This is a genomic window from Candidatus Tenderia electrophaga (assembly GCA_001447805.1).
In the GTDB taxonomy this organism is placed as follows: Bacteria; Pseudomonadota; Gammaproteobacteria; order Tenderiales; family Tenderiaceae; genus Tenderia; species Tenderia electrophaga.
Window position 1 is genome coordinate 575660 of the sequence record CP013099.1, and the last position, 57671, is coordinate 633330.

At 58.9% G+C, this 57671-nt stretch carries 52 protein-coding genes and 1 tRNA gene (2 of these 53 running past the window's edge); 28 read left to right on the forward strand and 25 right to left on the reverse strand.

Features of this window, described 5'->3' with window-relative positions; translation table 11 throughout:
- The 9 genes from Tel_02600 to Tel_02640 all read right to left on the reverse strand — a co-directional run.
- Positions 1 to 2, reverse strand: partial view of a tRNA-dihydrouridine synthase B gene (locus Tel_02600; protein ALP52120.1) — a 2-nt sliver only. Its footprint begins 985 nt before the window's first position; only 2 of the gene's 987 nt are visible here; its start codon straddles the left edge of the window (only 2 of its three bases are visible, at positions 1 to 2); its stop codon lies off the left edge, out of view.
- A 92-nt stretch (positions 3 to 94) separates the two neighbouring features.
- Positions 95 to 838 carry a hypothetical protein gene (locus tag Tel_02605; protein ID ALP52121.1) on the reverse strand — a complete coding sequence of 248 codons (744 nt, stop codon included), beginning with the start codon at positions 836 to 838 and terminating at the stop codon, positions 95 to 97.
- A 43-nt stretch (positions 839 to 881) separates the two neighbouring features.
- Positions 882 to 1760, reverse strand: coding sequence for a ribosomal protein L11 methyltransferase (prmA, locus tag Tel_02610; GenBank protein ID ALP52122.1), 879 nt, complete (start codon positions 1758 to 1760; stop codon positions 882 to 884).
- 42 nt (positions 1761 to 1802) lie between these two features.
- Positions 1803 to 3146 carry an acetyl-CoA carboxylase biotin carboxylase subunit gene (locus Tel_02615; GenBank protein ID ALP52123.1) on the reverse strand — a complete coding sequence of 448 codons (1344 nt, stop codon included), beginning with the start codon at positions 3144 to 3146 and terminating at the stop codon, positions 1803 to 1805.
- A gap of 64 nt (positions 3147 to 3210) precedes the next feature.
- On the reverse strand, positions 3211 to 3657 hold the full coding sequence (locus Tel_02620; protein ALP52124.1) for an acetyl-CoA carboxylase biotin carboxyl carrier protein subunit: 447 nt from the start codon (positions 3655 to 3657) through the stop codon (positions 3211 to 3213).
- 26 nt (positions 3658 to 3683) lie between these two features.
- Positions 3684 to 4121 (reverse strand): 3-dehydroquinate dehydratase, encoded by a 438-nt coding sequence (locus Tel_02625; protein ID ALP52125.1) that lies wholly within the window; start codon positions 4119 to 4121, stop codon positions 3684 to 3686.
- 203 nt (positions 4122 to 4324) lie between these two features.
- The gene (locus tag Tel_02630; GenBank protein ALP52126.1) at positions 4325 to 4867 is read right to left on the reverse strand and encodes a hypothetical protein; all 543 of its coding nucleotides are present in this window, start codon (positions 4865 to 4867) and stop codon (positions 4325 to 4327) included.
- Between the two features lie 15 nt (positions 4868 to 4882).
- A complete protein-coding gene (locus tag Tel_02635) occupies positions 4883 to 6802 on the reverse strand; it encodes a hypothetical protein (GenBank protein ALP52127.1) in 1920 nt (639 codons plus the stop codon).
- Positions 6799 to 7125 (reverse strand): hypothetical protein, encoded by a 327-nt coding sequence (locus Tel_02640; protein ID ALP52128.1) that lies wholly within the window; start codon positions 7123 to 7125, stop codon positions 6799 to 6801. The genes Tel_02635 and Tel_02640 overlap by 4 nt, the downstream gene beginning before the upstream one ends.
- Before the next feature lie 92 nt (positions 7126 to 7217).
- Between Tel_02640 and Tel_02645 the strand changes: the two genes are divergently transcribed.
- From Tel_02645 to groEL, 3 genes are all read left to right on the forward strand, one after another.
- On the forward strand, positions 7218 to 7670 hold the full coding sequence (locus Tel_02645; protein ALP52129.1) for a hypothetical protein: 453 nt from the start codon (positions 7218 to 7220) through the stop codon (positions 7668 to 7670).
- 117 nt (positions 7671 to 7787) lie between these two features.
- Positions 7788 to 8078 carry a molecular chaperone GroES gene (locus tag Tel_02650; protein ALP52130.1) on the forward strand — a complete coding sequence of 97 codons (291 nt, stop codon included), beginning with the start codon at positions 7788 to 7790 and terminating at the stop codon, positions 8076 to 8078.
- A 58-nt stretch (positions 8079 to 8136) separates the two neighbouring features.
- Positions 8137 to 9777: a molecular chaperone GroEL gene (gene groEL, locus Tel_02655; protein ALP52131.1), complete on the forward strand. Its 1641-nt coding sequence runs from the start codon at positions 8137 to 8139 to the stop codon at positions 9775 to 9777.
- 637 nt (positions 9778 to 10414) lie between these two features.
- Here groEL and Tel_02660 read toward each other — a convergent pair.
- The 8 genes from Tel_02660 to Tel_02695 all read right to left on the reverse strand — a co-directional run bounded on the left by Tel_02660 (position 10415) and on the right by Tel_02695 (position 17814).
- A complete protein-coding gene (locus tag Tel_02660; protein ALP52132.1) occupies positions 10415 to 11239 on the reverse strand; it encodes a hypothetical protein in 825 nt (274 codons plus the stop codon).
- A gap of 125 nt (positions 11240 to 11364) precedes the next feature.
- A tRNA-Met gene (locus Tel_02665) sits at positions 11365 to 11441 on the reverse strand.
- 104 nt (positions 11442 to 11545) lie between these two features.
- Positions 11546 to 13351 carry an RNA polymerase subunit sigma-70 gene (locus tag Tel_02670; GenBank protein ALP54708.1) on the reverse strand — a complete coding sequence of 602 codons (1806 nt, stop codon included), beginning with the start codon at positions 13349 to 13351 and terminating at the stop codon, positions 11546 to 11548.
- A 119-nt stretch (positions 13352 to 13470) separates the two neighbouring features.
- The gene (locus tag Tel_02675) at positions 13471 to 15258 is read right to left on the reverse strand and encodes a hypothetical protein (protein ID ALP52133.1); all 1788 of its coding nucleotides are present in this window, start codon (positions 15256 to 15258) and stop codon (positions 13471 to 13473) included.
- A gap of 57 nt (positions 15259 to 15315) precedes the next feature.
- On the reverse strand, positions 15316 to 15768 hold the full coding sequence (locus Tel_02680; protein ID ALP52134.1) for a glutamyl-tRNA amidotransferase: 453 nt from the start codon (positions 15766 to 15768) through the stop codon (positions 15316 to 15318).
- 34 nt (positions 15769 to 15802) lie between these two features.
- On the reverse strand, positions 15803 to 16018 hold the full coding sequence (rpsU, locus tag Tel_02685) for a 30S ribosomal protein S21 (protein ALP52135.1): 216 nt from the start codon (positions 16016 to 16018) through the stop codon (positions 15803 to 15805).
- A gap of 93 nt (positions 16019 to 16111) precedes the next feature.
- The gene (locus Tel_02690) at positions 16112 to 16879 is read right to left on the reverse strand and encodes a hypothetical protein (GenBank protein ID ALP52136.1); all 768 of its coding nucleotides are present in this window, start codon (positions 16877 to 16879) and stop codon (positions 16112 to 16114) included.
- Positions 16876 to 17814, reverse strand: coding sequence for a hypothetical protein (locus Tel_02695; protein ID ALP52137.1), 939 nt, complete (start codon positions 17812 to 17814; stop codon positions 16876 to 16878). Before Tel_02695 ends, Tel_02690 begins: the two co-directional genes overlap by 4 nt.
- 603 nt (positions 17815 to 18417) lie before the next feature.
- Here Tel_02695 and Tel_02700 point away from each other — a divergent pair.
- From Tel_02700 to Tel_02755, 12 genes are all read left to right on the forward strand, one after another.
- Positions 18418 to 19422 (forward strand): hypothetical protein, encoded by a 1005-nt coding sequence (locus tag Tel_02700; protein ID ALP52138.1) that lies wholly within the window; start codon positions 18418 to 18420, stop codon positions 19420 to 19422.
- A 118-nt stretch (positions 19423 to 19540) separates the two neighbouring features.
- Positions 19541 to 20020 (forward strand): cyclic pyranopterin monophosphate synthase accessory protein, encoded by a 480-nt coding sequence (moaC, locus tag Tel_02705; protein ALP52139.1) that lies wholly within the window; start codon positions 19541 to 19543, stop codon positions 20018 to 20020.
- A 21-nt stretch (positions 20021 to 20041) separates the two neighbouring features.
- A complete protein-coding gene (locus tag Tel_02710; GenBank protein ALP52140.1) occupies positions 20042 to 20278 on the forward strand; it encodes a molybdopterin synthase sulfur carrier subunit in 237 nt (78 codons plus the stop codon).
- A 4-nt stretch (positions 20279 to 20282) separates the two neighbouring features.
- On the forward strand, positions 20283 to 20768 hold the full coding sequence (locus Tel_02715; GenBank protein ID ALP52141.1) for a hypothetical protein: 486 nt from the start codon (positions 20283 to 20285) through the stop codon (positions 20766 to 20768).
- A gap of 279 nt (positions 20769 to 21047) precedes the next feature.
- Positions 21048 to 21491, forward strand: coding sequence for a hypothetical protein (locus Tel_02720; GenBank protein ALP52142.1), 444 nt, complete (start codon positions 21048 to 21050; stop codon positions 21489 to 21491).
- A 289-nt stretch (positions 21492 to 21780) separates the two neighbouring features.
- Positions 21781 to 22698, forward strand: coding sequence for a hypothetical protein (locus Tel_02725; protein ID ALP52143.1), 918 nt, complete (start codon positions 21781 to 21783; stop codon positions 22696 to 22698).
- A gap of 121 nt (positions 22699 to 22819) precedes the next feature.
- A complete protein-coding gene (locus tag Tel_02730) occupies positions 22820 to 23623 on the forward strand; it encodes a hypothetical protein (GenBank protein ALP52144.1) in 804 nt (267 codons plus the stop codon).
- 132 nt (positions 23624 to 23755) lie between these two features.
- Positions 23756 to 24166: a hypothetical protein gene (locus Tel_02735; protein ALP52145.1), complete on the forward strand. Its 411-nt coding sequence runs from the start codon at positions 23756 to 23758 to the stop codon at positions 24164 to 24166.
- Positions 24167 to 24186: 20 nt separating this feature from the next.
- Positions 24187 to 25668 carry a hypothetical protein gene (locus Tel_02740; GenBank protein ID ALP52146.1) on the forward strand — a complete coding sequence of 494 codons (1482 nt, stop codon included), beginning with the start codon at positions 24187 to 24189 and terminating at the stop codon, positions 25666 to 25668.
- A gap of 73 nt (positions 25669 to 25741) precedes the next feature.
- Complete coding sequence (locus Tel_02745; GenBank protein ALP52147.1) at positions 25742 to 28147, forward strand: hypothetical protein; 2406 nt, start codon at positions 25742 to 25744, stop codon at positions 28145 to 28147.
- A gap of 85 nt (positions 28148 to 28232) precedes the next feature.
- The gene (locus Tel_02750; protein ID ALP52148.1) at positions 28233 to 29048 is read left to right on the forward strand and encodes a hypothetical protein; all 816 of its coding nucleotides are present in this window, start codon (positions 28233 to 28235) and stop codon (positions 29046 to 29048) included.
- Positions 29048 to 31777 carry a hypothetical protein gene (locus Tel_02755; protein ALP52149.1) on the forward strand — a complete coding sequence of 910 codons (2730 nt, stop codon included), beginning with the start codon at positions 29048 to 29050 and terminating at the stop codon, positions 31775 to 31777. Before Tel_02750 ends, Tel_02755 begins: the two co-directional genes overlap by 1 nt.
- Before the next feature lie 16 nt (positions 31778 to 31793).
- On the opposite strand, the gene Tel_02760 is transcribed toward Tel_02755, so the two are convergent.
- Positions 31794 to 32555, reverse strand: a complete 762-nt coding sequence (locus Tel_02760) for a hypothetical protein (protein ALP52150.1) — start codon at positions 32553 to 32555, stop codon at positions 31794 to 31796.
- A 51-nt stretch (positions 32556 to 32606) separates the two neighbouring features.
- Positions 32607 to 33857 carry a hypothetical protein gene (locus Tel_02765; GenBank protein ID ALP52151.1) on the reverse strand — a complete coding sequence of 417 codons (1251 nt, stop codon included), beginning with the start codon at positions 33855 to 33857 and terminating at the stop codon, positions 32607 to 32609.
- A gap of 92 nt (positions 33858 to 33949) precedes the next feature.
- On the opposite strand from Tel_02765, the gene Tel_02770 reads away from it, so the two are divergent.
- The 6 genes from Tel_02770 (at position 33950) to Tel_02795 (ending at position 40857) form a co-directional block, all read left to right on the forward strand.
- Positions 33950 to 34963, forward strand: coding sequence for a tRNA threonylcarbamoyl adenosine modification protein TsaD (locus Tel_02770; GenBank protein ID ALP52152.1), 1014 nt, complete (start codon positions 33950 to 33952; stop codon positions 34961 to 34963).
- A 325-nt stretch (positions 34964 to 35288) separates the two neighbouring features.
- Entirely contained in the window at positions 35289 to 37097 is a 1809-nt protein-coding gene (locus Tel_02775) for a GTP-binding protein TypA (protein ID ALP52153.1), read from the forward strand.
- Positions 37098 to 37203: 106 nt separating this feature from the next.
- Positions 37204 to 38154, forward strand: coding sequence for a proline iminopeptidase (locus Tel_02780; GenBank protein ALP52154.1), 951 nt, complete (start codon positions 37204 to 37206; stop codon positions 38152 to 38154).
- On the forward strand, positions 38151 to 38603 hold the full coding sequence (locus tag Tel_02785; protein ALP52155.1) for a D-tyrosyl-tRNA(Tyr) deacylase: 453 nt from the start codon (positions 38151 to 38153) through the stop codon (positions 38601 to 38603). Before Tel_02780 ends, Tel_02785 begins: the two co-directional genes overlap by 4 nt.
- A 12-nt stretch (positions 38604 to 38615) precedes the next feature.
- Positions 38616 to 39452 carry a diadenosine tetraphosphatase gene (locus Tel_02790; GenBank protein ID ALP52156.1) on the forward strand — a complete coding sequence of 279 codons (837 nt, stop codon included), beginning with the start codon at positions 38616 to 38618 and terminating at the stop codon, positions 39450 to 39452.
- A 127-nt stretch (positions 39453 to 39579) separates the two neighbouring features.
- Complete coding sequence (locus tag Tel_02795; GenBank protein ID ALP52157.1) at positions 39580 to 40857, forward strand: esterase; 1278 nt, start codon at positions 39580 to 39582, stop codon at positions 40855 to 40857.
- A 50-nt stretch (positions 40858 to 40907) separates the two neighbouring features.
- Here the strand turns inward: Tel_02795 and Tel_02800 are convergent, their stop codons facing one another.
- From Tel_02800 to Tel_02815, 4 genes are all read right to left on the reverse strand, one after another.
- Positions 40908 to 41957 carry a cytochrome C peroxidase gene (locus tag Tel_02800; protein ID ALP52158.1) on the reverse strand — a complete coding sequence of 350 codons (1050 nt, stop codon included), beginning with the start codon at positions 41955 to 41957 and terminating at the stop codon, positions 40908 to 40910.
- 224 nt (positions 41958 to 42181) lie between these two features.
- Positions 42182 to 43102, reverse strand: a complete 921-nt coding sequence (locus tag Tel_02805; GenBank protein ID ALP52159.1) for a coproporphyrinogen III oxidase — start codon at positions 43100 to 43102, stop codon at positions 42182 to 42184.
- Between the two features lie 71 nt (positions 43103 to 43173).
- Entirely contained in the window at positions 43174 to 43728 is a 555-nt protein-coding gene (locus Tel_02810) for a hypothetical protein (protein ALP52160.1), read from the reverse strand.
- Positions 43725 to 45014 carry a phosphoribosylamine--glycine ligase gene (locus tag Tel_02815; protein ALP52161.1) on the reverse strand — a complete coding sequence of 430 codons (1290 nt, stop codon included), beginning with the start codon at positions 45012 to 45014 and terminating at the stop codon, positions 43725 to 43727. Before Tel_02815 ends, Tel_02810 begins: the two co-directional genes overlap by 4 nt.
- Before the next feature lie 325 nt (positions 45015 to 45339).
- Between Tel_02815 and Tel_02820 the strand changes: the two genes are divergently transcribed.
- Entirely contained in the window at positions 45340 to 47547 is a 2208-nt protein-coding gene (locus Tel_02820) for a hypothetical protein (GenBank protein ALP52162.1), read from the forward strand.
- A gap of 84 nt (positions 47548 to 47631) precedes the next feature.
- Here the strand turns inward: Tel_02820 and Tel_02825 are convergent, their stop codons facing one another.
- Entirely contained in the window at positions 47632 to 48780 is a 1149-nt protein-coding gene (locus Tel_02825; protein ALP52163.1) for a type IV pili twitching motility protein PilT, read from the reverse strand.
- 159 nt (positions 48781 to 48939) lie between these two features.
- Here Tel_02825 and Tel_02830 point away from each other — a divergent pair, with 159 nt between their 5' ends.
- From Tel_02830 to Tel_02840, 3 genes are read left to right on the forward strand one after another with little or no spacing between them, the layout of a single operon-like run.
- Positions 48940 to 51849, forward strand: coding sequence for a glutamine-synthetase adenylyltransferase (locus tag Tel_02830; protein ID ALP52164.1), 2910 nt, complete (start codon positions 48940 to 48942; stop codon positions 51847 to 51849).
- Between the two features lie 58 nt (positions 51850 to 51907).
- Entirely contained in the window at positions 51908 to 52831 is a 924-nt protein-coding gene (locus Tel_02835; GenBank protein ID ALP52165.1) for a branched chain amino acid aminotransferase, read from the forward strand.
- 11 nt (positions 52832 to 52842) lie between these two features.
- Positions 52843 to 53055 (forward strand): hypothetical protein, encoded by a 213-nt coding sequence (locus Tel_02840; GenBank protein ID ALP52166.1) that lies wholly within the window; start codon positions 52843 to 52845, stop codon positions 53053 to 53055.
- Positions 53056 to 53189: 134 nt separating this feature from the next.
- Here the strand turns inward: Tel_02840 and Tel_02845 are convergent, their stop codons facing one another.
- The gene (locus Tel_02845) at positions 53190 to 54941 is read right to left on the reverse strand and encodes a lipid A export permease/ATP-binding protein MsbA (GenBank protein ALP52167.1); all 1752 of its coding nucleotides are present in this window, start codon (positions 54939 to 54941) and stop codon (positions 53190 to 53192) included.
- 143 nt (positions 54942 to 55084) lie between these two features.
- Here Tel_02845 and Tel_02850 point away from each other — a divergent pair, with 143 nt between their 5' ends.
- The 3 genes in view from Tel_02850 to Tel_02860 are tightly spaced (at most 28 nt apart) and all read left to right on the forward strand, a layout consistent with a single transcriptional unit that may run on beyond the window.
- A complete protein-coding gene (locus tag Tel_02850) occupies positions 55085 to 56509 on the forward strand; it encodes a bifunctional heptose 7-phosphate kinase/heptose 1-phosphate adenyltransferase (protein ALP52168.1) in 1425 nt (474 codons plus the stop codon).
- A 20-nt stretch (positions 56510 to 56529) separates the two neighbouring features.
- Positions 56530 to 57480 carry an ADP-L-glycero-D-mannoheptose-6-epimerase gene (locus Tel_02855; protein ALP52169.1) on the forward strand — a complete coding sequence of 317 codons (951 nt, stop codon included), beginning with the start codon at positions 56530 to 56532 and terminating at the stop codon, positions 57478 to 57480.
- Between the two features lie 28 nt (positions 57481 to 57508).
- A protein-coding gene (locus tag Tel_02860) for an ADP-heptose--LPS heptosyltransferase (GenBank protein ID ALP52170.1) crosses the window boundary here: on the forward strand, positions 57509 to 57671 show its start. The gene runs 860 nt beyond the window's last position; the window shows 163 of its 1023 coding nt (coding positions 1-163); its start codon is at positions 57509 to 57511; its stop codon lies off the right edge, out of view.

The following is a 57671-nucleotide window of genomic DNA, read 5'->3' on the forward strand; positions in this document are numbered from 1 at the left end:
ATGCTGATTGAGGCTTTCGCTGAGCCGACGGGGACGGTCCGTCGAGCCGGACGAAAAATGATACCGTTAAACAGGCGTATTAGAAAGGTGCCGCTTAAAGGAAATTGAATTCGAACCCCACCGCCTCGGCGCCGGGGTCGACCAATTCCAACACAATGGTGACGCTGCTGTTGTCGCGGAAGCCCTGATCCACGTCCAGCGAGGGATCGACCAGATACTCGTCGGGCATGAAGCGGCGCCCGGCGATGGTGTGGCCGGTGATGTCGTGCAGCACCAACTCCACCACCGGAAAGGCCTGGGTGAAACCGGCCTGGTTGACCATGGTGGCCTGGACCAGCAGGATGTCGCGGGTATCCGGGTGGCTACGGATGTCCCGTTCCGTGAGTGTGATCTGCTGCGGTGCACGCAGCAGCGGCACTTCGCAGTCGGCCACTTGGCAGAGCGCCGTCAGCGCCGGGCGCAGCTGCGGATTCTGGGACAGCTGATCCAGGTTGAAAAAGGCGTACTGGGCCGCCAGCAGCAGCACCAGGGGTAGGGCCAGTAGCCCCCAGAGCAGGCGTTTGCCAGCGCCGCTGCTGCCGTCTTGAGTCTGGAGTTCCTCGATCAGTTGTTGCGAATGATGGCGTTGTGTGGTGCTGCCGTCACCGGCCTTGGGCGCCGCGCCGCCGGCGGGGGGCGCGACCGACTGCCCGGCCTTGGCCGGCGGCTCGTCGATCAGATGTTGCAGGGCATTGAAGGTGCCGAAGCAGCGGCCGCAGCGTACCTCGCCGTGGGCGCGTTTGAGTTGCTCCGAGGTGATCCGGAAATAGGTGTCGCAGTGGGGGCAGTGGGTATACATTCAGGCGTAATTGTTTCGCTGTGCTGCTGCTGTGATCCGCTCACTAGCGGCGCCGGCCGTCGATCCTGACCCAGTCTTCGAGTTGGGTGGGCGCATCCACGTCGAACCAGGTGCTGTAGCGCTCCGTGATTTGCGGCGCTTGTGCGGCAAGGATACCCGATAACACAATCCGGCCGCCAGGCTTGACCAGTTCGGCGAAGCGCGGCGCTAACTCCAGCAATGGGTTGGCGAGGATGTTGGCCAGGACCAGGTCCACCGGCTTGTCCTGGAACTGGCGCGGCAGTAGGGCGCTGATCTTGGCGCCGACGCCGTTGTTGGCGGCATTGTCGCGGGTCGCCAGTATGGCCTGGGGGTCGTGGTCCACCGCCGCAATATGGCGGGCGCCGAGCAGGGCCGCGGCAATGGCCAGGATGCCCGAGCCGCAGCCGTAGTCGATGCATTCGAGATCCACGGGCGGGTGGGCGTCCAGCCATTGCAGGCACAGGGCGGTGGTGGGATGGGTGCCGGTACCGAAGGCCAGGCCCGGATCAAGCATGAGGTTGACGGCCGTGGGGTCCTCGGGGGTATGCCAACTGGGACAAATCCATAGCGTGTCGCCGCAGCGGATCGGTTTGAAGTTCTTCATCCAGGCCCGCTCCCAATCTTTTTCCTCTACCGGGTTGAGCTGGAATTCGGCCGGGGCCGCGTCTCCCAGGGCCGATTTCAATGCGGCGATGACAGCGGACATGTCGTCGGCGGCGTCGAACAGGCCGACGATGCGAGTGCGGTCCCACAGCTTGGTCTCGCCTGGGTCGGGCTCGAACAAGGCTTGGTCGGCGCCGTCCTCGAAGGTGACGGCGGCCGCGCCCAGTTCACTGAGTAGATCGCTGATGTGCTCCGCCCGTTGCGGGTCGCTGTCGAATTTGAGTTGTAGCCAGGGCATGGCGCGTCCTGAAGGGCGCGGGGCGAGGCGCCCCGCGCGATTTTATTTAAGGCCCAGCTTCTTTTCCAGATAGTGGATGCTGGTGCCGCCGGCGCGGAAGGCGGCATCGCGTACCAGGCGGCGGTGCAAGGGGATGTTGGTCTTGATGCCGTCCACCACCAGTTCGTCCAGGGCCGTGGCCATGCGCGCCAGGGCCGAATCACGGGTGCTGCCGTGGGTGATCAGCTTGCCGATCATGGAGTCGTAGTAGGGCGGGACGATGTATCCGCTATAGATGTGGGAGTCCACCCGCACGCCGAGGCCGCCCGGGGCATGATAACTGGAGATGGTGCCGGGACAGGGCATGAAGTTGTCCGGGTCCTCGGCATTGATGCGGCATTCGACGGCATGGCCGTTGATGCGGATGTCTTCCTGGCGCAAGGACAGTTTTGCCCCGGCGGCGACGCACAGCTGCTCCTTGACCAGGTCGACACCGGTGATCATCTCCGTGACCGGGTGTTCTACCTGCAGGCGGGTATTCATCTCAATGAAGAAGAATTCGCCCTTTTCATATAGGAATTCAAAGGTGCCGGCGCCGCGATAGCCGATCTTGCGGCAGGCCTCGGCGCACACCTCGCCCATCTTGTTGCGCAGCTTGGCGCTGAGCCCGGGGGCGGGCGCCTCTTCGATGACCTTCTGGTGGCGGCGTTGCATGGAGCAGTCGCGCTCGCCCAGGTGGATGGCGTTGCCGTGGGTGTCGGCCATCACCTGGAACTCGATATGGCGCGGGTTTTCCAGGAATTTTTCCATATAGAGCGTATCGTTGCCGAAGGCGTTGCCGGCCTCGACCCGGGTGAGCGTGATGGCGTGCAGCAGGGTGGCCTCGCTGTTGACCACGCGCATGCCGCGGCCGCCGCCACCGCCGGCGGCCTTGATGATGACCGGGTAGCCGATGTCGCGCGCCAGGCGCAGGATCTCGTCAGTGTCATCGCCCAGCGGTCCGCCGGAGCCGGGTACGCAGGGCACGCCGCTGGCCTTCATGGCATTGATGGCGGAGATCTTGTCGCCCATCAAGCGGATGGTTTCGGGCTTGGGGCCGATGAAGACGAAGCCGCTTTCCTCGACCCGTTCGGCGAAGTCGGCGTTTTCGGAAAGAAAGCCGTAGCCGGGGTGTATGGCCACCGCATCGGTGACTTCCGCGGCGCTGATCAGGGCCGGAATATTGAGATAACTGTGGGTGGAATCGGCCGGACCGATGCAGACCGATTCGTCCGCCAGGCGCACATGCTTCAGGCCGCGGTCGGCGGTGGAGTGCACGGCCACGGTCTTGATGCCCAGTTCACGGCAGGCGCGCAGGATGCGCAGGGCGATTTCGCCGCGGTTTGCGATAACAACTTTCTCGAACATAGATTTCTAAACCATTCCTTGAGCTGACGTGGTTGAGGGGATAACCCGGAAAGGTGTTCCGCAATTACTCGATGACGAACAGCGGCTGGCCGTATTCGATGGGCTGGCCGTTGTCCACCAGGATGGCGGCGATCTTGCCCGACTTGTCGGCATCGATGTGATTGAGCATCTTCATTGCTTCGATAATACACAGGGTGTCGCCGACGCTGACCTGCTGGCCGACTTCGACAAAGGGTTTGGCGCCCGGTGAGGGGGCACGATAAAAGGTGCCCACCATCGGGGAGGTGACTTCGTGTCCCGTGGGGACGGCGGGTTCCGGCGTCGCCGCCTCGGTGGCGGGCGCGGCGGCAGGTGCCGGAGCCGCTGCCGGCATGGCCGGCATTACCGGTGCCGGGGTTTGGGCCGAATAGCGGCTGATACGCACCGACTCCTCGCCTTCGTGGATCTCGATCTCGGCAACATCCGATTCTTCCAGTAATGCGATTAGGGCTTTGATTTTACGTGTGTCCATGTCTGTAACCGTCGTTGTCAGTTGTTTTAGGTGATCTGGTCGATGGCCGCCTGCAAGGCCAGGTAGTAGCCTTTGGGCCCCAGGCCGCTGATCACGCCCTGCGCCAGGTCCGATAAATAGGAGCGGCGGCGAAACGCTTCACGGGCGTGGATATTCGATAGATGAATTTCAATAAATGGAATCCCGACTGCGCTCAGGGCGTCGCGGATGGCGACACTGGTGTGGGTGAAGGCGGCCGGGTTGATGATGATGAACTCGACCTTTTCGCCGGGCGCGTTCTGGATCTTGGTCACCAGTTCGTGTTCGGCATTGCTCTGATAGCAGCTCAGGTGATGGCCCGCCTGCTGCGCAGCCTGGATCAGCTCGGCTTCGATGTCGGCCAGGCGCGTGGCGCCGTAGTGTTGGGGTTCGCGACTGCCCAGCAGGTTGAGGTTGGGGCCGTTAAGCACCAGGATGTTGGCCATTGATGTCCTCGACATGTGCGCGTGATGGTCGATTGCCGTCCAGTGCGCGCCAGTTATTGTTGTACTTACACGAATGCGGCGCCGCCGGTGATTGGCGCGATTTTGTCATGTTAGTGTGGTTATTGTCCAGTTTTTGTCAAGCTGGCGTATGATCGCTGCAAATTGGCAGCATTTAACGACGATTGTCTCAAATGGGGCGAGGTCTAAATCAGCTTGCGAATCTCCGCTTCTAACGTCTCCCGGTCCACTTCACCGTAGCGGATAAAGCGGATATTACCGGCTTGGTCGGTGACCACGGTATAGGGCAGGACGCCCATGTCGTTGCCGAGTTGTTCCGCCACCTCGATGGCGTCGCTGTCCCCCACCAAGACCGGGTAGTTGATGCTCATCTCCTGGGCGTATGCGCGTACCGGCTCCACATCGTCCAGGGCGATACCGATGACCTGGAGGTTGTGATTGGCGTAATCCTGCTGCAATTCGATCAGGGCCGGGATCTCCCGCTTGCAGGGCGGGCACCACGTCGCCCAAAAGTTGATGACTTGCACCTTGCCCAGCCATTGCTCGCTGCGTTCGCGTACCCCGTCCAGGCCCAGCAGGCTGTAACTGGGCACGCGCAAACCAATCAGTTGCTGGGTATCGGCGGACGGTTCGGGCGGCTGGCGCAACATTTTGATGAAATAGTTGCCGCCCACGGCGCCGACTAAAAAGATAACCACGGCGCCAATGATGATCTGTTTGTTATTCATGGCTGTCCTAGGTGTTTATAGATTGAGTGCCGCGCGGGCGTGGTGTTCGAAATCCTCGGCATCGAGAAAGCCCATCAGGCGATAACGCGGTAGCTCCTGCGCGTCGGTGTCAAAGAATAGTATAGAGGGGGGGCCGAACAATCCAAACGCCTGCATCAGGGCCTGATCCTGGTTGTCATTCAGGGTGACGTCGGCCTGAAGTAAGACAGTGTCGGCAAGTGCCGCCTGGACCGTCGGGTCGGAAAAGGTCTCACGCTCCATCTCGATGCAGGAGACGCACCAGTCGGCGTAGAAGTCCAGCATTACCGGCTTGCCCTGCGCGGCGGCCCGTTCCAGTTCCTGTTGCAGCCCGGCAAGCCCCTTGATCTGCTTGAATTCCAGGCCGTGTTGCGTCGTACCGCGCTCGCCGTTGGCCGCCAGGCTCAGATTGGCCAGCGGCTGGAACATGTCCCGCGCCCCGCTGGAGGCGCCCACCAGCAGCATGCCGCCGTAGATCAGCAGTACTACACCGACGCCCTTCCAGAGTTTGTGCCAGCCGCCGGCTTCGGGCTGGAGCCGTTCGAAGGCGCCCAGATAAACGGCGCAGACCACCAGCAAAATACCCCACAGGGCCAGGCCCACAGCGGCGGGGATGATGCGTTCGATCAGCCAGATGGCGACGGCGATCAAGAGCACGCCGAACACCGCCTTGACGGTGTGCATCCAGGGGCCCGCCTGGGGCATGAATTTCCCCGCCGAGGTGCCGATCAGCAGCAGCGGGATGCCCATGCCCATGCTCAAGGCGAACAAGGCGGCGGCGCCCAATAGGGCGTCGCCGCTCTGGCCGATATAGATCAGCGCCCCGGCCAGCGGCGCCGCCATGCACGGGCCGACGATCAGGGCCGAGAGAAAGCCCATAATGCCCACGCCGAAAAAGGTGCCACCACGCTGGCGGTTGCTGAGCTCGGCGAGTTTGCTCTGGATGCGTTGCGGCATCTGCAGCTCGTAAAAACCGAACATGGACAGGGCCAGCAGCACAAAGATCAGACTGAAGCTGCCCAACACCCAGGGGTTCTGAAAGGCGGCCTGCAGATTGGCGCCGAACAGGCCGGCCATCAAGCCGGCCAGGGTGTAGGTCACCGCCATCGCCAGCACGTAGGTCAAGGACAGGGAAAAGGCGCGCCGCGTGGTGATGTCGCTGCCCTGGCCGGCGATGATGCTGGAGAGAATGGGGATCATGGGGAATACGCAGGGCGTGAAGGTGAGCAGCAGCCCCAGACCGAAGAAGCTCAGCATGCTCAGCCACAGACTGTTCTCGGCCAGGCCGCGGGCGTAGCGGTCCTGTTCGGAGATGAAGCCAGCGCCGACCGCCGTCCGTTGCGGCGCCGCTGTCGTGGCCTCGGGCAGGCTCAGGGTGACCACCTGTTTCATGGGCGGATAGCAGAAGCCGGCGTCGGCGCAGCCCTGGTACTTGATCTCCAGGTCGATGTCGCCGGCGGCGCGCATGCTGCGCGCCAGGGGCAGGGCGGTCTCCACCTCGTGGTAGAACACCTCCATCAGGCCGAAGACCTCGTCCTGCTTCTCCTTGCCGCGCGGCAAGGCGAAGGGCTCGACCTTGACGCCCTCGGTATTCACGACTTCGAAGGCGAATTTATCGCGATATAAATAATAGCCATCGGCGACATCGAAGCGCAGTCGCAGGGTGTAAGGGTCCGCCACCTCGGTGCTGAGGATGAAGGCCTGGTCCGGCGGCAGAAAGCCGTTGTCGCTGCCGCCGAAGCCCAGTTTTTGGCCGAGGCCGGAGAGCTTGTCCAGCAGGCCCTGTTCTGGCTGCGCTTCGATGGTGACCGTGGTGGGGTCTTCCTCGGCATAGCTCGGCAGCAGGCTCAGCCAGCTCAGGAGCAACAGCGCCAGGCATAGGCGCCAGGCGGTCAGGGTCGGATTCGCAGGTCTCACGGTAGTTTACTGTTATCGTTAATCCAATCGAGATAGGCGGGCAGGCCGGCCTCTATTGGGACCGCCACGATCTCCGGGAGTTCATAGGGATGGAGGCTTTGCAACGCCTGTTCCAGGTCGGGGTAGGCGGCGCGACTGCACTTGATGAGCAATACACACTCCGTGTCGGTTTCGATCTTGCCGCGCCATTCATACACCGATTCCACACCCTTGATGATATTGACGCAGGCCGCCAGGCGGCGCTCCACCAGCGCGCCGGCGATACGCCGTGCCGTGTCGGCGTCGGGACAGGTGTTGAGCACGATCAATTGTTCTGCAGTCATGGCCGGCAAGATACCGGAAGCGGCCCGTCAGGGCAAAGGGCGGGTCGCCATGCGCGTGTTTCCCGTGTCCAAGCCGTGTAGAATGTCCTTCCATGTTTTCCTTCCGCAGCTTGCTGGCACTGTTTCTCATCGTGCCGCTATTCGAGATCTACCTCTTGATCAAGGTGGGCGGCGTGATCGGCGCCATTCCGACCGTGTTCATGGTGGTTTTCACCGCCGTGGTGGGCGCCCTACTGCTGCGGCAACAGGGCTTTTCCGTGTTGGCGCGGGTGCAGGCGATGCTGGTCCGCGGCGAGATCCCGGCCATCGAGATCCTGGAAGGCGTGATGCTCTTGTTCGGCGGCGCCCTGTTGCTGACGCCGGGTTTTTTTACCGACACCATCGGTTTCATTTGTCTGATCACACCGCTGCGCCGGCGCATCATTTTATGGGCCTTGCGGCGCGGCATCATCGGCCCCGGTGACGGGCCGCCCCGGCGACCTCAGGGACCGCGCACCCTTGAGGGTGAATATTGGCGCGACAGGGATCGTAATGGTCGCGACTAGGCCACCCGCTTGACTCCGTCGTTCGAGTCACTATCATAGTTGGCACTCTTACAGGGGGAGTGCCAAGAGCGGCGCTCCGAACTTCACAATTCAAAAACTTATCTGGAGATGACAGTAATGAATATTCGTCCTTTGCACGATCGTGTCGTAATTCGTCGTATGGAAGAGGAGCGTACCACCGCTGCCGGGATCGTAATCCCCGATTCGGCCGCCGAAAAGCCCCAGCGCGGCGAAGTGATCGCCGTGGGCAACGGCAAGATCCTGGATAATGGTGAAAAGCGCGCCCTCGACGTCAAGGTGGGTGACAAGGTGCTGTTCGGCAAATACGCCGGCACCGACATCAAGGTCGAAGGCGAAGACCTGCTGGTGATGCGCGAAGACGACCTGGTCGGTGTCATTGAGGGCTGAACGCCCAGGCACGGCTTGTTGCATAACAGATTCTAAATATTAAAGAGGAGCATTCAACATGGCAGCAAAAGAAGTTCAATTCGGTACCGGTGCGCGTCAGCGCATGGCGGAAGGCGTCAATATCCTGGCCAACGCGGTCAAGGTCACCTTGGGCCCCAAAGGCCGCAACGTAGTGCTCGATAAGGCCTTCGGCGCCCCCACCATCACGAAGGACGGCGTCTCCGTGGCCAAGGAAATCGAGCTGGAAGACAAGTTCGAGAACATGGGCGCGCAAATGGTTAAAGAGGTCTCCTCCCAGACCTCCGATATCGCCGGCGACGGTACCACCACCGCCACCGTGCTGGCGCAGAGCATTCTCACCGAGGGTTTAAAGGCGGTCGCCGCCGGCATGAACCCCATGGATCTGAAGCGCGGCATCGACAAGGCCGTGATCGCCGCCGTTGAGGAGCTGCGCAAACTGTCCAAGCCCTGCGCCGACGCCAAGGCCATTGCCCAGGTCGGCACCATCTCGGCCAACGCCGATGAAGAGATCGGTCAGATCATCGCCGGGGCCATGGACAAGGTCGGCAAAGAAGGCGTCATCACCGTCGAGGAAGGCACCGGCCTGCAGAACGAGCTGGACGTCGTCGAAGGGATGCAGTTTGACCGCGGCTATCTGTCACCCTATTTCATCACCAACCAGCAGAGCATGACCGCCGAGCACGAGGATCCCTTCATCCTGATCACGGACAAGAAGATCTCCAACATCCGCGAGCTGCTGCCGCTGCTGGAAAACGTGGCCAAGGCCGGCAAGCCGCTGGTGATCATCGCCGAGGACGTGGAAGGCGAGGCCCTGGCCACCCTGGTGGTCAACAGCATGCGCGGCATCGTCAAGGTGGCCGCGGTCAAGGCGCCCGGTTTCGGCGACCGCCGCAAGGCCATGCTGCAGGACATCGCCATTCTCACCGGTGGCACCGTGATCTCGGAAGAGGTCGGCCTGTCGCTGGAAGGCGCCACTCTGGATGATCTGGGCAGCGCCAAGAAGGTACAGATCAGCAAGGACGAGACCACCGTCATCGACGGCGCCGGTGCCAACAAGGAGATCGAGGCCCGCGTCAGTCAGATCCGCGCCCAGCTGGAAGAGACCTCGTCCGAGTATGACCGCGAAAAGCTGCAGGAGCGTGTCGCCAAGCTGGCCGGCGGTGTGGCCGTGATCAAGGTGGGTGCCTCTACCGAGATAGAAATGAAGGAGAAAAAGGCCCGCGTCGAGGATGCCCTGCACGCCACCCGCGCCGCGGTCGAGGAAGGCGTGGTGCCCGGCGGCGGCGTCGCCCTGGTGCGCGCCATACAGGGCATCAAGGCATTAACCGGCGACAACCACGACCAGGACGTGGGCATCAACATCGCCCGCCGCGCCATGGAAGAGCCGCTGCGCCAGATCGTCGCCAACTCCGGTGACGAGCCCTCCGTGGTCATCAATAAGGTGACCGAGGGTAAGGCTGCCTACGGTTATAACGCCGCGACCGGTGAATACGGCGACATGATCGAAATGGGTATCTTGGATCCCACCAAGGTCACCCGCACGGCGCTGCAGAACGCCGGCTCCATCGCCGGCCTGATGATCACCACCGAGGCCATGGTGGCCGAACTGCCCAAGGAAGAGGGGGCGCCGGCCATGCCTGATATGGGCGGCATGGGTGGCATGGGCGGCATGATGTAGTGCCGAGAAGTGTTGTAAGGGTCTAGCGACGCGGGCTATGTGTCAGAGGGAGAGTTTTTAGTGTCTCTTCCTCCCCGCAGAAATAGCCCTTAAGCAATCCGGTGACGGGCGTTTGTCGAGCCCGTCACCGGTATCCCTCTAAGGGATAACAGTGTCGGCTGTCTTCTTGGTCGGCCTCAATAAATAGATACGCATCTCGACGCTAGTGGTGTGTGTCCGGTCGTCCACCGGCAGGCTGGAGATTTCTTCAAGGAATCCATCAGATCTGCTGCGGAGACGGTCCAATGTGCTTACAGAAATGTAAGGGCAATCTCGTCCAATGCAGAGCAGGCGGCACAGCTCGTCTGCTTGTCATTGCGTCCATCGTGGTTACGCTGTGAAGGCGAGCCCGGCTTTTTCGTCACCCTCCTGACTATGACGGCCCGCGGGCGCGTCCTGAGCGGCGTTTTTTTCGGTCGGCGTCAAGATACCCTGGGCCTTGGCGGTCGGCGCGCTGGATCATACGCTGCCGAGTTGTTCCCAGCACCCTGGCGTTACGCGCTATTTCATGGCACACCATCCGCCTTTCGCCGGTTGAGATTGTGTGCCAGCACGTCAGCCCAGGCGAGTTTTATCAGCGTTTCGGTGCAACACGGACTCAGATCCAGTCGGTCAGGATAATGCCCACGCTCAAGCGATTGCTGGAATCATCGTAGTCGATCAGATTTTCGCCGTAGCCATTAAAGTATTGCAGATAGCCGTTGAGGCGGTCGTGATAGATGGGAAAACTCCAGTCCAGCTGCATCGCGCCGCGGCTTTGCGCATCGAGGTTGTGGCGTAGGGTAACGCCGACGTTGTGTTGTCCCAGTTTGTATATCAGGCTGAGTTCGCCATGACCCATATAGTCGACAATATCCGGATTGTCGTCGTCATCACTGTCTTCCGGAATGCGCCACCAGGGTTTCAGGCTAACGGCGAGGTGCTCGCGTTCGAAAATGAAATTGACGTAGAGGCGGTTCCAACTGCGTGACAGGTTGCCGGTGCGACCGTTGGATTGATGTGACAGACCGACCAGATTGACGCGGTTTTGAAAGCCGAAGAATGTTCGCTCGCTGGGAACAAACAGGATGGCCTCGGGTTCGTGGTTGGTTTCGCGAAACGGTGAGGAGTTATCGCGTTGAAAGGCCTGCCAATAGGACTGTTGGGTATAACCGAAAAACAGATGGCCGCGCGCGCCGATAAGGTTACGCCACACCAGAAATTTCAGGCTGATTTGAAATTTTACCTCCAGCCGGTCCAGTTGCTTTCCGCTGTTGTCGAAGGGCTGGTTGTTGGGTGAATCATTATAGCTTAGCGGTAGCAGATAGGTGGGTTTATGGGGGGTGAGGGTAAAGGGATTTGCCTGCGCCTTTTCTTCCCAGTTAAGCCGGTTTTGCAGCGGGCTGGTCTGTTGGCCCAGCGCTGGGGTGCACAACAACAGCATGATTAATAAATACGTCAGATGAGACATGATGAGAATGCGAGACTATAGGTAACGTCAGTGTAACGCAAAGCGAGGCTTGGGCCGGATTTGAGCGATGTCACCTGCCTGTGAAGTGCTTGATGTGATGGTGGGCCCACCAGGACTCGAACCTGGGACCAATGGATTATGAGTCCACTGCTCTAACCAACTGAGCTATAGGCCCTTGATATGCAGCTGCGTAGTATAGCCCGCGTGACGGTGGCTCGCCAGCCTGACAAAAAAACACCCGTCGCGGCATTGCCGGACGGGTGGCTGTGGTGCTGTTTGTCAGTCTTGTAAGAAGCTGCGCAGTGTTTCCGAGCGGCTGGGGTGACGCAGTTTGCGCAGGGCTTTGGCTTCGATCTGGCGAATGCGTTCGCGCGTGACGTCGAACTGCTTGCCCACCTCTTCCAGGGTGTGGTCGGTGTTCATGTCGATGCCGAAGCGCATGCGTAGCACCTTGGCTTCTCGGGCGGTGAGGCTTTCCAGGACGTCGGTGGTGGCTTCCTTGAGGCCTTCGAAAGTGGCCGAATCCGGCGGCGCCAAGACGCTGGTGTCCTCGATGAAGTCACCCAGGGATGAGTCTTCGTCATCACCGATGGGGGTCTCCATGGAGATCGGTTCCTTGGCGATCTTGAGCACCTTGCGGATTTTGTCTTCCGGCATTTCCATGCGTTCGGCCAGTTCTTCGGGGGTGGCTTCGCGGCCCATCTCCTGCAGCATCTGGCGCGAGATGCGGTTGAGCTTGTTGATGGTCTCGATCATATGCACCGGGATACGGATGGTGCGTGCCTGGTCGGCGATGGAGCGGGTGATGGCCTGGCGAATCCACCAGGTGGCGTAGGTGGAGAACTTGTAGCCGCGGCGGTATTCGAATTTATCCACCGCCTTCATCAGGCCGATGTTGCCTTCCTGGATCAGGTCGAGGAATTGCAGGCCGCGGTTAGTATATTTCTTGGCGATCGAGATGACCAGACGCAGGTTGGCCTCGACCATCTCTTTCTTGGCGCGGCGGGCTTTGGCTTCACCGATAGAGATCATGCGGTTGATGTCTTTGATGGCGGTGATGCTGAGGCTGCAGATCTCCTGGATGCCGACCAGTTTTTGCTGGGCGCTGCGGATTTCGTCTTCATGCTCCTGCAGGATCTTGGCATATCCTTCTTTGGAATCGATCTGCTGATCGAACCAGTCCAGGTTGGTCTCGTTGTCCGGGAAGGAGGTGATGAATTCCTTGCGTGGCATGTGCGCTTCGTTGACACAGATGTCCATGATAATGCGTTCGTGGCCACGAATCTCATCGATAATACCGCGCAGATTGGTGACCAAGGCATCAGTGAGCTGGGGCGAAAGTTTGAAGTCGAGAAAGATCTCGGCCATTTCGTCTTGCAGGGCCTTGACCTTGGGGGCGCCGATGCCATGTTTTTTTAAGGCGTTGTGATGCTTGGTATAAAGCTTGGTGAGCTTGTCCATGCGGGCGCGGACTTCTTCCGGGTCCGGGCCGTTGTCGGTGGTGTTATCGTCCGAGTCGTCATCGTTGTTGCTGGTATTGCTGGCCCCGGCCACGGGCAGTTCGCCGTTATCATCGGGGTCGCTGAAACCACGCACATAATCGGCCAGGCGCGCTTCGCCCTTTTCGACTTGGGCATAGCCTTCCAGCAGCAGGGCGATGCTGTTGGGGAAACTGGCCAGGGCGCGATAGACCTGGTTGAGGCCGTCTTCGATACGCTTGGCGATCTTGATTTCGCCCTCGCGGGTGAGGAGTTCGACGGTGCCCATTTCGCGCATATACATGCGCACGGGGTCGGTGGTGCGGCCGAATTCGCTGTCGACGGTGGCCAGGGTGGCGGCGGCCTCTTCCGCGGCTTCGTCGTCGGTAACGGCGTTGTCGGACAGGATGAGGCTGTCGGCATCAGGCGCGATTTCATGGACAGGGATGCCCATGTCATTGATCATGTTAATGATATCTTCGATTTGTTCAGGATCGACGATCTCATCGGGTAGATGGTCATTGACCTCACGATAGGTCAGATACCCTTGCTCCTTGCCTTTGGCGATGAGGAGTTTGATCTGTGATTCCTGTTGCTCGCGACTCATGTTCACGTAATATTCTCGCTCGTTGATATCCAAAAATTTCCAGGGCCAAAAAAACGGCCGCCAATTGTAGCAAATCCTGGCCCGCCTTTAAACTCTGCGAGCGGCTTCGTCAAGTTTTTTTAGGGGCTGTCCGGGCGCCGATTAGGTTGGCTGAGCGCCTGTTTTTCCTGCAGCAGCTGGGTAAGGAGCTGTTTCTCTTCAGGGCTCAGGCCGCCTGTTTCACCTTTTCTCAGCAATGCCCGGTAGCTGCGGTCCACCCTTTGTTTGTCCAGTAGCCGCAGGGCGTCATTAAACTCATGCTCGTACCCGTCGCTGGGAATGGCGCTGGAGGCGCTGGCGAGCCGGTTGAGATGTTTGCCCTCGGGCCGGTCACGCCAGTGTTCAAGGATGGCGCCACAGCTGATATTGGGGCGTTTCTGGATCAGTTCAAGTAATTCGACCAGCAATCCCATGCCGGGTTCCTCCAGGTCGCGGAAGCGCGCCGGGTCGGCAACATGGCCGGCCAGGTCGGGGCGTTCCAGCAGCAGGCTGATGGCGGTGCGTACCGGCGACAGCGTGCGCGATTCGCCGCTTTGCATACGACTGTTCGCGGGTCCGCGCCTTTTGCCGGGGCGTTCTCCTAAAAGCTGTATCATTTCCGCGCTCGGTATATTGACGCGGTTGGCAAGCTCGTTGATGAGCATGTGTTTAAATACCGTGTTGCTGATTTTTGCCAGTTTGGGCCGGGTCAGGTCGACCAACCGGGCGCGTCCGTCGATAGCGCTCATATCGACGCGCTGGGTTAGATTCTGCAACAGGAAGTCGGAAAGTGAGAGGGCGCTCGCAGTGCGCGCTTCGAAGGCCGGTTTGCCGATGGCGCGGACCAGGCTGTCCGGGTCCTCACCCTCGGGCAGGAACATGAAGCGCGCGGTGCGACCGTCTTTGAGTTCGGGCAGCATGATGTCCAAGGCCTTCCAGGCGGCATCGCGGCCGGCGCGGTCGCCGTCGAAACAGAATACGACCTCGCTGCTGATGCGAAACAGGGGGGACAGGTGCTCCGGGGTGAGGGCGGTGCCGAGGGTGGCGACGGCGTAGCGGATGCCGTGCTGGGCCAGGGCGATCACGTCCATATAGCCCTCGACTACCAGCAGGCGGTCGATTTGGCGCAATGCCTGGCGCGCCTCAAACAGACCGTACAGCTCGCGTCCCTTGTGGAATAGGGGGGATTCCGGGGAGTTCAGGTATTTCGGTTTGTCTGCATTGTCGATCACCCGGCCGCCGAAGGCGATCACCCGCCCGCGACGGTCGCGGATGGGAAACATAACGCGATTGCGAAAACGGTCGTACATACCGCCGCCGTCCTTTTCTATGGCCATGCCGGTGGTGATTAGCTGCTGGCGGCGTTGCGCGTCGACGCCGAGACGGCTGCATAGGGTATCCCAGCCGGGCGGGGCGAAGCCGATGCCGTATTCGGCGGCGATCTCGCCGGTCAGCCCGCGCTGTTTGAGATAGTCCACTGCCTTGGTGGCGTCGGCATGATGTTTGAGCTGATGACGGTAGACGTTGGCGGCCTCCTGCATGATGGGGTGGAGGTCTTGCTGTTGTCGCTTGTCCGGCGTGTTCCGTTCCAGGGTGGGCAGTTCCATGCCGCTGCGTTGGGCCAGCTCCTTGACCACCTCAATGAAGTCCATGTGCTCGTAGTCCATCAGGAAGCCGATGGCGCTGCCGTGGGCACCGCAGCCGAAGCAATGGTAGAACTGTTTGGTCTGGCTGACAGTGAAGGAGGGGGTCTTTTCCTCGTGGAAGGGACAGCGCGCCTGGTAGTCGCGGCCAGTCTTGCGCAGCGGCACACGGCTGTCGATGACGTCGACGATGTCGATGCGGCTGAGCAGCTCGTCAATGAAATGTTGTGGGATGCGGCCTGCCATCAGCTGTCGTGTCCGGAGTGCGGCAAAACGATCAGTTTAGCCGCCGGGCAGGTATTTTTAAACAGAACTGAGCTTGCTTTTGACCAGTTGGCTGGCCTGGCCCATGTCGGCGCGGCCTTGGATGCGGGGCTTCAGAACGCCCATCACCTTGCCCATGTCTTGCGGGCCGCTGGCGCCGGTGGCGGCGATGACTTCGGCAATGACGGCCTCGAGTTTGGCGCTGTCCATCTGTTCAGGCAGGTACGCCTGCAGGATGACGATCTCTTCCTGTTCCTTGTCCGCCAGTTCTTGGCGGCCGGCGTCTTGGTAGTGTTTGATTGAGTCGCGCCGCTGTTTGACCATCTTTTCCAGTAGCGCCAGCACTTGGTCGTCATCCAGGCTGATGCGCTCGTCGATCTCTTTCTGCTTGATGGCGGCGAGGATCAGACGAATAGTGCCCAGACGCGCCTTGTCTTTGGCACGCATGGCGCTTTTCATGTCGTCCTGGATGCGGTCTTTCAAGGCGGGCATGGTGGCCGGAGGTCCTTGAGCGGGCGGCGTCGTCTTAGTACAAACGCTTGCGATTGGAGTGTTCGCGCATCAGTTTTTTGTGCTGGCGCTTGACCGCGGCGGCGGCTTTGCGCTTACGGGTCTCGGTGGGTTTTTCATAGAATTCGCGGCGGCGAATTTCAGATAGGACGCCAGCCTTTTCGCAGGTGCGCTTGAAGCGGCGCAGGGCGATTTCGAAGGGCTCGTTTTCTCTAACGCGTACCGATGGCATATATATCCGTTTCCTTTGTGCTAATGGTTCACATGTACAGGTGAAAGGGGCGCCATTTTAGAGCAATAACGCCGATTTGCAAAGCTTTTGCGGCTATCTTTTGTCGCCGCACGCGGGGCAGAGGGGGTCTTTGGAGAGTTTTACCAGGCGTGGCGTCATGGTAAGGGCGTCGATGGTCAGCAGGCGGCCGCTCAGGCCCCGGCCGATGTTGAGCAGGAGTTTGATGGCCTCGGCGGCTTGGATGCTGCCGATGATGCCGACCAGGGGGGCGAAGACGCCGCGGTCACGGCAGGTTTCCTGAGGGGTGTCGGCCTGTTCGGGGTAGAGGCAGCGGTAGCAGGGGGCCGCCACTTGGCGCGGGTCGAAGGTGCAGACCTGGCCCTGGAAGCCGATGGCGGCACCGCTGATCAGTGGTGTTGCGCAGCTCAGGCTGGCCTGGTTGGTGGCAAAGCGGGTTTCGAAATTGTCGCTGCAGTCGAGCAGGACATCAGCGTTGGCGGCGGCGTCGGCGAGCAGGCTGGCGTCGGCGCGCCGGTTGACGGCGTCGACGCGGATTTCAGGGTTGAGAGTTATCAATGCGGCGCGCAGGCGATCCGTCTTGGCTTGTCCTAAGTCGCTGTTACGAAAGGCAATCTGGCGCTGAAGGTTGCCCAGGTCGATGTCGTCGTCGTCGATAATGGTAATTCGGCCTATGCCGCTGCTGGCCAGGTAAAGCGCGGCGGGGGCGCCCAGACCGCCGGCGCCGATAATGACGATGCGGGCCTGTCCCAGCCGGGTTTGGCCGGCGAGGTCAATTTCCGGGAGGAGTAGATGGCGGCTGTAGCGGCTGAGTTGGTCGTCGCTGAAGTCGGGCGGTTTCATGGGGTGTAGCGGAAGCAGGCGTCGATCGGGGTGCGTCCGTCGTCGGCCCAGCCGCCGACAGTATAAATAGAATCATCGCAGACCGTGACGCCCATGGCGCACACCGGGCTGGGCAGCGGTGTGACCTGCTGCCAGCCGTCCTGCGCGGCATTGTAGCGTGCGGTGCGCGGATGGATGCTGTCGTCGCTGTAACCGCCGAAGACGTACAGTTCATCGCCGAGCATGGCGCTTCCCAGTCCGGCGGCGGGCCAGGGCAGGCTGAAATCTGCGTCGCTGCTCCACTGGTTGGTCGCCGGGTCATAGCGCTCGATGACGGTGAAATTGTTGAAGCCTTCGGGACGGAAGGCGACACCGCCCATGGCGAGAATTTTGTCGTCGTGGGTGACAGCCGACAGGGCGAAGCGCGGCGTCGGCAGCGCCGCGATTTGTTCCCACGAGCCTTTCTCCAGAACCAGCCGTTCGCAAAAATCGAAGCCGGGGTCTGTTTTGGGGCCGCCCTGGGTGGCGTCCGGGTGGTGCCCGCCGATGACGTAGATGGCGTTATTCACAACGGCCACGGCCGGGTAGTCATGAGGCATCAGCAGGTCCGGGCCCATTTCCCAGCTGTCGGAGTCGGGGTGATAGATTTCGACCTTGGTGAGAAAACGAAACATGCCGTCGTCTTGGCGAAAGCCGCCGCCCATGACATAGATTTTATCGCCAATCGTGGCGGCGACAGTGCCGGAACGCAGGGTGGGCATTTGCCGGCGTTTTTGCCAGTTGTTTGAATCAGGATCGAAGCAGATGACTGAGTTCAGGCTTTTGAATTGCGGGCCGCCGCCGCCGAATGCGTAAATTTTTCCTGCATAAGTCGCGACCGACGGATGGGAGCGGGCGATCTGTAATGGCGGGAGGCGGGTCCAGCAACCGGCGGAGTTGGTCTTGGTTGTGTTCATGGGCTCAATCTGGCTATCTTGGAGTAATGAATAACTAAGTCGGCCACTCTACCCAACTGGTGGGGGGTGTCAATAGCGCCGGGGGTATGGCCAAAGCGGACTTTGCTGTATATCTTTTTGAAAATCAAAAACAAAATACCCATGCGGGCTGTCGGTTGTTTGTCATTAGGGGATTGGTTATGATGACTCGTTAGGAGATGACGTAGCTACATTTGGGTTGTACTTTGGTTGGCCATAAAGTTCTGACTCCCGGCCGCCGATAAAATATTGTGAAAACACAGGTTTACTGCTGCCGAAACGCCGGTATGCGAAATGGGACATAGGCGTGATTCCGGTGTCTCATAATTCCAATGGAAGGGATTATTGATCGAGGATAGGCCAGGAAGGAAGCCTTGTATATATGAGGCCGAGTTTGGCTGAGTAGCGAATCCTGTCGGAGGTGGTCGGCGCTATATCCGTCGGCTGTTGGTTTGGAGATAAGCGATGAGGGCTGTCAGCCAGTCTGAGATTATGAAGATTAATCAGAAAACACAAGTGGACGCAGGTTCCACACGTCAGGTTCAGGAGAGTGCTCAGAATCAAGTTTTAGAGCCCTTGCCCCCTTTGCAGGATCGCTTCGGCCGTACGTTCGACTATGTGCGGATTGCCGTCACCGAAAAGTGCAACCTTCGCTGTACATATTGCATGCCCGAAGAGGGTGTGGATTTTCAAGGCAAAGAAAAAATCCTGCACAGCGAGGAGACGCTGCGCATCATCGGTGTGCTTGCGCGCATGGGGGTCAAAAAGGTGCGGTTCACCGGCGGTGAGCCTCTGGTACGAAAAGACATCGTCGATCTGATCGAAGGTTCGGTTGCCACCCCTGGTATCAAGGCCGTACACCTAACCACTAACGGATTACTTTTCGACCGCTATGCCCAGCGTCTACGGGATGCGGGATTGACCGGTGTCAATATCAGTCTCGATACGTTGGATGCTGACAAGTTCGTCCGTATCACTCGCCGCGAAGGCTTAGAAAAGGTTAAAGATAGCATTAAGCTTGCGCTCGATATGGGATTTCCTCGCGTCAAGGTCAATGTGGTTCTGATGCGTGGTTTCAACGAAGATGAGCTTAAAGACTTTACCGAGATGGCCCGTGACCATCGCTTAACGGTGCGTTTTATCGAGTTCATGCCTTTCGACGGCCACCAGATTTGGGAGACTGGCGGACACTTTGCCAGCGCTGAAAGTTTGGTCAAGCAGATTGAAACTTTGTATCCCGGTATACAGCCTGCACCGGGAACCCGTACCGAGCACCACATCTTTCAAGGCAATGATCACCAGGGCAAGATCGCCGTGATTCCGGCCTTTACCCGCAGCATGTGCGGTAACTGCTCCCGTATTCGCGTGACCGCAGACGGCAATATCAGAAATTGTCTTTATTCCGATAAGGAATACAGTTTGAGAGAGCTGATCCGCTCCGGTTGCAAGGACGATGAAATCGCCGATGTCTTTCGTAAGGCATTTGCCGAGAAAGAAAAAGATGGCTTTGAATCCAAGAAGGCTTCATCGGCACAACGTGTGGCGGTAGAGGATATCGGTCGGGTTAGTATGACCCAGATCGGCGGTTAGTAGCCGCTGTTAATTATTTTTTCGCCTATGTAGACGTCGCGTGACACCCGGTCTGGAACAGATATCGTCCTGCGGCCAAGCATTTGCGTTCATACCACAGTTTAGAGAGTATTACAGAATGAGTGAGTTGACCCATTTCAATGCTTCGGGCGAGGCCTACATGGTTGATGTTGGCGAGAAGTCCGAAACACAACGCGAAGCGATCGCAGAGGGGCGCATTTTTATGGAGCCCGAGACGCTGGAAAAGATTGTTCAGGGGGATCACAAGAAGGGCGACGTTTTGGGGATCGCGCGCGTGGCGGGAATTATGGGTGCAAAAAAAACACCAGATTTGGTGCCGCTGTGCCACCCGATTATGCTCACCAACGTAGAGTTGGACTTGACTCCAGAGCCGGAAAAGAACGCCGTGTATTGCCAAGCGAAGGTGCGCTGTAAAGGCCAAACAGGCGTCGAGATGGAGGCGATTACAGCTGTCCAGGTGGCATTGTTGGTTATCTATGATATGTGCAAGGCGGTTGACCGCGGTATGGTGATGGGCGGCATTGGCCTGTTGGCAAAATCAGGCGGTAAATCGGGCACATGGCGTCGTAGCGCATAACTGGCTTGGGGAGTTGAGTAGATGAATATTACAGTAAGGTATTTTGCCAGCATGCGCGACAAGATGGGGCGTGCTGAAGAAACCCTGACGATAGACGGCGATACCGTATCGGTGGCGGATGTATGGGCCAAAGTGGCTGCCGGCCAGCTGATCCCCGACAGCACCCTTATCGCTGTTAACATGGAATATACGGATGCAGATGCCGTGCTCAAAGATGGTGACGAACTGGCGTTTTTTCCGCCTGTAACTGGAGGTTGATGACGTGAAGGTAGTGGTTCAGGAGCAGCTGTTTGATCCGGGCAAGGAAGTCCGGGTCCATCAAGACAATCTGCCGAAAGGCAAGCATGGCGGTGTCGTGACTTTTGTCGGCACCATGCGGGACTATAACGACGGTGAAGATGTGGCCTCCATGGTTTTGGAGCACTATCCAGGCATGACGCAGAAGCACATTGAGCAGGTTTGTGATGAGGCGGCTCAGCGCTGGGAAATTGTCGACAGCCTGGTGGTGCATCGCTATGGCGAAATGCTGCCGAATGAACCCATCGTCTTGGTTGCCGTCTGGTCTGCACACCGTGCCAATGCCTTTGATGCTTGCCGCTTCATCATCAATTACTTAAAAGAACGGGCCCCTTTTTGGAAGTGTGAGACCACGCCGGCCGGCGAAAAGCGTTGGGTAGAACACAACTCACGAGACGAGAAGGCCGAAGTCGCGGATGTCGATGCTGTCACTGTCAAGCGTAGCGCGTAATTTGAGTTGGGTGATTTTTGACGCATCACCGCCTGATAAAACTTGGGTTAGTGAGTTAACATCGGCGGCACTTGAGGCGTGAGAGAAAAAGAAAACACAACCCGGGTAATTTATGTTAGGCATGGCGAAACAGACTTTCCGCTCGATCGGATTTACTGTGACAGTCAAGAAGACCCTGTCTTAAATCCTGCTGGAATAAGGCAAGCCGAGCAGGCGGCTGGGTATCTAGCCGATTCGGATATAGCGGCCATATATGCTAGTCCCTGTAGTAGGACGCGGATGACGGCAGAGGTGATCGCCAGTTATCACAGTGATTGTCAGATTGCTTTCGATAAGTTTTTGATGGAGCGTCATTTTGGTGTCTGGGAGGGGCTCTATTTTGACGAGATTGAGTCTAAGTATCCGGTTCAGCACCAAGCGTGGAAACGCAACCAGGCGGCTTTCAAGCCAGAAGCGGGGGAGTCAGTGTACGACCTGGCGGAGCGGGTCCGCCTCTCGCTGAAGCAAGTGATCGCCGATAACCAGGGCAAATGCATTGTTGTCGTGTCGCACGTCGGTCCAATTAGGACATTGATTGCCTCAGCGGTGGGGATGCCGCTAGAAAGATACCGACAAATCAGTGTCGATCCAGCCTCGGTGAGTTGTGTTGATTACGGTAGAAGGCAGAACAATTTGATTCTACTGAATTTCCACGGTCGACACTGGGGCGGTGGTTGGGCATAAATAAGCCCTAAACTCGCCAGGTGGTTGGCCGATAACCTATTTAGGACGATAGGATATCGGCTTGTTAGGCATGGATGACCCGGAGCAGATTGTGTATTGTCGCTGGAAACAGCTTGACACCTCCTGGGCCGACGTTATACATTGTCTAACAAGAAACAGTTTTGTGCTCGACAGGGCAATGAACTATTGACGACGGTGTTATATGGATGTTAAATGTAACGCCAGGGTAGATTGAGGAGGAGATGTTGTCATCTCTGCAACTTGATGATGTATTCAGGAGGCTTGAATAATGAACAAGGCATATAAAGCAGCAAGTTCCATGGGTGCCGCTGCGCTCGTGCTTTCAGGTGCGGCGATGGCGGCAGCACCGGCAGACGGATTTGATCAGTGGACGGCGAGCAGTGGCGCTATCGCTTCAGACTGTCCCGCGGGTTTCACCTGTAGCGGTGAAGTGACCGGCGACGGTTTCTTTCAACGCCAGATTAGTGACGGTACCAACGACTATTTTCAGACCATCATTACCGATGCCGGTGTCAGTGGCACCGCAGGTAATATGAGCTTCTCTGATGAAAGCTTTGTCAGGACCGGTAATGTAGGCGGCTTGGCAGACAAGTCATCCATCACAGATAGCACTACCACTGGTGCCTTAGTCGAGACGTTCGATACCGCAACTACCCTGCTGACAGGTTGGGCCAGCACCAACGGCACTGATGACGAAGTGATGATTTATCAAGGTATTTCCGCGGTTGACGACGGGGCTACCGCCGGGGGTGAAGATTTTCGCACGGACTTCTGGCTTGATCAGACGGGTACTCTAGGGTCTGTAGGCAAGATTATGCGCATCACCAGTGGGGTCGATATCCAGGAGCAAACCACCAGTACGGCTGCGCAGGTACAGGACTTCGTCTTGGTCGATCGCTCCGGGAGTGAAGTCGGCGTCGGCGGTGTTGATATTGATGGTGACGCCAGCGATGACCTGACATGGCTTGCTGGCGAGAATGTGAAGGCTATCTGGATCGGCCAGGATATGTCGTTGATTGAAGGTGTCGGTCAAGAGTTCGGCTTCACTAGCTATACTAACGTGACCACAAGTAACGCAGTGAGTGATTTCAGTCTCGTTGATTCAACTGCGATCGACTGGGATACCACTGCACCACCTGCTGGTTGGGGCAGCCTTGCCACCGATGGTACGGGAGGTCCGTTCTAACGGTTAAGCAACAACCTAGAACAGGCACGTTAAAAGAGAGGGGCTTTATGCCCCTCTTTCTTTGTGTGGAAAAACGGGTTTTTGTTATTGTCTAAGGATAGTTGGTAAGGGTTATGTCGATATGAAAAAGAGCGCACTTTTTTTGTTCATTGTGTCGGTTTCGACCTTGCTATTCCCGGCTGCGTATGCAGAGCAAGATGTCAGGGAGATCATCAGGCATTGTGAATATAAAAATCCCGGAGAGGATCAGCGTTCATTGTTGACCATTACCTTGATCGATAAAGATGATAATGAGCGTGAAAATATCTATCGACGTCTATGGAAAAATTACCACGGCCAAGAAGGAGTCTTGGACAAGATGGTGCTGTTCACTGAATTTCCCCCGGATGCCAAGGGAACCGGATTCATGCGCTGGGGCTATAAGTCATCTCTCGATAAGATGGCGGATCAATGGCTGTATCTGCCGCATTTAAGAAAGGTGCGCAGAGTCTCGGTTAGGGACCCTGGAGACAGTTTTCTGGGCTCTGATTTAACCTATGGTGATATCGAAGACCGCGATATCAGCGATGATGAATACAAGTTGCTTCGCCACGATGAGCAAGACGGGGGCGATATCTATACAGTTGAGATCAGGCCAAAAGAGCAAAATTCGATCTACAGCAAAAAAATCTCCTGGTATGCAAAGCGGTCTAGTTGGGATGACTGTGTCCGCGTTAAAACCGACTATTACGACCGGCAGGGCAATCTTCTAAAGAAACAAAGGTTAACTTGGCAAAAGGTCGACGACGCGTGGATATGGGATCGCGTTACCGTCGAAAACGTGCAAACCAATCATAAGTCGATATTCACGGTCACCGATGTAAAAGTGAATATCGGGCTCGACGATGACATATTTACCGAGAGGGCATTAAGAAAGGGGCTTTAGTCAGAATTTTAACTCACTACTCAGAGGCGTTTCCCGGGGGTTAGAAACGCCTTTTTTATGGTCCTTGACACGACTGGGATTAATGTATAACATTTGTTGAACAGTGTTCGACAACTGACGTGCGAGGACAAAATGTCTAAAGAGATAGGGCAGGCAGGAAAGGCCAGGCGAGACAAAGCGGTTTCGATGGCAATGAAGCGCAAAGAGGAATACCTCGGGGCGCGGGTACCCAAGGAGTTGCGTGATAGGGTGATCCAAACCGCAAAAGAGATGGGAATCCCCGTTTCCATCCTGATTCGAAATACCCTGGAAGACGCTTTTGGGATGGGACCACCGGCGCGTGCCCCATCCTCAGCGAGTAAAGAAACGCCCGCCGACGCCGATATATTTAACACGGTTCTCGGATGGGAAAAGATCCAGTTAAACAAAACCGTCTCATGTTTAGGCTGCGGAACGGTGCTGCAACAAGGTAAAAAGGCCTTTCTCGGGTTAGGGGCTTCAGAGCCGGTTGTGATTTGTGATGCCTGCAAAGGGCATGTCTAACAAGGATGTGGTGACATGGCATGATAAAGCAGTTATGGCAGTTTATCGTCGCTGTCGCATGCTGTTCGGTCATATCATCAACAAGCGCGCAAGAGACTGATCTTAACCTTGACTTCGATTCCCTTTTTACCGAGACGGTGCAACAACAGGAAGAGGAATCCAGTCTCTGGTCTGATTTACGTCTGAGCGGCTACCTCAAAAACGAAACGGCCTATCGGCTGCGCGAGCCCCGTTCGATTACCAAAATTCGCAATATCGGCTATCTAAACGCTCAATATCCCTTCGGAAACAGGGTCGATTTTAATTTTACCGGTTGGGCCTACTACGACCTTGCTTATGATCTGTTTAATTACGAAACGATCGCCGCAAGGCTCGAACGAAACTCCGAAGAACCCCTTGCCTTTGTCGAAAATCTGGCGCAAGAGAAAGACAGCCCGGTTGCCCAGATCCGCGAGCTATATTTCGATATGGCTTACGATACGCTGGACCTTCGAATTGGTAAGCAGTACGTCATTTGGGGAGTGTTGGAAGGCGTCAGAGTCGTTGATGAAATCAATCCCATGGACTTTCGCGAATTGATCCTTCCGGACCTGATTGACTATAGAATTTCACTGTGGACAGTAAAGCTCGATTATTATGCCAATGCCGGCGATGTGCAGCTGTTGTGGATCCCAGACCTGCAATTCCACGAGCCCGCGCCCCCCGGCTCTGAATGGGAGTTATTGCAGGAAGTGCCGGGTACCCGCAAACCAGAAAGCTGGACGCTGGAAAACTCGGAATTCGGTATCAAGTTTGACACTTACCTGGCTAACACTGAATTATCATTTAGCTATTTTTATACTTGGGACGACTTCCCGGTCATATTTAGAACGGTAAAAATCGGTGCCAGCGCAAATGAGGGGCCAGTCTTTTTTCCTTCGTACACCAGAATATCCATGTATGGAGCGACCGCGGTTCGCCCGGTAGGCGAATATATTTTAAAAGGCGAGCTGGCCTATGTAGAGGACAAGTTTTTTGGTCGCAGTAACGTGGCGGACGCTAACAACGACGGATTTGTCGACACTAATGGTGAGGCGCAAAAGGACCACATCAGATGGGGGATGGGGGTAGATTTTCTCGCGTTCGGCTGGGATGTCGCAGTGGGCGCCACGCAGTGGATAATTCTCGACTATGAACCGAACCTTATCCAGGATCGGGTCGACACCTCGTACAATCTGTTTGTGCGGCGTGAATTTCCACAATATGCGCTGACTGTTCAGGGGTTGTGGATATTTCTTCAGCAAATGAACGAATCCTACATGAAGCCAAAAGCAACATTCCAATTATCGGATAGGTTCCAAATTGCCGTTGGCCTGGATTTGTTTGATGGTGAGAAGTCAGATTTTGGGTTGTCGACCGTAACTGCACAGGGGCAGTTTAATGCTGATGTTCAGCGCGCCCAATTTCTGGGGAATTTTCACAATAACGACAGAATATTTTTTGAGTTTAAATATTCGTTTTAGGGGTGAGAGCTAGATCGTGGCTGCATATTATAGATTTGTAACGACCTACCCAAAGCTGATTATTGGCATGGTGATGCTTGTTACGCTGGCTTTGGCGTCACAGATTCCAAGCTTGGAATGGGAGACCGATGCGCGAGTTTATATGCCTAAAGGGCATCCGGCGATAGAATATGACGAAAAAATCGAAAATCTATTTGGTGCAAAGGACGCCATTATCATTGCAATCGTTAACCGAGACAAGACGATTTTCAATGCCGAAACACTTGCCAAGATTCAGCGTGTCACCGAAAAAATAGCAAAACTACCCTCCGTCGTCGCTAATCGGGCGCTGGACGTCGCATCTCCGACTACAGTGACTTTATTCGAAGGTGACGAAGAGAGCGTCGGGGCGGTGCGGCTGATGCCGGTGGCCCCAGTTAGCCAGACCGACATTGAGAATATAAAGCAAAAGGTTTCGGATCATGAAGATATCCTCAAAGGCAATCTGATATCCGCAGACGGCAAAGCCGCCATGATTCGGGCCAAGATAGAGGAAGGCGCGGCGAATCGTTACCAAGCTTATTGGCAGATCAAAGGCATCTTGGCGGCAGAATCGGGTGGTGGTGACGCTTGGGGCGGATGGCAGGGTGGCGACTGGGGTCAGAGCGGCGGCGCGGCGCAAACTGACGAAGGACGAACCGGTGATGCTCCCGAAGACGCTTGGAAACAATGGCAGACCGCTGAGACAACGGACGACTATGACGATAACGGTGACCAATTTTATGTCTCAGGTCGGCCAGCGATAGAAGTAACCTCCGGGCTCAATGCGCTGGAAGACATCAAAGTGATGATTCCGCTGCTGCTTGCGACTATGGCTGTGGTCCTTTTTATGATATTCAAGACTGCGCGCGGCGTGTTGCTGCCGCTCAGCGTAATGATAGGAGCCATTATCTGGACTCTGGGGATAATGGCAATCCTTAAGGTGCCGATGTATACCATATCCACCATGCTGCCGGTCATTTTGGTCGCCGTAGGTATCGGTGACTCGGTGCACTTTTTGAGCAATTATTACAATAAGGTGCTCGAAGACCCCTACAGAAAAAGCACTGAGATTGTGGGTGCAGTGATTACCATGCTAAGTCGACCGCTGATCACCACATCGCTTACGACTGGGATTGGGTTTATGGCGCTTTTGTTTGCCGAGATGCCACCATTTAAGCTGTTCGGCCTATTCACTGTATTGGGTATCTCGATCAGCTGGTTTTTAACAGTCACCTTTGTAGCGGCGATGTTGGTCATTTTAAAACCCAAGGTGGCGGATTACCTGGAGCGGAAAAGATCGCTGCGTGTTCACGACGGGCAGGACGTCTTGACGCGCGCATTGGTGTCCGGCGGGATTATGATTACCAGGAATAGCCGTTCGGCCGCGCTGATCGCAATCATTATTGTTGTGGCCATGTCTATAGGCGCTTCGCGTCTATACGTCAATTCCAGCTGGATGAGCGATTTTAAGCCGGAAAGTGAGGTATCACAGGCCACCGACCTCATTAATGAGAAATTTGACGGTTCTATTACCCTCAACGTGGTGTTGGAGGCGGACAAAAAAGACGCCCTCAAGTCGCCCGAGCTGCTGAATAAGATTGACCGTCTTCAGCGCTATGCAGAGACCCTGCCGCTGGTTGGCGATAGTTTGTCGATGGTGGATTATTTAAAGAGCTTAAATAAGTCGTTGCACTCAATGCAGCAGGCCTACTACCGCATTCCCGATAGCCAACGTGAAATCGCCGAGGGGCTTTACCTGTATTCGGTTTCCGGGCAGCCAGAGTTATTGGACGAGATGGTAGATTACGATTATCAGCGCGCCAATATTGTCGTTATGATTAAAACCGATGAAACTTTACATCTTAGGCGAATTATCGATTCGATTGACGCCTATGCCAACGATGTGTTTGCGGGTTCAGGCGTGCAAATCAACTACGCCGGCCCCGGCAACAACTCCTATGTTTGGGCCGATCTCCTGATTGATAGTCAGACTGTCGCGCTGTTGTTTTCGAAAATCGCGATTTTTTTGATGGCGTTGTTATTGCTGCGTTCAGTTATCGGCAGTGTTGCTATCGTATTGCCGGTTGTGGTGACCACCACAATCGTCGCCGGCATGGCTGGATGGCTGAGCATACCGATGGATGTTTCAACCGTCCTTGCTGCCGGTATCGCCATTGGGGTCGGTGTGGATTTCGCCGTCCATTACGTCTTCCGCTATAAGATCCACAGGGACGCCGGGCGAACTCATGAAGAAGCTGTTGCCGGCACTATGAAAGGTGTGGGTAGAACCATCGTCTTCAACGCAGTAGTGGTATCCGCCGGGTTTGCGGTATTGCTGCTGTCGCAATTTCCGCCCCACGTGAAACTGGGTGTGTTTGTGATGGTCTATATGGTTATCAGCTGTATAGTTGCGCTTTATCTGCTGCCGCTGATTTTGCGTAAGTTTTCCGTGCACTAGATGGGCGCAAGTGTTGATGCTCAGAACACTCTTTTGTCTATTGTTATTGCTTTATCTGCCGCCTGCGTTTTCTGAGCCAGGACGTTTGAGCGTCGGTGTCTATCTAGGGTTCCACGATCCGGCCCTGGAAGACCTCAATCAGCACGAGTTCAAATCCCCAATCGCCGGGACCGCCGAGGTTATCCTCGGGACCGGAACTAACGATAGTAGTGCCGTCCTATTTCCCAACCCACTGCCTGAATTCACGCCGGGCGCCAATGGCGGACTTGAGTTTATGTGGGAGCTCAGTGACAGATATGACTTTATCGTCGGCGGCGGTACCTGGGAGGTTACGTCGCGCGCCCTGGCTCAAGGCGGTCTGTTTTTGCAGGGGCAGCCAGCCGACGTCTTTAACGAGCGCACTGCCAAGCTGTCTTATAACGAGTTTTATTTTGGTCTGCGCTATAACCTGATTAATTCAACGGAAAAGTTTAAGGGCTATTATCGCCTCACCCTAAACGAAGTTTTTGATATTGATTATCGCGAGGATTTGATTTTTTTGTTTACGTCGGGGGATGCGGCAGGAGTAAAAAAATCGATTATCCTTCAATCACAGGCCACGGGTTTGTTAATGCTGCAGCCCGGTATTGGCATGGAATACGCGTTTAACGATTTGATATCGGTCGGCGTTGAGGCCTCCTACCTGTTCGGGTTTCGCCGCATAACCTTGCGTGATGGTAGATCAAGTGTCGACTTCCTTTCTACGGATAACCTGTCTTTGTGGTTGCCGCAGCGGGTCGATCCGCAAAGCGGCGATTTGCAGTATTTGGCGCAGCGGCCCGCCGATGACGAAGATTATTCCAAGATCCGCTTGAGTTTCGATGGCTGGAAAGTGCTGTTTAAAATGAATATCCATTTCTGATGAACCGTACATTCGCTCATCGCCCGGTTCTATTGCTGCGCACTATGGTGGTCCTGGTGCTGTTGTATACGTCAAGCGCCGTGTCGCAGGAGTTGTTGCCGGAAGTTGATACCGAATCCATGGTGCCGGCGGTCGAAAAGTTGATTGAAGCGGGTAGGCAAGCACTGCGCGCGGGTGATATCGAGGCCGCTGCGCGCGCCTATAGTGAGGCTCTGCGTCTGCAACCGAAAACGCCCGAAGCCCTGTACCAAATGGCGATCTACTATTTCCGCAAGCAGGATTACGTGCGTGGTTTCGAATTGATTCGTAAGGCTATCGAGGTTGCGCCCAACAATCCGTTTCCGCGGCTGGCATTGGCCAAAGGATTGGGTGAAGTGGGTGACTTCGAGGCTGCCATCGCGCAGTACCAGCAGATTCTAGACATGCTCGATCCTGATTCTCGCCCGGCCCAAGCCGCGGCACTTGAAATGAATTTGCTCAAGTTCAGGTTGGCGACGCGCGATCGAGATAGGGAGCAGTTGCAGGAAATCGGCGATTTGCTGGTAAGCAGATATTCAAACAATCCCTCTGTATTGGAGCTGGTTGCCAACGTTTATGTGCGTGCCGGCTTCTACAACCAAGCCAGGGATATCTATTTTTCGCTTTTGAATATGATGCCAGACAATCCCCAGATCGAGTTTTACCTTGGAGATCTCTACGAAGCTATGCGTGATCCAGAAAAAGCCGTCATCCATTACGAGCGCGCCATGGACAAGGGCCAGGGAACACCCCTGGAGCAATCTGCACACATTCGGGCGGCCATCTTGAAGGCGATTTTGCTACTGCAGCAAGGTGAGAAGGACTTGGCCCAGCAACACTTCCTTGAAGTGCTGGAGTTGGATGAAAATAACGTGATCGCCAACATGAACGCGGCGGCCTATTTTCATGAGCAGAGAGACTTTGAATCGGCCAGGCAGGCTTATCAGCGCGTCATCGAGCGCCAGCCAGATAATTTGGAGGCGCATTACCGTTTGGCCATCGTGTCGCTGGATATGGGGGATTCGGTTAACGGAGTGCGTCACCTCGATTACGTACTGGCGCGCGCTCCGGATTCACCTATCGGTCAAGCCGCACAAGACACCATGGGGCGGGTGCAGCAACGCTTCGATGTGGAAGTTATTCGGCAAGTGATCGCCGATGAGCAAATGCTGGCCCAACAGCTGCGCGAAGATCCTGATGATCCCGAGGCGCTGACCGCCATGGGCGATGTGCTGTTGCGCCAGCAACGTCGCGAACAAGCGCTGGAGTATTTCGAGCGCGCCATGCAGGCCGCCCCCAATTATGGCGCGGCGTTTGTAAAAGCAGGGCGGGCCTATGACGAGGCGCGCCAACACGCCAAGGCAAAGGAGGCCTACCAGCGCGCCCTGGCGTTGCTGTCTGATGATGACAAGGCGGCGCAGATCAGGGAACGGCTGGTGGTGGTGTCCGGCAATCTATATCTCGACGACAAGGAATTCGAAAAGGCAGAGGAAAATTTTCAGCAAGCCTATCAGATCTTAAGGGCCAAGGAGGATGTGGATGATGTCGATTTGGCCGAGGTGTTATGGGGGCTTGCCATGTCGAACGCACAGCAGGGCGATCTGGAGGAGGCCGCAACATGGTACGAAGAATTGATCGCCGTTGTGCCGGGACACTTGGGTGCCAGGATCAACGCGGCCTTCGTCTATGAGCAGCTGGAGGAAGAGGAAAAGGCCAGTGCGCACTATAACGCGGTCAGACTGGCCGACAACGCACCACCCGCTATGAGGCAGCGTGCCGAAGATCGCCTGGATTATATTCGACGTCAAACCAACGGTTTCAGTTACATCGTTGGTTACGTTATGGGGTTTGACGATAATCTTAATAGCGCGCGCAGCAACAAGTTTTTCGAATATCGGTCCGACCTATTTGCGTCGGCGATCTATCGCTACAAATTGAGAAAGGGGATGAAACTCTCGGTAACGGTTTCACCGTCGTACTCGATTTATCATCGCGCCGAGTTCGACTTTTTCAATTTTACCGTCAGCCCCGATTTATTGTTCGAAAAATGGGGCTACGACTGGACCGTGGGGATGAGCCGGAACAGTCAGTCCAGTGTGCTCAGGCCCGAACAGAGCTCGACGGTCACCGATACCTTCAGTGCGGATGCCAGTTGGCTCACGGACGACAAGGTGGGGTATCGTGTCGGGCTTGATTACCGCGGTTTCGGCTCGACCCAAAACCCCTTCTTCGATGCCAATACTTATAATCTCGGCCTCAGCGCCAATTTCGCCGGTCCCGATAACAGCTTTCTGAGTTACGGTTATAGCCTCACGGTCAATAACAACAAGAACCCCTTGGGCAGCGATTACGCCTATACCGGTCATGGTCTCAACGGGCGTATCGATAAGCGCATCGACGAACGCCTGACCGGCTACATCAGCGGACGTTTGGGGTTGAATTTGTACAAGAATGCCGATTCATCCACCAATTTTCAGCGCCAGCGGCGAACCTTCAGCCTTGGCTTCGGTACAGGGCTTACGTTCCGCATCGATTCATGGGTGAGCTTCTTTACCAGTTACAATTTCACCACGCAGTATGCCAATCTGCCGGTCGGGGTTATCTTGACGGAACAGCAGTCGGCCGAAGTGCCGGAGAGGGTTCGACAAAGCAGCTCGGTGGGCAGCTTTGTGCGCCATTCCATCAGCGTCGGCATTCGCATGAATTTCTGACCCGGGGCCGTGGTTCTCAGTCGCGCAGGCCGTTGAAGGCGCGTACCGCCCAGGCCAGTGATACGCCGGCGAAGACCAGCATGACCGTGGCGCCGAAGATGTAAGTATTCATGTCAGGGCTGCCAACCAATACGGCGCGCACCGATTCCACCGCATAGGTGATGGGATTGATCACTGAGATGGTCTCGATCCAGGCCGGCATGAAGGGCTTGGGCACCATGGCAGTGGACAGAAACATCAAGGGCAGGGTCATCAGATTGCCGATCATCACCAAGGGTTCTTCGCGTTGCAGGATGATGGCAAAGCCGTTGGACAGGGCCGCCAGTGCCACGCCCAGCAGAAAGATGCTGATCATGGCCAGCAGTAGATTCAGCGGCCCCAGGTTGAGCTGGGCGCCGAACAGCCAGGCCACCAGCATGATGATCAGGGTCTGCAATACCACCTGCACCGCTGAGTGCATCACCCGGCTGAGGACGATGGCCACCCGCGACACCGGCGAGGCCAGCATCTTGTCCACGGTGCCGGCGGTGATCTCGCGCAACAGGCTCACGCCCGACCACGAGGAGCCAAACAGGGCCGTCATCACCAGTACACCGGGGACGAAAAAGTCTATATAGCTGCCACCGCCGGTAGGCGGCGCCTGGACAAAGTTCTTGAACAGCTGAGTGAAGATGATCAGCCACAACAGCGGTTGGATCAGGGTGAACAGGGTCCACATCGGCATGCGCAATGTGATCTTGGTGTATTTCAGAAATAGATGCCAGGTATCTGCGAACACGGTAATTCTCTCTCGATGGTGGGTCTTGGCGGCGGAGTTTCTGCGCCACAGCTATTTATTCTTGTCGGTCCCCTGCCGTTGCTGCCGATCGCCCTGTTCCTTGGGCCACTGTTGATCGGATGGTGCGGCGCTGCCGGTCTTGGTTTCAGCCGCGTTGCCTGTGTCGTCCTTTTGCCAGTCTTGCCATTGCTGTTGCCAGCCGGCCTTCTCTTCCTCGGAGCCAGTCTCCTCGATCTTCTCTTGCCACTTTTCCCAATTCTTTTGCCACTTGCCACCACCGCCGCCTTTGCCGGCCCATTGGTGCCACCATTCCTCGCCGCCTTCTTCCTCCGTCGCGTCTTCCAGCGTGCTGCCGGTGTATTTGAGAAAGACATCGTCCAGGGTGGGATGGGCCAGGGACAAAGTCTCGATGACCAGCCCCATCTCCTCGGCCAGGTGGACGAACTTGGGCACGGCTGTGCCGCCGTGGTCGACATAGATATGCAGCTTGTCGTTCTGCCACACCACGTCGTTGACGTCCGGGTCGTCATGCAGGGCATAGGTGAATTCGCCCACCTTGGGGTCCTGGCTGTCGAAATTGAGAATCACTGCGTCGCCGTGAATGGCGTCTTTTAGATGCTCGGCGGCATCGATCACTTGGATCCGGCCTTGGTTGATAATCGCCACGCGGTGGCTGAGGTGGTCCGCCTCTTCCAGATAGTGGGTGGTGAGCAGGATGGTCAGGCCGTGTTCCCGGTTCAGCGTTTCGATGAGTCGCCACAGGTTCTGGCGGCTTTTGATGTCCAGGCCCAGGGTGGGCTCATCCAGGAATAGCAGCTGGGGGCGGTGGATCAGGGCCGTGGCGATGTCCAGCTTGCGCCGCATACCGCCGGAATAGGTCATCACCTGGCGGTCCAGGGCGCCGTCCAGCTCGAAATAGCCGGCCAATTCCTCGATGCGGGCGTCAATATCGCGCCGCGCCATGCGGTAAAGCTGGCCCTGTAGCACCAGGTTCTCGCGCCCGGTGAGGAAATAATCCACGCCGGTTTGTTGCGCCACCAGGCCGATGGCGGCGCGGACTTTTTCGGGATCGCGGTCGACATTGTGGCCCGCTACCTCAACGTCGCCCTCGTCGAAACCGCTGAGCGTGGTCAGCACGCGGATGGTGGTGGTCTTGCCCGCCCCGTTTGGGCCCAGCAGTGCCAGGATCTCCCCCTGCTCTACCTTCAGCGAGAGATCGTCGATGGCCTTGTGGCCGCCCGCAAAAATCTTGGTTAAGCCGCTGACTCGGATCATAATCACATCGAACTCTGTTTCGGACAATAGCCCGGCATTATAGCCTACTGACGTGCAAGTGATAGATCTGGTTGGTATTTTCTGCTGTTAGAATAGCGGCGCCAATGGAGAAAGTATAAATGCGTATATTGGGAATCGAAACCTCCTGCGACGAAACCGGGCTTGCCGTCTATGACAGCGAACGCGGGCTGCTGGGCCACGCCCTGCACAGCCAGATCGAGCTGCATCTGGATTACGGCGGCGTGGTGCCCGAGCTGGCCTCCCGCGACCATGTGCGCAAGACCCTGCCGCTGATCGATCGGGTGCTGGCCCAAAGCGGCCTGGCCAAGACCGACATCGACGGCATCGCCTATACCGCCGGTCCCGGCCTGATCGGCGCCCTGCTGGTGGGCGCCGCCATCGGCCGCAGCCTGGCCTGGACCTGGGGCGTGCCGGCGGTCGCCGTGCACCATATGGAGGGCCATCTGCTGGCACCGATGCTGGAAGCCGAAGCGCCGGATTTTCCCTTCGTTGCCCTGCTGGTGTCGGGCGGCCATAGCATGTTGGTGCGGGTCGACGGGGTGGGGCGCTATGCCCTGCTGGGGGATACGGTGGACGATGCTGTCGGCGAGGCCTTCGACAAGACCGCCAAGCTGTTGGGGTTGGGCTATCCGGGCGGTCCGGCCATCTCGAGGCTGGCCGAGCAGGGCGATCCTGAACGTTTCCAGTTTCCCCGCCCCATGACCAACCGGCCGGGCCTGGATTTCAGCTTCAGCGGCCTCAAGACCTTCGCTGTCAATACCCTGGCCCAAAATGGCGATGATGCGCAGACCAAGGCCGACATCGCCCGCGCCTTCGAGGAGGCCGTGGCTGAGACCATGGCCATCAAATGCCGCCGCGCCCTGGAACATACCGGCCTGAAACGCCTGGTGCTGGCCGGTGGCGTCAGCGCCAACCGCCGCCTGCGTCGGCGGCTGCAACGGCTGGCCGAGGAGCGTGGCCTGCGGTTGTATTATCCGCGCGCCGAATTTTGCACCGACAACGGCGCCATGATCGCCTATGCCGGCTGCCTGCGGCTTGCCGCCGGGCAGACCGAGCCCCTGGTGATCCAGGCCCGGGCGCGCTGGCCGCTGGAAAGTCTGACTCCCGCTTAGCGGATGGCCTCGGTACGCACTTCGTAGCCGCGTTCCTTGTGGGTCCTGTCCCACTCTGCGCAGGCGTACCGCGCCTCGCTCAGGCTGTCGAACGTAGCCAGTGCATAGCCGTTCTCGGTCATGAGTGTGGCGCTTTGGTCGGGCCACTGCTTGATGATGAATTTCATGCCTCACCTCATCTGAAAAGCCTATGACGCGAGTTATACGCGCACCATGTGACAGCCTCAAGACATCGCCGCCGCGCCCATAAATCCGGGTATTGAACCCCGATTTACGCTATAATCCCGCGTCATTTTTGCATTCCTTCTTTCTTTGAGGTCCCGCTGTGATCGAAAATCTCCGTAATATCGCCATCATTGCCCACGTCGACCATGGCAAGACCACCCTGGTGGATCAGCTCCTGAAGCAGTCTGACACCCTGGGCGAACGCACCCAGCTGGAAGAGCGCGCCATGGATTCCAACGACCAAGAGCGTGAGCGCGGCATTACCATCTTGGCCAAGCCCACCGCCATCAACTGGGGCGACTATCACATCAACATCGTCGACACCCCGGGCCATGCCGACTTCGGCGGCGAGGTTGAGCGTGTGTTGTCGATGGTCGATTCGGTGCTGCTGCTGGTGGATTCGGTGGAGGGCCCCATGCCCCAGACCCGCTTCGTCACCGAAAAGGCGTTGCAGCGCGGCCTCAAACCCATCGTCGTGATCAACAAGATCGACCGTCCCGGCGCCCGCCCGCAATGGGTGCTGGACCAGACCTTCGACCTGTTCGACCGCCTCGGCGCCAGTGACGAGCAGCTCGATTTCCCCGTGGTCTACGCCTCGGGCCTGAACGGCTTCGCCGGTCTGGACGACAGCGTGCGCGAGGGCGATCTGTCACCGCTGATTCAGACCGTCATCGATAAGGTCCATCCGCCCCAGGTGGAGCTCGAAGACCCCTTCCAATTGCAGGTCTCGCAGCTGGACTACAACAGCTACGTAGGTGTCATCGGCATCGGCCGCATCAGCCGCGGCCGGGTCAAGACCAACACCCAGGTGGTGATCGTGGACAAGAACGGCAAGCGCCGCAACGGCCGTATCCTGCAGCTGCTCGGTTTTCTCGGCCTGGAGCGCATCGAGGTGGACGAGGCCCAGGCCGGCGACATCATCTGCTTTACCGGCATCGAAGGGCTCAATATCTCCGATACCCTGTGTGATCCCAATGCGGTGGAGGCGCTGGCGCCGCTGTCGGTGGACGAGCCCACCGTGAGCATGACCTTTCAGGTGAATAACTCGCCCTTCGCCGGCAAGGACGGCAAGTTCGTCACCTCGCGCAATATCAAGGAACGCCTGGAGAAGGAGCTGATCCACAATGTCGCCCTGCGCGTCGCCCCCACCGAAGATCCGGACAAGTTCCGCGTCTCCGGCCGCGGCGAGTTGCACCTGTCGGTGTTGATCGAAAACATGCGCCGCGAGGGTTTCGAGCTGGGCGTGTCGCGCCCCGAGGTGATCATCCGCGAGGTGGACGGCGAGAAGCATGAGCCCTTCGAGCAGCTCACGGTGGACGTGGAAGATCAGCACCAGGGCACGGTCATGGAAAAGCTGGGCACGCGCGGCGCCATCATGAATAATATGGTGCCCGACGGCAAAGGCCGCGTACGCGTCGACTTTATTATTCCCTCGCGCGGTCTGATCGGTTTTCGTACCGAGTTCCTTACCGCCACCCAGGGCTCGGGCCTGATGTTCAGCGTCTTTGACCACTACGGTCCCATGAAGAGCGGTGATTTCGGTTCGCGCAACAACGGCGTATTGATCGCCAATGGCCCGGGCAAGGCCTTGGCCTATGCCCTGTTCAACCTGCAGGACCGCGGCCGTCTGTTCATCGGTCACGGCGAAGAGGTCTACGAAGGCATGATCATCGGCATCCACTCGCGCGACAACGACCTGGTGGTCAACCCCCTCAAGGCCAAGCAGCTCACCAACGTCCGCGCCGCCGGCACCGACGAGGCCCTGACCCTGACGCCGCCCATCCGTCACAGTCTGGAACAGGCGCTGGAATTCATCGACGAAGACGAGCTGGTGGAGGTGACGCCCAACCACATTCGTCTGCGCAAGAAACTGCTCAAGGAGCACGAACGTAAGCGCGCGTCACGCTAAATTGAGTGTTGCAGAGGCTGTGATCAATGGGGTGCGCCGCGCGCACCCTACCTGCGCACGCGTTCGGACGGTATAGTGGAGACAGGTAAGCAGCACGAGATAAGGCATGGCCGATCTGTATCCCGCAATCGAACCCTACGTCAATCATCGCGTCGCCGTTGATCCACCGCATACGCTGCACATCGAGGAGTGCGGCAACCCGCACGGCATGCCGGTGGTGTTTCTTCATGGCGGGCCGGGCTCGGGCTGCGAGCCCTATCATCGCCGTTTTTTCAATCCCGGCAAATACCGCATCATTTTGTTCGATCAGCGCGGCTGCGGCCGGTCCTCGCCCCATGCCGAGCTGCAGGGCAACACCACTCAGGCCTTGGTCGCCGACATGGAACGCATCCGCGTAAAACTGGGTATCGACGCATGGCTGGTATTCGGCGGTAGCTGGGGCTCGACCCTGGCCTTGGTCTATGCCGAAACCCATCCCGGGCGGGTGCTGGGCCTGGTGTTGCGCGGTATTTTTTTGTGTCGACCGCGCGAGATCCAGTGGTTCTATCAGGAAGGCGCCTCGCGGATTTTTCCCGATTACTGGCAGGCCTATGTCAAACCCATCCCCGCGGCCGAGCAGGACGATTTGTTGGCGGCGTTTTATCGCCGTTTGACCTCCGACAACGAGCTGGAGCGCATGGCCGCAGCCAAGGCCTGGTCCTTGTGGGAGGGGCGCTGCGCCACCCTGAGGCCGTCACAATCCGTGGTGGATCATTTCGGTGATCCCTTCACCGCCCTCAGTCTGGCGCGCATCGAGTGCCACTACTTCGTCAATAACAGCTTTCTCGAAGAGAACCAGATCCTGCGCGATGCGCACCGTTTGCAGCATATCCCCGGTATTATCATCCATGGCCGCTATGACATGGTCTGCCCTGTCGAGAGCGCCTGGGAATTGCACGCGGCCTGGCCCCAGGCCGAGCTGCAGATTATCGACGCCGCCGGCCATTCCGCCAGCGAGCCCGACATCCTCGGTGCCCTGGTGGACGCCGCCGACCGCCTGGCGGAGCGCCTGGCATGATTGGGCTGTTACAGCGTGTCAGTCAGGCCAGTGTTGCGCTGGAGGATGAGGTCGTCGGCTGCATCGAGTGCGGCCTGCTGGTCTTGGTCGGTGTGGAACGCGGCGACGGCGAGGCCCAGGCCGATCGTTTGCTGGAACGCCTGCTGACCTACCGCGTCTTTCCCGATGCGGGTGGCAACATGAACCTCAGTGTCAGCAATATCCGCGGCGGCCTGTTGCTGGTGCCGCAGTTCACCCTGCCGGCGGATACGCGCAAGGGCACGCGCCCCAGTTTCAGCCCGGCGGCGGCGCCCGAGGACGGTGAACGGTTGTTTAATTATCTGGTGGATCAGGCGCGCTGTGCCGATGTGCAGGTGGCCACCGGCCGCTTCGGCGCCGACATGCAGGTGGCCCTGGTGAACGACGGTCCGGTGACCTTTTGGTTGCAGGTGCCGCCGCTGAACAAATAGGAGAGTGTGGCTATGGCGGTGTATGCCATCGGCGATGTGCAAGGCTGCTTCGATGAACTGCAACAGCTATTGCAGGTGATGGACTTTGACCCACAACGCGACCGTTTGTGGTTCTGCGGCGATCTGGTCAATCGCGGCCCCCAATCGCTGGCGACCCTGCGCTTCGTCAAAGGGTTGGGCGAGGCCGCCGTGGCGGTGCTGGGCAATCATGATCTGCACTTATTGGCCAAGGCCGAAGGCTGCGGCAAGGAATTAAAAAAGGACACGCTGGACGCCATTCTCAATGCCCCGGATCGGGATGAGCTGATGACCTGGCTGCGCCATCGCCCGTTGCTGCACTATGATGCCGAGCTGGGTTGCATCATGGTCCATGCCGGTCTGGCGCCGCAATGGGATCTGGCCACCGCGCAACGCTGCGCGCGGGAGTTGGAAGCCAAGTTGCGCGGCCCCGATTATCATGAATTCGTGCGCGTCATGTACGGCAACCAGCCTGACCGGTGGTCCGATGATTTGCAGGGCATCGACCGGTTGCGGTTTATTACCAACGTCTTTACCCGCTTGCGCTATTGTTATCCCGACGGCCGCCTCGAATTAACGGCCAAGGGCGCGCCGGGCACACAGCAGGCGGGGACCTTGCCCTGGTTCCAGGTGCCCGGGCGTAACAACGCCGCTCACCGTATCGTGTTCGGTCATTGGTCGACCCTCGGGGTGGGGGAGTGGAACAATGCCCTGTCGCTGGACGGCGGCTGTCTGTGGGGCGGTTGTCTGGCGGCGGTGCAGCTCGATCAGGATGTGCCGGTATGGACTACACTGGATTGCGATGCCGCTGTGGCAGCGGATTCCGATTGACATCGACGCTGGGCGACTGTCGGGTTCAGGGGGATGTTTGGGCCGCTCTCCCGCCGCCCATTCATCCTCGATCCGACAGACTTCCGGTCAACAACAATAAACAAACGTGTAGCAGGGAGGGTTGAGAATGGTGCTATCCGCTTCGATTCGCGCGACGGGGCTCGCCGTCTGTGTGTTCTTACTCAGCGGCTGCGCCGCCAACGAGCTCTACCGGCATCAATTCAGCCCCTGTCTGGCCACGGTATCGCAGAACTGTGAGGCCCACGCCATCCAGATCCACCAGCCCGACAGCGAGCGTCAATATCTGCTCGGTTTTGTCGAGATCGATGATCAGGGTCAGCTGCGCGATCGCGCCCAGCTGCAGGCCTTGCTGAACGAACTCTATGTCGTGGCGGCGAAGCAGAGCCTGCTCATCAATGTCTTCGTCCACGGCTGGCATCACGACGCCCGGCCGCAGGATTCCAATGTGGAAAGTTTCAAACACAGCCTGGCACAGCTGAGCGAGTTGGAAAGTCAGCTCAGCCGGGCGGAAAACAAGACGCCGCGCCGGGTGGTGGGTGTCTATGTGGGCTGGCGCGGCGAGTCGGTCGACGTGCCGGTATTAAATCAACTCACCTTTTGGGAGCGTAAAAATACGGCCCAGGATGTGGGGCATCTGGGCATGGCCGAGTTGCTGTTGCGCCTGGAGGAAATCAGCAATGTGAAAAACACCCAGGAGCCGCCCATCAAGAGCCGCCTGGTGGTGGTGGGGCACAGCTTCGGTGGCGCGGCGGTCTACAGCGCCACGGCCCAGATCCTGGCCGATCGTTTTGTCGACAGCCGCGCCGGCAAGAGTTTCGTCGATAGCGCCAAGGGCTTCGGCGACCTGGTGGTATTGCTCAACCCCGCCTTCGAGGCGCTGCGTTATGCGCCGCTGTACGATCTGGCCCAGGCGCGTTGCAGCTATTTTCCCGAGCAGCGGCCGCGGCTGGTGATCTTGACCTCGGAATCGGATTACGCCACCAAGCTGGCCTTTCCGGTCGGGCGTTTTTTCTCCACCTTGTTGGAGAACCATGACAGCATCGAGCGCGACGACTGCCAGCGGCCGCTGCGTTATCAGGAAGGTGCGGCGGACCGTCACACGGTGGGCCATTTCGACCCCTTGCTGAGTCATGAGCTGCGGCCGGCAGCGCGCCAGCAGGCGCCGGCCTACACTGGCGTGCAGGATGTCTGGCGCCAGCAACAGGAAGGTGGCGTGCAACCCTATGGGTCCACCGAATTGGTGCATTTGGGGCGCACTGCGGTGCGCAATCCCTATCTCAATATCCGTGTCGACAAGCGTCTGATCGAAGATCACAACGACATCTTCCGCGAGGAGATCGCCGAGTTTCTGCGCATGTTGATTGTGTTGTCGACGCGCGAATAAAAAAGGGCGCCCGGGGGCGCCCAAAGTGGGGTGGGAGGCGCAACGACGCCTTACTTAACCGCGCCGACGATGCTGCTGTTGGGGGTGTCGGGTAGGCGCGGCAGGGTGATGTCGGGGAACTCACCCGTCAGGCTGTTGAGAAAGGCCACCATATCGGCGACTTCCTGATCGTTCAGCGCACGGTCGAGCTGGGTCTTGGCCATGACGCGTACCGCCTCGTCCAGGGTCTGCACCGACCCGTTATGGAAATAGGGTGCAGTCAGCGCCACGTTACGCAACGTCGGCACCTTCCACATGTGCATGTCGGCCTCGTCGCCGGTGGCCTCAAAGCGGCCCTTATCCTGTTTCAGCTGGTACTTTTCGGTGTACTCGCTGTCGAAGCTGGGAAACATCTGGTAGAAGCCCTCGCCCATGGGCAGTGACAGCGGCCCGGCGAAGTTGGCGCCGCTATGGCAGGCGTTACAGCCGGTCTGTTGGAACAGCTTCATGCCACGCTGGGCCTGTGCCGAAAGCGCCTGCTTGTCGCCCTTCACATAGCGGTCAAAAGGGCTGTTGCGGGTGACCAGGGTGCGCTCGAAGGCGGCGATGGCGCGCGCCATATTGTCGTAGCTGACTGCGTCCTGGCCGCCGAACACGGCCTCGAACTGTTGCACATAGCCGGGGATTTGTTGCAGCCGTTCTTCCACGGCCTCAGCGCTGGGCATGCCCATTTCAATGGGGTTGAGGGGCGGTCCCTTGGCTTGGTCTTCCAGGGTGGCGGCGCGGCCGTCCCAAAACTGGGCGGTCATGAAGGCGGCGTTCCACACGGTGGGCGCATTGCGACCGCCGCGCTGGCCGTCCACACCCACCGAGGTGGGGCGGTTGTCGGTGCCGCTGGACATGACGTTGTGGCAGGAATTGCAGGACACCGTACCGTCGATGGACAGGCGCGGGTCGAAATAGAGCTGTTTGCCCAATCCCACCTTGGCGGCGGTGGTGGGGTTGTGCGCCGGTGCGGGGACATCCTGGGGCAGGGCTTGGTTGGCGTAGGCGCCGCTGTAGGCGGTGAGCATGAATGCCGCCGCGCTGCCCATCAGCAGGTTCCGTGTGTGGATTTTCATTGTCAAACTCCTTCCTAAAAAGCGTATTGTGCGGTTTTGTGAGAGTGCGGCCGGATTGCTAAGCCGGTCTCCATATTAGACTTGGTCTAAAATCAGGTCAATATATATCTATATGTTTTTAATGAAAAAATAACCGATAATTGTGATCGGGTTTTTCGATGGAGCGAAGGATAAGGAGGTTTTGGAGCGCCAAAAAAAAAGGCCCCTTAAGGCCTTTTTCGCGGTCAGCCGTGACGGCCCAGCCAGTCTCGTGGTTTGAGGTAATGTTCGTATAGGTCTGCCTCGGGGCTGCCGGGTTCGGGCTGCCAGTTGTATTGCCAGCGCACCAGCGGCGGCAGGGACATGAGGATGGACTCGGTGCGGCCGCCGGTCTGCAGGCCGAACAAGGTGCCGCGGTCATAGACCAGATTGAATTCCACGTAGCGACCGCGGCGGTAGAGTTGAAAATCCCGTTCGCGCGCACCGTATTCGGTGTCCTTGCGGCGTGCCACGATGGGGCGGTAGGCCTGAATATAGTGATCGCCCACACTGCGGATAAAGCCGAAGCTCTGCTCGAAGCCCCACTCATTCAGGTCATCGAAAAACAGGCCGCCGACGCCGCGGGTCTCGTCGCGGTGCTTGAGATAGAAATATTCGTCGCACCATTTCTTGAAGCGCGGGTAGACCTCCTTGCCGAAGGCTTGGCAGGCGTCGCGGGCGATGCGGTGCCAGTGCAGTACGTCGTCCTCGAAAGGGTAATAGGGTGTCAGGTCGAAGCCGCCGCCGAACCACCAGATGGGCGCGGCGCCCTCTTTTTCGGCGATGAAAAAACGCACATTGGCGTGCGAGGTCGGCACATAGGGATTGCGCGGATGGATGACCAGCGACACGCCCATGGCCTGAAACGTGCGCCCGGCCAGTTCCGGGCGGTGGGCGGTGGCCGAGGCCGGCATCTGATTGCCGAAGACATGGGAGAAATTGACCCCGGCCTGTTCGAATACCGCCCCTTCGCTGAGCACCCGGGTGCGGCCGCCGCCGCCCTGTTCGCGCTCCCAGGCATCTTCCGTGAAACGAGCCTCGCCGTCTTCGGCCTCTAGTTCATCGCAGATCTTGTTCTGTAGTCTTAATAGATACTCTTTGACGGCATGGACATCCGGTGTACTCATGACCCCTTCCCTATAACTTCATTGGATTAGCGGCAAGATTCTAGCAGGTTCCCCCTGGCGCCGCATGTCGCCTAGGCGCGGATTACTGTATCGCTGACCAGATCCACGATGCGGCTCGGCCGGGCATGACGGTCACAGCGGTCGCTGAGGATGTAATCAAGTCGGTCGCCGAAATAGCGCCGCACCGTCAGCGCGTCGCTGGCCGGGCGCAGGCCGGCCGGGTTGGCGCTGGTGGAGACCAGGGCGCTGCCGAACTGCCGGCAGAGCTGTCGGGCGACAGGGCTGTTGGTGATGCGCACCGCGATGGAACTGTGGCTGCCGCATAGCCAGGACGGGACACGCGTTCTGAGCGGACAGATCCAGGTGGTGGCGCGCGCCTGGGGTGCCGCCAGTTTGTTCAGCAGTGCGGCATCGTCGACGGCGATATAGGGCAACAGTTGCTCCAGGGTGGCGCCGATCAGGATCAATCCTTTTTCCGCCGGCCGTTGTTTCAGGTCAAGGATGCGCTCCACGGCCAGGGCGTCCAGTGGGTCACAGCCCAGGCCGAATACGGTCTCGGTAGGATAGGCGATGACGCCACCGTGACGCAGGGCGCGCACGGCTCGGCGCAATTGCCACGGCCTCATACGCCCTGTTCGCGCGCCACGGCGCGGTAGCCGATATCCTTACGATAAAACATGCCGTCCCAATGGAGCGTTTGCGCCAGTTCGTAGGCCCGGGCTTGAGCCGCGCAGACGGTTTCGCCCAGGGCGGTGGCGCACAGTACCCGCCCGCCGGCGGTGACCACCTGGCCGTCTTGCAAAGCGGTACCGGCGTGGAAGATTTTGGCATCGTCCGTCTCGGCGTCATCCAGACCCTGGATCACCGCGCCCTTGGCGTAACTCCCGGGATAGCCGTCCGCCGCCAGCACCACGCCCAGGGCGGCACGGCTGTCCCACTCGGCCTCGGCCTGGTCGAGACGCCCGTCCAGGGCCAGTCGGCACAGCGCCACCAGGTCGGACCTGAGGCGCAGCATGATGGGCTGGGTCTCGGGATCGCCGAAGCGGCAATTGTATTCGATCACCTTGGGGGCGCCGTCGGCGCTGATCATCAGGCCGGCATAGAGAAAACCGGTATAGGGGTGGCCTTCCGCCGCCATGCCCTTGACCGTGGGCTCGATAACGTCGCGCATGATGCGCGCATGCACCGCGGGCGTCACCACCGGTGCCGGCGAATAGGCCCCCATGCCGCCGGTGTTGGGGCCGCTGTCGCCCTCGCCGACGCGCTTGTGATCCTGACTGGTGGCCATGGGCAGGATGTGCTGGCCGTCCACCATGCAGATGAAACTGGCCTCTTCGCCGTCGAGGAACTCTTCGATCACCACACGATGGCCCGCCGCGCCGAAGGCGTTGCCGGCCAGCATGTCGCGCACCGCCGCCTCCGCCTCTGCCAGCGTCATGGCGATGATCACCCCCTTGCCGGCGGCCAGACCGTCGGCCTTGATGACGATGGGGGCACCCTGCTCGCGCAAATAGGCCAGCGCCGGCTCGATCTCGGTGAAGTTGGCGTAGGCGGCGGTGGGAATATGATGGCGGGCGAGAAAATCCTTGGTAAAGACCTTGGACCCTTCCAGCTGGGCCGCGGCCTGTGTCGGGCCGAAGCAGGGCAGGCCGGCGGCCTGGAAGGCGTCTACCAGACCACGCACCAGCGGCGCCTCGGGCCCGACGATGGTGAGATCGATGCCCTGGCGGCGGGCGAAATCCACCAGCGCTGCCACATCTTCCGCGCCGATGGCGAGGTTTTCCAGGCCGGGCTCGCGCGCCGTACCGGCATTGCCGGGCGCGACGAAGACCCTGTCTACCTGGGGCGATTGGGCCGCCTTCCATGCCAAGGCGTGTTCGCGACCGCCGCCGCCGATGACGAGTACCTTCATTATCGCTATGATTCCTGAGCTGTTTTTATCGAATAACCGGTGCCGGCCATTGTAACTCAGGCCAGCCCCGCGGGAACAGCGGTTCAGCTAGGCCCTGGGGCGCATGGATGCTAGAATGGTTTTGCGTTTGGGATAAATATATAAAGCTTTGTAATTGGGAGAGCAGGCCAGTCCCAAGTGGCCATGCAAATAATAACACTTTGTCAGGCAGACGCCGTTCGTCTGTTCAGCAAGGAGGGTGTAGGGGATGTTCATGTCACGTCGCTGGGTTTGTGCAACTATATGTCTGTTGGGGTGTGCCGCTGTCACGTCCGCGTCCGCCGCGGTGTTCAACGTCAACACCACCGTCGACGCCATCGATAACGATACCTCGGATGGTGTGTGTTTGATAGCAAGTGGCGGCTGCAGTCTGCGCGCCGCCGTTCAACAGGCCAATGCCAATTCCGAGCCCGATGAGATCAACGTGCCGGCCGGGCTTTATAATTTGAGTGTGCTCGGCGCCGAAGAGGACGCGGGGGAAAGCGGCGACCTCGACATCGTCAGTGGCAGTGAGATCACCATCAACGGCGCCGGTGCCGACGATGTGGTCATCGACGGTATGCGCGAAGACCGCGTCCTCCACGTCCTTGCCAACGCCACGCTGACGCTCAATGGCGTGACCGTGCGCAATGGCTCACTGGGCCAGTCGAGCAGCGGCGGAGGTATCAATAATAACGAGGGCACGCTTACCGTCAATGACAGCCACATCACCGGCAATATCACCTTCGGTCAGGGCGGCGGCATCAGCAATTTCCGCGGTACGCTGGAGGTCAATCGCAGTGTGATCAGCGGTAATCTGGCGCTGAGCACCGGCGGCGGCATTATGAACCAGGACGGTGATGTCACCATCAACTACACCACCCTTCGCGCAAACCAACTCTCGGATAGCCTGGTCACAAGCTTCGGCGGCGGGATCTACAATTCGGCGCTGTTCAATACGATGGTGATCAACAACAGTACCATCAGCGATAACCGGGTGTTTCTCGACGGCGGCGCCGTTTATCACCTGATCGGCAATCTGCGCATCACCAATACCACCCTCAGCGGCAATACGGCGACACGCTATGGCGGCGGGTTGTTTTACAGCAGTGGTAACAGCAATTTCGGCATTTCGTCGGGCGGCAACCGGCTGGTGAACGTGACCGTTACCGACAACACCGCCTTCGGTATCGACAGCAGCGATGACTCGCCTTCCCCGGGCGGGGGCGGTATTTTCGTGCGCGGTGCGGTGCCGCTGCGCCTGACCAATACGATCGTTGCCGACAATAACACGGGGGGCGACTGTTCCAATGACGGCGAACTGATTTCCCTGGGCAACAACTTGGATAGCGACGCGAGTTGCGAGCTGGGCAGCGACGCCAGCAGTATCTCCGGCGGCGTGGCGGCCCTGGTCTCGCTGACGGACAACGGCGGCCCGACCCTCACCCATGCCCTGGAAGCCAACAGCGACGCCATCGACGCCGCGGATAACAGCCTCTGTCCGGACATCGATCAGCGCGGCTACGCACGCAGCGACGGCAGCTGCGATATCGGCGCCTTCGAGTCCAGTGCCGTGGCGCCGCTGAATGTGGTCACTGCGCCTCCGCTCAGCAATCAGCAGGCCTCGACCGAGAACAACCCGCCGGAGGCCAGCGGCGCCTTGTTGACGGCCGACGCCGGCGCGACGGTAAGCTCGAATTTCGCGGCGACTGACGTGGACGGCGACCCCCTGAGCTTTGAGATCGTACAGAATCCCCAGTTGGGCACTGTCAGTCTGGGGGGCGGCCCCGCGGGTACCTTGTTCACCTATACCGCACGGCCCGACGCCACCGGCAGCGACCGGTTCACCTTTCGTGCCTGTGATGACTCGGGGGCCTGCTCCGCTGCGGCCACCATGAATATTTCCATTACCAATGCACCGGTCAGCAGCGACATCATTATCCAAGTTGCGCAGGGTAGCGGCACCATCGCCGGTGAGAAGCAGATTACCCTGCCGGATGTGGATTACTCCCAGCCGCTGGGCGTATTCCGCTTTAGCGTGGAAAATGTGCCGACCGATCCCGATGCCAATCTAAACGGCACCGTGGTGACGATCCGTCTGCCCGTGGACGCGCAGATCGCCTCGGATGCGGTGATTCGCAAACTGAATATCAATCAAGTGTGGGAGACGCTGGGCGCGGGGCCGGATCCGCAAGTCACCACCGGCACCATCGACCGTGTCACCAAGACCATCACCCTGGTCCTGCGCGACAATGACCGCTTCGATTTGAACCGCAGCCTGGGGGTGATCGAAGACCCCATCGCCCTCGCTGTCCAGGGCGCCGGTGAAGGGGTTCAGGATGCGCCGTCAGACAGCAGCGATCCCACGCCCGCTACCGATGGTTCGGCGACATCGGATGTGTCGCTCTCGAACGCCAGCCGAAATGCCCCCATCGTCGGCGGCGGCGGGTTGCATCCGCTGTGGCTGGCGGTGTTGGGCGTGGTGGCCGGTGTGTGCCGGGGACGGCGTCGCTGAGGCCGGTTTGACGGTCTCCGGGCGCGTGTCCTCCGCCATGCCGATATCTACTCTATAAGGGTGGTGGCGTATTGCAAATTGGATTTATTCCAGCGATAGCCCCGAGGGATTGCTGCCGTCCCCATCGTCATCCGCCAAGGAGAGGTTGGTCTCTTTGTCTGCCAGGTTGGTGCCCTTTTCTTCGAGATCGATACGCAGACGCAGATTGTTGGGCGAGTCGGCATTGCGCAGTGCCTCCTCCAGGGTGATACGGCCGTCTTTGTAGAGATGGTAGAGTGCGGCGTCGAAGGTGCGCATGCCGATGTTTTCCGATTTTTCCATCACCTCTTTAATGGTGTGGATCTCGCCCTTCAGGATCAGGTCGCAGATCATCGGGGTGCCTAGCAGCACCTCGATGGCGGCGGCGCGCTTGCCGTCCACGGTGGGGATCAGGCGTTGCGAGACGAAGCCGCGGATGTTGAGCGACAGGTCCATCAATAATTGATGGCGGCGCTCTTCGGGAAAGAAGTTGATAATGCGGTCCAGGGCCTGGTTGGCGTTATTGGCGTGCAGGGTGGAGATGGCCAGGTGGCCGGTCTCGGCGAAGGCGATGGCGTGCTCCATGGTCTCGCGGTCGCGGATCTCACCGATCAGGATCACGTCCGGCGCCTGGCGCAGGGTATTCTTCAGGGCGTCTTCAAAACTGGCAGTGTCCACCCCCACCTCGCGCTGGTTGACGATGGACTTCTTGTGCTTGTGCACGAATTCGATCGGGTCTTCGATGGTGATGATGTGGCCGGCGCTGTTGCTGTTGCGGTGGTCGATCAGCGCCGCCAGCGAGGTCGACTTGCCCGAGCCGGTGCCACCCACGAACAACACCAGGCCGCGCTTTTGCATCACCAGCTTGGTCAGCACCTCGGGCAGGCCCAGATCCTGCCAGTTGGGGATGTCGGTCTTGATAGCGCGGATCACCATGCCGGCCTGGTTGCGCTGCTGAAAGATGTTGACACGAAAGCGGCCGATCCCCGTTTCGGAAATGGCCAGGTTGCATTCGGGACGATCCTTGAAGTCCTGCTTCTGCTCCTCGCTCATGATTTGTTGCGCGATTTCCATCACGCGGCCGGGCTCCAGCGGGGTCTTTTCCAGCGGCACCAGCTGGCCCTGGATTTTGGCGCTGGGGGGCGCGCCGGTGGTGAGATAGAGGTCAGAAGCGTCTTTCATGACCATGATTTTCAGGTAGTCTTTGAGTTCCATGTTGTCCGAGGTTCCGTATTCGTGGCGACAAGAGGTTCGTTGAAAGGTATCGGCGTTAGAGGGGGCAACTTGAGAAATGCTATGATCCCGGAAGACTCGTTCGGCACGCGCGATCCGAGTCTAAGCTATTATTTTTTTAAAGAAATATTCGATTGATCTATGGCTAGTGAAAACCACCCCGTGGCCCTGCCGCAGACCGCCTTACAGTCGTTGCCCGCCGCGCTGCAGGAGAGCGTGACGCGCGAGTGGCAGTCTTATTGTGATGCCGCGTCCGACGCCGCCGTGCGCCTGGCCCAGGATGAAGCCCTGGGCGCCGCCCTGGCCAAGGTCTGGGCCTGCAGCGATTTCGTCGCCAAGACCTGCGTGCGCTACCCGGCCATGCTCGCCGAGCTGGTTGACAACGGTCACTTGCAGGCGCGGTGCCAGCCCGGCTATTTCGCCGCACAACTGGCTCGGATGTTGGCTGACGTGACTGACGACAACAGCCTGGGCGTGAGCCTGCGCCGGTTTCGCCGGCGCGAAATGGTGCGTATCGCCTGGCGTGACCTGGCCGGCTGGGCCGACTTGGACGAGACCCTGCGCGATCTCTCCGCCCTGGCCGCCGCATGTGTGGACGAGGCGATAAAGTGCCTGCACGCTTGGCAGTGTGGTGAATTCGGTGAGCCCAGGGGCGAAGACAGCGGCCGTGCGCAGCACATGGTGGTGCTGGGCATGGGCAAGCTGGGCGCCGGCGAGCTGAATTATTCCTCCGATATCGATTTGATCTTCGCCTATCCGGAAGAAGGCAAGACCGAGGGTGGACCCAAGCAGCTGAGCAATGGCGAATATTTTCTGCGCCTGGGACGGCGTCTCATCACCGCCCTGGATCAGCGCACTCCCGAGGGCTATGTATTCCGCGTCGATATGCGCCTGCGGCCCTTCGGCGACACCGGGCCCTTGGCCATCAGCTTCGCTGCCATGGAAAACTATTACCAGGTGCACGGCCGCGAATGGGAGCGCTATGCCATGATCAAGGCGGCGGTGATCGCCGGTGACCGCGCCGCTGGCGAAGAATTGATGGAGATCCTGCGGCCCTTTGTCTATCGCCGCTATCTCGACTACGGCTCGTTCGAATCCCTGCGCGAAATGAAGGAGATGATCGCCCGCGAGGTCAAGCGCAAGGGTATGGAGGACGATATCAAGCTCGGCCCGGGCGGCATCCGCGAAGTGGAGTTTATCGGCCAGGCCTACCAGTTAATCCGCGGCGGCCGTGACCGCGGCCTGCAGATTCGTCCTATTCAGGAGGTGCTGAGCCTGCTGGCGCAATTGGATTCCCTGCCGCGCTACGTGGTGGAGACCTTGAAGACGGCCTATGTGTTTTTGCGCCGCGCCGAGAACCGGCTCCAGGCCATGGCCGACCAGCAGACCCATACCCTGCCGAATAACGATATCGATCGGCAACGCCTGGCGCTGGCCATGGGGTATGAGGAATGGTATGCCTTTGAGCGCGAACTGCGCGCGCAGATGGCCGCCGTGCACGACGCCTTCGAACAGGTGTTCGTGGCGCCGCAGCGCGAACAGGCCGCCGAGCAGGGGTCCGAGTTCGATGCCGTCTGGAACGGCTCGGCCAGCGCCGCGGCGGCGGCCGAATTGTTGCAGCAGCAGGGCTACGACCAGCCCGAGGAGGCCTTGCGCATATTGCAGCGGCTGCGCGAGGGGGCGGCGTTTCGCAGCCTGTCCAAACGCGGTCATGAACGTCTGGATCGCTTGATGCCGTTGTTGCTCGGCGCGGTGGCGGCAGAGGCGCAGCCGGCCCAGGTACTGGCGCGGGTGGTCAATCTGCTCGAGGCCATTGCGCGCCGCACCGCCTATTTGGCCCTGCTGGTGGAAAACCCCATGGCCTTGTCGCAGCTGGTGCAGCTGTGCGCCGCCAGCCCCTGGATCGCCCGTCATTTGGCCCGTTATCCCATTCTGCTGGACGAGCTACTCGACGCGCGCAGCCTGTATGCGCCGCTGGACCGCGCCGGTCTGGAGGCGGAGTTGAATCAGGCCCTGGCGCACCTGGACGACGATCTGGAACAGCAGATGGACGCCCTGCGCCATTTCAAGCAGGCCAATGTGCTGCGCGTGGCGGCCGCCGACGTGATGGGGGCCTTCCCGCTGATGATGGTGTCGGACCACCTCACCGAGATCGCCGAGGCGGTATTGGGGCAGGTGGTACGCATCGCCTACGATTACCTGGTGCAGCGCCACGGGCGCCCGCAGTGTAACGCAGCTGGACCCGAATGCGAGCTCGGCTTCATCGTCATCGGCTACGGCAAGCTGGGCGGTATCGAACTGGGGTACGGCTCCGATCTGGATTTGGTGTTTCTGCATGACGACAAGGCCCTGGGGCTGTCCACAAACGGCGAGAACAGCGTGGATAACAGCGTCTTTTTCGCCCGCCTGGGTCAGCGTATCATCCACATCATGACCGCCCACACCCCGGCCGGGACCCTCTACGAGGTGGACGCGCGACTGCGCCCCAGCGGCGCCGCCGGCATGTTGGTGAGCAGCATGGAGGCCTTTGCCGGTTATCAGGAAAAAGAGGCCTGGACCTGGGAACATCAGGCCCTGGTGCGGGCGCGCTTGGTGGCGGGCGACGGGGCGCTGGCCGAGCGCTTCGGGGCCGTGCGCACGCGCGTGTTGTCGCGGCGTCGCGATGCCGCCCAGTTGCAGCGCGAGGTGCGCGAGATGCGCGACAAGATGCGCGCCAACCTGGCCAAGAAGCAGCCCGGCATGTTCGATCTGAAGCAGGACCCGGGCGGCATCGCCGATATTGAATTCATGGTCCAATACGCCGTATTGCGCTGGGCCCACAAGCATCCGGCTCTGCTGCAGTGGACCGATAACGTGCGCCTGTTACAGACCTTGTCCGACGAAGGTCTGCTGGAGATTCAGGACGCCCAGCTGTTGGCCGACGCCTATCGCGCCTATCGTTCCGAGGTCCATCGCGTCGCCCTGCAGGAACGCGAGGCGGTGGTGGATGAGGCACCCTTTGCCGAATGGCGCCGGGGTGTCACGCGGATATGGCGCGATTTGCTAGAATAGAACGCTTTCGCCGCGCCGGCGCGGCCGAACGATGTTGAATTTTAAGGAGAGTAAACGAATGAGTATGGCGGATCGGGACGGTGTCATCTGGGTCGACGGTGAGCTGGTTCCCTGGCGCGAGGCCACTGTCCATGTGCTGACCCACACCCTGCATTACGGCATGGGCGTGTTCGAGGGGGAGCGTGTCTATAACACCGACAAGGGGCCGGCGATTTTTCGCCTTCAGGAACACACCGACCGGCTGTTTCGTTCAGCCCACATCATGGGTATGAAAATACCCTACGATAAGGAAGCGGTGAATCGGGCCGCCATCGCCGTGGTGCGTGACAATAAACTCGAGTCCGGCTATATCCGTCCCATGGCGTTTTACGGCGCCGAGGGCATGGGGCTGCGCGCCGACAATCTTCAGACCCACTTGATCGTCGCCGCCTGGCCCTGGGGTACCTACATGGGTGAAGATAACCTGCGCAACGGCATCAAGGTGCGCACCTCTTCGTATACGCGCCATCACGTCAATATCATGATGTGCAAGTCCAAGACCAATGCCAATTACGTTAACTCCATGATGGCCCTGCAGGAGGCCTTGGCCTCGGGCTGCGACGAGGCGCTCATGCTCGATAGCGAAGGCTATGTTTCCGAGGGCAGTGCCGAGAATTTTTTCCTGGTGCGAGAGCGTGTGATCTATACACCGGAGCTGACCTCGGCGCTGGACGGCATTACCCGCAACACAGTGATTCAACTGGCCGAGGAACTGGGTTATACGATCAAGGAAAAACGCATCACCCGCGACGAGGTCTATGTCGCCGACGAGGCCTTTTTCACCGGCTCGGCCGCCGAGGTGACGCCGATCCGCGAACTGGATGGGCGCATCATCGGCCGCGGCGGCCGTGGCCCGGTGACCGAGCGTTTGCAAAGTCTCTATTTCGATGTGGTTCACGGACGTAGTGAAGCGCACATGCACTGGCTGACATTGATCAATTAAGGAGAGCGAAGGTGGAGGCAAAACAACACACCGGCGGCGCGGCGGAGATTCCGCCCAATGCCGAAAATCATTATGAAGTTACCCGGGCCGATCTGCCCCTGCACTGCCCCATGCCGGGCATGAGCCTGTGGAACTCCCATCCCCGCGTGTTCCTGCCCATCGAAGACAGTGGCGGCAAGACCAAGTGTCCCTACTGCGGAGCTGAGTATACCCTCAAGGATTGAGTTGCGTTTAAATCCGTTTTTTTACCTCGAAGGACGCAAAGGAACGCTAAGCGAACCCACGGCGATTTGTTGAACATCTGCTTGATGACCAATGACGGGTCGATATGCGATAAAACTTTTGCGGCCCTTTGCGGTTAGGGCGCTGATTGCTCCCCCTGCCCTGCAAACTGAATCCGGTACAGGTCGGCATAACGACCTCCCTGTTGCAACAATGCTTCGTGAGTACCGGTCTCCACAATTTTGCCCCGATCCAGCACGACGATGCGGTCGGCGTTTTGAACGGTGGACAGGCGATGGGCGATAGTGATGGTGGTGCGGCCCTGCATCAATTGCTCCAAGGCCTGCTGCACCTTCTGTTCCGATTCCGTATCCAGCGCCGAGGTGGCTTCGTCCAGGATCAAAATGGGGGCGTCCTTGAGCAGGGCGCGGGCGATGGCGATACGTTGGCGCTGACCGCCGGAGAGGCGCACGCCGTTCTGGCCGCACAGGCTTTGCAACCCCTCGGGCAGCTGGTTGATGAATTCCATGGCGTGGGCCTGTTCGGCCGCGGTGGTGATTTCGGCCGCGCTGGCCTCGCATTTGCTGCCATAGGCAATGTTGGCGGCGACGGTGTCGTTGAACAGCACCACCTGCTGGCTCACCAGGCTGAGGTTGCGGCGCAGGTCGGGCAGCCTGATATCTTGGATGTTGGTATCGTCGATCAGAATGCGGCCCCGGGTCGCTTGATAAAAGCGCGGCAGCAGATTGGCCAGGGTGGATTTGCCGCTGCCGGACTGGCCCACCAGGGCCACTGTTTCGCCGGGCTGGATAGTGAGATTGATATCCTCCAGGGCGTCGCGTTCGGCGCCCGGATAGCGGAAGCTCAGCGCACTGAATTCCACTTTGCCCGTGGCGCGCGCCAGGGGTAGTGTGCCGCTGTCCTGCTCTGCCGCTTCATCGATCAGGGCGAACACGTTCTGCGCCGCCGCCATGCCCCGTTGCAGCGGTTCGTTGACACTGGTAAGGCGTTTGATGGGCGACAGCAACAACGCCATGGCGCCGAAAAAGGCGACAAAGGTGCCCACCGACATGGGTGGGTCCTGCCGGGCGGCCAGGTTGATGATCACCCCGAGGGCGGTGATGGACAGTAGCTGTACCACCGGGACGCTGGCGGCGGAGGTGACGATGAACTTCATGTGAAAACGCCGTACCCAGTTGACCGCTTGTTGAAAGCGCGATAGCTCCTGCCCCTGGCCGCCGAACAGCTTGATCTCCTTGTGGGCGCGAATGGCCTCGTCCAGGGTGGTGTTCATCTCACCGATGCGCCGCATCAAGGACAAGGATAGGTGGCGCTGCCGCCGGGCGATGATTTTGACGATCAGGGCGATCAGCGGAATGATGACGAAGAAGGTGAGGGTGAGTCGCCAGTCGGTATAGAGCATGAAGGCCAGCAGGCCGACGATGGTGATGGAATCGCGCACGATAATCACCAGCGCCGTCGTGGTGGCCTCGTTGACCTGGCTGGCGTCGTAGGTGAATTTAGACAGCAGGCCGCCGGCGCTTTCCCGGTCGTAGAACTCGGTCGGTGTGTCGATGAGGCGGCGGAACATGGCCTCGCGCAGGTCCATCACCACCTTGAAGCCGACCCAGTTCATGGCGGTGGTGCTGGCGTATTGGGCCACTCCGCGGATGAAGAACAGTCCCACCAGCAAGATCGAATAATAGAGTGCCGAATCGGTGTCGTTCTCTACGAAGCTGCCGTCCAGCATTGGGCCGAGGATGGCGGGAATGGCCGGCTCGGAGACGCCGATCACGGCGGTGGCCAGAATGGAGACGGCAAAGGTTTTCCAATAGGGGCGGGTGTGGCCGAGTAACCGGCGGTAGAGTCGCTTGCTGTCGGATTCCATTGTTTCGCTTACGTGATTTTGCGGGTCGGGCAGGCATTGTACCCGGCCGGCCGGGGCCAGGTATATCCGGCGATGAATAAGGGCATGAATAATGGTATTATCTTGGCCTTTTAAGCAAGGCTTTCAGGCGTTTTGGTGCGGCGATGAAAATCCATATCCCCAATTTCGAGCGCGCCCGGGTGTTGGTGGTGGGCGACCTGATGCTGGACCGCTATTGGTACGGCAGCACTTCGCGCATCTCGCCCGAGGCGCCGGTGCCGGTGGTGCATGTGGGCGAATCCGAGGAGCGCCCCGGCGGCGCCGGCAACGTGGCGTTGAATATCGCCGCCCTGGGCGGTCACGCCGAGGTGCTGGGGCTGACCGGCGCCGACGAGGCGGCCCAGGCCCTGGCTCAGCGGCTCGAGGCGGCGGCGGTGCGCTGCCATTTCGAAACCGTGGCCGGTCAGCCCACGGTGACCAAGTTGCGCGTGGTCAGTCGTCACCAGCAATTGATCCGGCTCGATTTCGAGGACGGCTTTCACGCCGTCGACAGCGGCATCCTGCAGTCACGCTACGAAGCGCTGCTGGCTGAGGTTGACGCCGTGGTGTTATCCGATTACGGCAAGGGCACCCTGAGCGGGGTGGGGCAGTTGATCGCCGCCGCGCGCCGGGCCGGCAAGCCGGTGCTGATCGATCCCAAGGGCAATGACTATTCCATTTATCGCGGCGCCACTCTGATTACGCCCAACCTGTCTGAGTTTGAATCGGTGGTGGGCCACTGCAAGACCGACGAGGAACTGGTGGCCCGCGGCGAGACCTTGCTGCAAGACGTGCAGCTTGACGCCCTGTTGGTCACCCGTAGTGAAAAGGGCATGACCCTGATCCGTAAGGATCACGCGGCGCTGCATCTGCCCACCCGCGCGCAAGAGGTCTTCGACGTCACCGGCGCCGGAGATACGGTGATCTCGGCCTTGGCCACCTCGCTGGCGGCCGGTATGGATCTGGCCGAGGCCACGGCGTTGGCCAATCTGGCCGCGGGTGTGGTGGTGGGCAAGCTGGGCACCGCCACGGCCACGGTGCCCGAGCTGCGCCGCGCCATCCGCGAACACGATGAGATCGAGAGCGGCGAGGTGGACGAAGATCAACTGCTTGCCCTGGTGCAGGATGCCCGGGCCCATGGCGAGACGGTGGTGATGACCAACGGCTGTTTCGATATTCTGCACGCCGGTCACGTGGCCTACCTGCAGCAGGCGCGCCGTCTCGGTGATCGCTTGGTGGTGGCGGTCAACGACGACGCCTCGGTGAAACGGCTCAAAGGACCGGGGCGCCCCGTCAACGCCCTGGCGCAGCGCATGGCGGTATTGGCGGCCCTGGCCAATGTGGACTGGGTCGTGCCCTTTTCCGACGATACGCCGGAGCGGCTGATTTGCAAGGTCAGGCCCGACGTTCTGGTCAAGGGGGGCGATTACAAGCCAGAGCAGATCGCCGGGGGCGATTGTGTCATCGCCAACGGCGGTGAGGTGGTTGTATTGGATTATGTCGAGGGCTGTTCCACGACTAATATCATAGATGTGATTCGCGCTGAATAAGCGGCCAAGAGGTAAATGACATGATTGTAGTGACAGGCGGCGCCGGTTTTATCGGCAGCAATATCGTCAAGGGGCTGAATCAACGCGGCCGCAGCGATATCCTGGTGGTGGACGATCTCAAGGACGGCACCAAGTTCAAGAACATCGCCGATTGCGATATTGCCGACTACATGGACAAAGATGACTTCCTGGCCAGGATCGAGAGCAAGGCCGGCTTCAGCGCGCCCATCGAGGTGATCTTCCACAACGGCGCCTGCTCCGCCACCACCGAGTGGGACGGGCGCTTCATGATGCGCATCAACTACGATTACTCCAAGGCACTGCTGCATTATTGCCTGGCGCATGACATCCAATATCTCTATGCCTCCTCGGCCTCGGTATACGGCGCCGGACCGGTATTCAAGGAATCGCTTGAGTATGAAGAGCCGCTCAACGTCTACGGCTATTCCAAGTTCCAGTTCGATCAATATGTGCGCCGCCTGTTGCCCGAGGCCAAGAGTCAGGTGGCGGGATTTCGTTATTTCAATGTCTACGGCCCGCGCGAACAGCACAAGGGCAGCATGGCCAGCGTCGCCTTTCATCTGAACAATCAATTGCACGACACCGGCAAGGTGCGGCTGTTCGCGGGTTGCGACGGCTACGGCGACGGTGAGCAGCGCCGCGATTTTATCTATGTGGGCGATGTGGTGGCGGTCAATCTGTGGTTCTGGGATAACCCGGACAGCTCCGGTGTCTTTAATCTGGGCACCGGGCGCAGCCAGAGTTTCAACGATGTAGCCAATGCAGTGTTGAACTACCACGGCCGCGGCGAGTTGGAGTACATCCCCTTTCCCGATCACCTCAAGGGGCGCTATCAGAGTTTCACCGAGGCGGATATGACTGCCCTGCGGGCAGCCGGTTATGACGCACCCTTCAAGACGGTGGAAGAGGGAGTCACTGCGTACATGCGCTGGCTCAATGAGGGCAAGTAGGCCCTTGTTGAGTTGTGATTAAGCTCGAATGCATAAGGTACTGATTGTCGGGCCGGCCTGGGTCGGCGACATGGTGATGGCGCAGGGTCTCTATAAGACCTTGTGTAGGCGTTACTCCGGTGTCGTTATCGATGTGCTGGCGCCGGCTTGGTCGGGCCCCCTGCTCCAGCGCATGCCCGAGGTGCGGCGCC

Excerpts from the sequence above, each read along its gene's own strand:
- Tel_02605 (ALP52121.1), bottom strand. The coding sequence starts at position 838 with ATGTATACCCACTGCCCCCACTGCGACACCTATTTCCGGATCACCTCG.
- prmA (ALP52122.1), bottom strand. The coding sequence starts at position 1,760 with ATGCCCTGGCTACAACTCAAATTCGACAGCGACCCGCAACGGGCGGAG.
- Tel_02615 (ALP52123.1), bottom strand. The coding sequence starts at position 3,146 with ATGTTCGAGAAAGTTGTTATCGCAAACCGCGGCGAAATCGCCCTGCGC.
- Tel_02620 (ALP52124.1), bottom strand. The coding sequence starts at position 3,657 with ATGGACACACGTAAAATCAAAGCCCTAATCGCATTACTGGAAGAATCG.
- Tel_02625 (ALP52125.1), bottom strand. The coding sequence starts at position 4,121 with ATGGCCAACATCCTGGTGCTTAACGGCCCCAACCTCAACCTGCTGGGC.
- Tel_02630 (ALP52126.1), bottom strand. The coding sequence starts at position 4,867 with ATGAATAACAAACAGATCATCATTGGCGCCGTGGTTATCTTTTTAGTC.
- Tel_02640 (ALP52128.1), bottom strand. The coding sequence starts at position 7,125 with ATGACTGCAGAACAATTGATCGTGCTCAACACCTGTCCCGACGCCGAC.
- Tel_02645 (ALP52129.1), top strand. The coding sequence starts at position 7,218 with ATGTTTTCCTTCCGCAGCTTGCTGGCACTGTTTCTCATCGTGCCGCTA.
- Tel_02650 (ALP52130.1), top strand. The coding sequence starts at position 7,788 with ATGAATATTCGTCCTTTGCACGATCGTGTCGTAATTCGTCGTATGGAA.
- groEL (ALP52131.1), top strand. The coding sequence starts at position 8,137 with ATGGCAGCAAAAGAAGTTCAATTCGGTACCGGTGCGCGTCAGCGCATG.
- Tel_02660 (ALP52132.1), bottom strand. The coding sequence starts at position 11,239 with ATGCTGTTGTTGTGCACCCCAGCGCTGGGCCAACAGACCAGCCCGCTG.
- Tel_02670 (ALP54708.1), bottom strand. The coding sequence starts at position 13,351 with ATGAGTCGCGAGCAACAGGAATCACAGATCAAACTCCTCATCGCCAAA.
- Tel_02675 (ALP52133.1), bottom strand. The coding sequence starts at position 15,258 with ATGGCAGGCCGCATCCCACAACATTTCATTGACGAGCTGCTCAGCCGC.
- Tel_02680 (ALP52134.1), bottom strand. The coding sequence starts at position 15,768 with ATGCCCGCCTTGAAAGACCGCATCCAGGACGACATGAAAAGCGCCATG.
- rpsU (ALP52135.1), bottom strand. The coding sequence starts at position 16,018 with ATGCCATCGGTACGCGTTAGAGAAAACGAGCCCTTCGAAATCGCCCTG.
- Tel_02690 (ALP52136.1), bottom strand. The coding sequence starts at position 16,879 with ATGAAACCGCCCGACTTCAGCGACGACCAACTCAGCCGCTACAGCCGC.
- Tel_02695 (ALP52137.1), bottom strand. The coding sequence starts at position 17,814 with ATGAACACAACCAAGACCAACTCCGCCGGTTGCTGGACCCGCCTCCCG.
- moaC (ALP52139.1), top strand. The coding sequence starts at position 19,541 with ATGAGTGAGTTGACCCATTTCAATGCTTCGGGCGAGGCCTACATGGTT.
- Tel_02710 (ALP52140.1), top strand. The coding sequence starts at position 20,042 with ATGAATATTACAGTAAGGTATTTTGCCAGCATGCGCGACAAGATGGGG.
- Tel_02720 (ALP52142.1), top strand. The coding sequence starts at position 21,048 with ATGACGGCAGAGGTGATCGCCAGTTATCACAGTGATTGTCAGATTGCT.
- Tel_02725 (ALP52143.1), top strand. The coding sequence starts at position 21,781 with ATGAACAAGGCATATAAAGCAGCAAGTTCCATGGGTGCCGCTGCGCTC.
- Tel_02730 (ALP52144.1), top strand. The coding sequence starts at position 22,820 with ATGAAAAAGAGCGCACTTTTTTTGTTCATTGTGTCGGTTTCGACCTTG.
- Tel_02735 (ALP52145.1), top strand. The coding sequence starts at position 23,756 with ATGTCTAAAGAGATAGGGCAGGCAGGAAAGGCCAGGCGAGACAAAGCG.
- Tel_02740 (ALP52146.1), top strand. The coding sequence starts at position 24,187 with ATGATAAAGCAGTTATGGCAGTTTATCGTCGCTGTCGCATGCTGTTCG.
- Tel_02745 (ALP52147.1), top strand. The coding sequence starts at position 25,742 with ATGCTTGTTACGCTGGCTTTGGCGTCACAGATTCCAAGCTTGGAATGG.
- Tel_02755 (ALP52149.1), top strand. The coding sequence starts at position 29,048 with ATGAACCGTACATTCGCTCATCGCCCGGTTCTATTGCTGCGCACTATG.
- Tel_02770 (ALP52152.1), top strand. The coding sequence starts at position 33,950 with ATGCGTATATTGGGAATCGAAACCTCCTGCGACGAAACCGGGCTTGCC.
- Tel_02780 (ALP52154.1), top strand. The coding sequence starts at position 37,204 with ATGGCCGATCTGTATCCCGCAATCGAACCCTACGTCAATCATCGCGTC.
- Tel_02785 (ALP52155.1), top strand. The coding sequence starts at position 38,151 with ATGATTGGGCTGTTACAGCGTGTCAGTCAGGCCAGTGTTGCGCTGGAG.
- Tel_02790 (ALP52156.1), top strand. The coding sequence starts at position 38,616 with ATGGCGGTGTATGCCATCGGCGATGTGCAAGGCTGCTTCGATGAACTG.
- Tel_02795 (ALP52157.1), top strand. The coding sequence starts at position 39,580 with ATGGTGCTATCCGCTTCGATTCGCGCGACGGGGCTCGCCGTCTGTGTG.
- Tel_02800 (ALP52158.1), bottom strand. The coding sequence starts at position 41,957 with ATGAAAATCCACACACGGAACCTGCTGATGGGCAGCGCGGCGGCATTC.
- Tel_02805 (ALP52159.1), bottom strand. The coding sequence starts at position 43,102 with ATGAGTACACCGGATGTCCATGCCGTCAAAGAGTATCTATTAAGACTA.
- Tel_02810 (ALP52160.1), bottom strand. The coding sequence starts at position 43,728 with ATGAGGCCGTGGCAATTGCGCCGAGCCGTGCGCGCCCTGCGTCACGGT.
- Tel_02815 (ALP52161.1), bottom strand. The coding sequence starts at position 45,014 with ATGAAGGTACTCGTCATCGGCGGCGGCGGTCGCGAACACGCCTTGGCA.
- Tel_02825 (ALP52163.1), bottom strand. The coding sequence starts at position 48,780 with ATGGAACTCAAAGACTACCTGAAAATCATGGTCATGAAAGACGCTTCT.
- Tel_02830 (ALP52164.1), top strand. The coding sequence starts at position 48,940 with ATGGCTAGTGAAAACCACCCCGTGGCCCTGCCGCAGACCGCCTTACAG.
- Tel_02835 (ALP52165.1), top strand. The coding sequence starts at position 51,908 with ATGAGTATGGCGGATCGGGACGGTGTCATCTGGGTCGACGGTGAGCTG.
- Tel_02845 (ALP52167.1), bottom strand. The coding sequence starts at position 54,941 with ATGGAATCCGACAGCAAGCGACTCTACCGCCGGTTACTCGGCCACACC.
- Tel_02850 (ALP52168.1), top strand. The coding sequence starts at position 55,085 with ATGAAAATCCATATCCCCAATTTCGAGCGCGCCCGGGTGTTGGTGGTG.
- Tel_02855 (ALP52169.1), top strand. The coding sequence starts at position 56,530 with ATGATTGTAGTGACAGGCGGCGCCGGTTTTATCGGCAGCAATATCGTC.